This is a genomic window from uncultured Cytophaga sp. (genome assembly GCF_937863595.1).
Taxonomy (GTDB): domain Bacteria; phylum Bacteroidota; class Bacteroidia; order Cytophagales; family Cytophagaceae; genus Cytophaga.
This window is the reverse complement of record NZ_CALMGQ010000187.1, coordinates 1-57,671: the sequence shown is the minus strand read 5'-3', so window position 1 is coordinate 57,671 and position 57,671 is coordinate 1. Positions and strand designations below refer to the sequence as shown.

46 protein-coding genes and 2 tRNA genes are annotated in these 57,671 nt (G+C 35.2%); 12 read left to right on the top strand and 36 right to left on the bottom strand.

The genetic code is table 11. From position 1 onward, the window contains the following. Positions 1-48: 48 nt before the first annotated feature. The 5 genes from Q0543_RS16965 to Q0543_RS16945 form a co-directional block, all read right to left on the bottom strand. Positions 49-606, bottom strand: a complete 558-nt coding sequence (locus tag Q0543_RS16965; RefSeq protein ID WP_299255837.1) for a hypothetical protein — start codon at positions 604-606, stop codon at positions 49-51. A 7-nt stretch (positions 607-613) separates the two neighbouring features. Continuing rightward, complete coding sequence (locus Q0543_RS16960; protein WP_299255835.1) at positions 614-1,153, bottom strand: hypothetical protein; 540 nt, start codon at positions 1,151-1,153, stop codon at positions 614-616. Positions 1,154-1,671: 518 nt separating this feature from the next. Further along, positions 1,672-2,595, bottom strand: coding sequence for an aspartate carbamoyltransferase catalytic subunit (locus tag Q0543_RS16955; RefSeq protein WP_299255833.1), 924 nt, complete (start codon positions 2,593-2,595; stop codon positions 1,672-1,674). 8 nt (positions 2,596-2,603) lie between these two features. Next, positions 2,604-3,143: a bifunctional pyr operon transcriptional regulator/uracil phosphoribosyltransferase PyrR gene (gene pyrR / locus Q0543_RS16950; protein WP_299255831.1), complete on the bottom strand. Its 540-nt coding sequence runs from the start codon at positions 3,141-3,143 to the stop codon at positions 2,604-2,606. Between the two features lie 69 nt (positions 3,144-3,212). After that, positions 3,213-3,620: an EVE domain-containing protein gene (locus Q0543_RS16945; RefSeq protein WP_299255829.1), complete on the bottom strand. Its 408-nt coding sequence runs from the start codon at positions 3,618-3,620 to the stop codon at positions 3,213-3,215. Between the two features lie 228 nt (positions 3,621-3,848). On the opposite strand from Q0543_RS16945, the gene Q0543_RS16940 reads away from it, so the two are divergent. Then, a complete protein-coding gene (locus Q0543_RS16940; protein ID WP_299255827.1) occupies positions 3,849-5,540 on the top strand; it encodes a helix-hairpin-helix domain-containing protein in 1,692 nt (563 codons plus the stop codon). A gap of 19 nt (positions 5,541-5,559) precedes the next feature. Continuing rightward, positions 5,560-6,540, top strand: coding sequence for a glycosyltransferase family 9 protein (locus tag Q0543_RS16935; RefSeq protein WP_299255825.1), 981 nt, complete (start codon positions 5,560-5,562; stop codon positions 6,538-6,540). Positions 6,541-6,593: 53 nt separating this feature from the next. Here Q0543_RS16935 and Q0543_RS16930 read toward each other — a convergent pair whose 3' ends face one another. Further along, positions 6,594-6,785 carry a cold-shock protein gene (locus Q0543_RS16930; RefSeq protein ID WP_299255823.1) on the bottom strand — a complete coding sequence of 64 codons (192 nt, stop codon included), beginning with the start codon at positions 6,783-6,785 and terminating at the stop codon, positions 6,594-6,596. A gap of 200 nt (positions 6,786-6,985) precedes the next feature. Between Q0543_RS16930 and Q0543_RS16925 the strand changes: the two genes are divergently transcribed. The 3 genes from Q0543_RS16925 (at position 6,986) to Q0543_RS16915 (ending at position 10,950) form a co-directional block, all read left to right on the top strand. After that, entirely contained in the window at positions 6,986-7,909 is a 924-nt protein-coding gene (locus Q0543_RS16925) for a glycosyltransferase family 2 protein (protein ID WP_299255821.1), read from the top strand. 9 nt (positions 7,910-7,918) lie between these two features. After that, positions 7,919-9,385 (top strand): glycosyltransferase family 39 protein, encoded by a 1,467-nt coding sequence (locus tag Q0543_RS16920; protein WP_299255819.1) that lies wholly within the window; start codon positions 7,919-7,921, stop codon positions 9,383-9,385. Between the two features lie 125 nt (positions 9,386-9,510). Continuing rightward, complete coding sequence (locus tag Q0543_RS16915; protein WP_299255817.1) at positions 9,511-10,950, top strand: hypothetical protein; 1,440 nt, start codon at positions 9,511-9,513, stop codon at positions 10,948-10,950. A 31-nt stretch (positions 10,951-10,981) separates the two neighbouring features. Here Q0543_RS16915 and Q0543_RS16910 read toward each other — a convergent pair whose 3' ends face one another. The 8 genes from Q0543_RS16910 to Q0543_RS16875 form a co-directional block, all read right to left on the bottom strand. Beyond that, positions 10,982-11,695, bottom strand: a complete 714-nt coding sequence (locus Q0543_RS16910) for a glycosyltransferase family 2 protein (RefSeq protein WP_299255815.1) — start codon at positions 11,693-11,695, stop codon at positions 10,982-10,984. 41 nt (positions 11,696-11,736) lie between these two features. Then, complete coding sequence (gene thrC, locus Q0543_RS16905; RefSeq protein ID WP_299255812.1) at positions 11,737-13,035, bottom strand: threonine synthase; 1,299 nt, start codon at positions 13,033-13,035, stop codon at positions 11,737-11,739. 152 nt (positions 13,036-13,187) lie between these two features. Beyond that, a complete protein-coding gene (locus Q0543_RS16900; protein ID WP_299255810.1) occupies positions 13,188-14,117 on the bottom strand; it encodes a homoserine kinase in 930 nt (309 codons plus the stop codon). 94 nt (positions 14,118-14,211) lie between these two features. Then, on the bottom strand, positions 14,212-16,668 hold the full coding sequence (gene thrA, locus Q0543_RS16895; RefSeq protein ID WP_299255808.1) for a bifunctional aspartate kinase/homoserine dehydrogenase I: 2,457 nt from the start codon (positions 16,666-16,668) through the stop codon (positions 14,212-14,214). Between the two features lie 187 nt (positions 16,669-16,855). Continuing rightward, a complete protein-coding gene (dnaJ, locus tag Q0543_RS16890) occupies positions 16,856-18,001 on the bottom strand; it encodes a molecular chaperone DnaJ (RefSeq protein ID WP_299255806.1) in 1,146 nt (381 codons plus the stop codon). A gap of 5 nt (positions 18,002-18,006) precedes the next feature. Then, on the bottom strand, positions 18,007-18,546 hold the full coding sequence (locus Q0543_RS16885; RefSeq protein ID WP_299255804.1) for a nucleotide exchange factor GrpE: 540 nt from the start codon (positions 18,544-18,546) through the stop codon (positions 18,007-18,009). 83 nt (positions 18,547-18,629) lie between these two features. Beyond that, positions 18,630-19,643, bottom strand: a complete 1,014-nt coding sequence (gene obgE, locus Q0543_RS16880) for a GTPase ObgE (RefSeq protein WP_299255802.1) — start codon at positions 19,641-19,643, stop codon at positions 18,630-18,632. 285 nt (positions 19,644-19,928) lie between these two features. Next, a complete protein-coding gene (locus Q0543_RS16875) occupies positions 19,929-20,501 on the bottom strand; it encodes an adenylate kinase (protein ID WP_299255800.1) in 573 nt (190 codons plus the stop codon). Between the two features lie 189 nt (positions 20,502-20,690). Between Q0543_RS16875 and Q0543_RS16870 the strand changes: the two genes are divergently transcribed. Beyond that, on the top strand, positions 20,691-21,977 hold the full coding sequence (locus Q0543_RS16870) for a glycosyltransferase family 39 protein (protein WP_299255798.1): 1,287 nt from the start codon (positions 20,691-20,693) through the stop codon (positions 21,975-21,977). 243 nt (positions 21,978-22,220) lie between these two features. On the opposite strand, the gene Q0543_RS16865 is transcribed toward Q0543_RS16870, so the two are convergent. Then, positions 22,221-23,129 (bottom strand): M20/M25/M40 family metallo-hydrolase, encoded by a 909-nt coding sequence (locus Q0543_RS16865; RefSeq protein ID WP_299255796.1) that lies wholly within the window; start codon positions 23,127-23,129, stop codon positions 22,221-22,223. Between the two features lie 83 nt (positions 23,130-23,212). Here Q0543_RS16865 and Q0543_RS16860 point away from each other — a divergent pair, with 83 nt between their 5' ends. Beyond that, a complete protein-coding gene (locus tag Q0543_RS16860) occupies positions 23,213-24,550 on the top strand; it encodes a tetratricopeptide repeat protein (protein ID WP_299255794.1) in 1,338 nt (445 codons plus the stop codon). Here the strand turns inward: Q0543_RS16860 and Q0543_RS16855 are convergent. Continuing rightward, positions 24,540-25,007, bottom strand: a complete 468-nt coding sequence (locus Q0543_RS16855; RefSeq protein ID WP_299255792.1) for an Lrp/AsnC family transcriptional regulator — start codon at positions 25,005-25,007, stop codon at positions 24,540-24,542. The two genes, Q0543_RS16860 and Q0543_RS16855, sit on opposite strands and share 11 nt — an antisense overlap. A 902-nt stretch (positions 25,008-25,909) precedes the next feature. Between Q0543_RS16855 and Q0543_RS16850 the strand changes: the two genes are divergently transcribed. Then, positions 25,910-26,494, top strand: a complete 585-nt coding sequence (locus tag Q0543_RS16850) for a hypothetical protein (protein ID WP_299255790.1) — start codon at positions 25,910-25,912, stop codon at positions 26,492-26,494. Here Q0543_RS16850 and Q0543_RS16845 read toward each other — a convergent pair. From Q0543_RS16845 to asnB, 6 genes are all read right to left on the bottom strand, one after another. Then, positions 26,491-27,573, bottom strand: coding sequence for a glycosyltransferase family 4 protein (locus Q0543_RS16845; RefSeq protein ID WP_299255788.1), 1,083 nt, complete (start codon positions 27,571-27,573; stop codon positions 26,491-26,493). The genes Q0543_RS16850 and Q0543_RS16845 overlap by 4 nt on opposite strands. Continuing rightward, complete coding sequence (locus Q0543_RS16840; RefSeq protein ID WP_299255786.1) at positions 27,570-28,469, bottom strand: bifunctional 2-polyprenyl-6-hydroxyphenol methylase/3-demethylubiquinol 3-O-methyltransferase UbiG; 900 nt, start codon at positions 28,467-28,469, stop codon at positions 27,570-27,572. The genes Q0543_RS16845 and Q0543_RS16840 overlap by 4 nt, the downstream gene beginning before the upstream one ends. Then, positions 28,466-29,701, bottom strand: a complete 1,236-nt coding sequence (locus tag Q0543_RS16835; RefSeq protein WP_299255784.1) for a glycosyltransferase — start codon at positions 29,699-29,701, stop codon at positions 28,466-28,468. Before Q0543_RS16835 ends, Q0543_RS16840 begins: the two co-directional genes overlap by 4 nt. Before the next feature lie 37 nt (positions 29,702-29,738). Continuing rightward, on the bottom strand, positions 29,739-30,665 hold the full coding sequence (locus tag Q0543_RS16830; protein ID WP_299255783.1) for a GDP-L-fucose synthase: 927 nt from the start codon (positions 30,663-30,665) through the stop codon (positions 29,739-29,741). Between the two features lie 4 nt (positions 30,666-30,669). Continuing rightward, positions 30,670-31,782 carry a GDP-mannose 4,6-dehydratase gene (gene gmd / locus Q0543_RS16825; RefSeq protein WP_299255781.1) on the bottom strand — a complete coding sequence of 371 codons (1,113 nt, stop codon included), beginning with the start codon at positions 31,780-31,782 and terminating at the stop codon, positions 30,670-30,672. Between the two features lie 83 nt (positions 31,783-31,865). Next, positions 31,866-33,758, bottom strand: coding sequence for an asparagine synthase (glutamine-hydrolyzing) (gene asnB / locus Q0543_RS16820; protein ID WP_299255779.1), 1,893 nt, complete (start codon positions 33,756-33,758; stop codon positions 31,866-31,868). A gap of 30 nt (positions 33,759-33,788) precedes the next feature. Here asnB and Q0543_RS16815 point away from each other — a divergent pair, with 30 nt between their 5' ends. From Q0543_RS16815 to Q0543_RS16805, 3 genes are all read left to right on the top strand, one after another. Beyond that, positions 33,789-34,316, top strand: coding sequence for a C40 family peptidase (locus tag Q0543_RS16815; protein WP_299255777.1), 528 nt, complete (start codon positions 33,789-33,791; stop codon positions 34,314-34,316). A gap of 28 nt (positions 34,317-34,344) precedes the next feature. Next, positions 34,345-34,418: transfer RNA gene (locus Q0543_RS16810), tRNA-Ala, on the top strand. Between the two features lie 279 nt (positions 34,419-34,697). After that, entirely contained in the window at positions 34,698-36,131 is a 1,434-nt protein-coding gene (locus Q0543_RS16805) for a hypothetical protein (RefSeq protein WP_299255775.1), read from the top strand. A gap of 7 nt (positions 36,132-36,138) precedes the next feature. Here the strand turns inward: Q0543_RS16805 and Q0543_RS16800 are convergent, their stop codons facing one another. From Q0543_RS16800 to Q0543_RS16790, 3 genes are all read right to left on the bottom strand, one after another. Then, entirely contained in the window at positions 36,139-36,564 is a 426-nt protein-coding gene (locus tag Q0543_RS16800; RefSeq protein ID WP_299255773.1) for a response regulator, read from the bottom strand. Positions 36,565-36,630: 66 nt separating this feature from the next. Then, positions 36,631-38,175 carry an aldehyde dehydrogenase family protein gene (locus tag Q0543_RS16795; protein WP_299255771.1) on the bottom strand — a complete coding sequence of 515 codons (1,545 nt, stop codon included), beginning with the start codon at positions 38,173-38,175 and terminating at the stop codon, positions 36,631-36,633. Between the two features lie 74 nt (positions 38,176-38,249). After that, positions 38,250-39,731 (bottom strand): Do family serine endopeptidase, encoded by a 1,482-nt coding sequence (locus Q0543_RS16790; protein ID WP_299255769.1) that lies wholly within the window; start codon positions 39,729-39,731, stop codon positions 38,250-38,252. Positions 39,732-40,049: 318 nt separating this feature from the next. Between Q0543_RS16790 and Q0543_RS16785 the strand changes: the two genes are divergently transcribed. Then, positions 40,050-40,123, top strand: a tRNA-Asn gene (locus Q0543_RS16785). A 234-nt stretch (positions 40,124-40,357) separates the two neighbouring features. Here the strand turns inward: Q0543_RS16785 and Q0543_RS16780 are convergent. From Q0543_RS16780 to Q0543_RS16730, 11 genes are all read right to left on the bottom strand, one after another. After that, on the bottom strand, positions 40,358-41,617 hold the full coding sequence (locus Q0543_RS16780; RefSeq protein WP_299255767.1) for a M28 family peptidase: 1,260 nt from the start codon (positions 41,615-41,617) through the stop codon (positions 40,358-40,360). 2 nt (positions 41,618-41,619) lie between these two features. Further along, positions 41,620-42,015: a VanZ family protein gene (locus Q0543_RS16775; RefSeq protein ID WP_299255765.1), complete on the bottom strand. Its 396-nt coding sequence runs from the start codon at positions 42,013-42,015 to the stop codon at positions 41,620-41,622. Continuing rightward, entirely contained in the window at positions 42,008-42,388 is a 381-nt protein-coding gene (gene gcvH / locus Q0543_RS16770; protein ID WP_299255763.1) for a glycine cleavage system protein GcvH, read from the bottom strand. The genes Q0543_RS16775 and gcvH overlap by 8 nt, the downstream gene beginning before the upstream one ends. A gap of 63 nt (positions 42,389-42,451) precedes the next feature. Further along, the gene (sprA, locus tag Q0543_RS16765) at positions 42,452-49,576 is read right to left on the bottom strand and encodes a cell surface protein SprA (protein WP_299255761.1); all 7,125 of its coding nucleotides are present in this window, start codon (positions 49,574-49,576) and stop codon (positions 42,452-42,454) included. 10 nt (positions 49,577-49,586) lie between these two features. Continuing rightward, complete coding sequence (gene ruvA / locus Q0543_RS16760) at positions 49,587-50,186, bottom strand: Holliday junction branch migration protein RuvA (RefSeq protein WP_299255760.1); 600 nt, start codon at positions 50,184-50,186, stop codon at positions 49,587-49,589. Further along, a complete protein-coding gene (locus Q0543_RS16755) occupies positions 50,183-52,456 on the bottom strand; it encodes an NADP-dependent malic enzyme (protein WP_299255758.1) in 2,274 nt (757 codons plus the stop codon). Before Q0543_RS16755 ends, ruvA begins: the two co-directional genes overlap by 4 nt. A 55-nt stretch (positions 52,457-52,511) precedes the next feature. Then, positions 52,512-53,987: a lytic transglycosylase domain-containing protein gene (locus Q0543_RS16750; RefSeq protein WP_299255756.1), complete on the bottom strand. Its 1,476-nt coding sequence runs from the start codon at positions 53,985-53,987 to the stop codon at positions 52,512-52,514. Then, positions 53,968-55,407 carry an Asp-tRNA(Asn)/Glu-tRNA(Gln) amidotransferase subunit GatA gene (gene gatA / locus Q0543_RS16745; RefSeq protein ID WP_299255754.1) on the bottom strand — a complete coding sequence of 480 codons (1,440 nt, stop codon included), beginning with the start codon at positions 55,405-55,407 and terminating at the stop codon, positions 53,968-53,970. Before gatA ends, Q0543_RS16750 begins: the two co-directional genes overlap by 20 nt. Positions 55,408-55,409: 2 nt before the next feature. Continuing rightward, positions 55,410-55,625, bottom strand: coding sequence for a twin-arginine translocase TatA/TatE family subunit (tatA, locus tag Q0543_RS16740; protein ID WP_299255752.1), 216 nt, complete (start codon positions 55,623-55,625; stop codon positions 55,410-55,412). Between the two features lie 85 nt (positions 55,626-55,710). After that, positions 55,711-56,931, bottom strand: a complete 1,221-nt coding sequence (locus Q0543_RS16735; RefSeq protein ID WP_299255750.1) for a peptidoglycan DD-metalloendopeptidase family protein — start codon at positions 56,929-56,931, stop codon at positions 55,711-55,713. After that, a partial coding sequence (locus Q0543_RS16730; RefSeq protein WP_366800251.1) for a DUF4292 domain-containing protein occupies positions 56,921-57,671 on the bottom strand: 751 nt, incomplete at its 5' end. The genes Q0543_RS16730 and Q0543_RS16735, both read right to left, overlap by 11 nt.

Sequence of the window (57,671 nt, the reverse complement as noted above, 5' to 3'; positions counted from 1 at the left end):
ATACCGTAGCCCAAACCTCGGGATTATCGTGTGTTGTGAGTTTGCAATTTAATACTCCATATCCATCCAATATGCCATAACTCCTAATTTCTTATGATTTGAATATTCGTCCAACTTAGCTATTTTTTGATTTAAACTATCTGTCAAATGTTTCATCTTTTTAAATAATTCCACCGAAGGTTTAAATCGTAGATTTCGAAGTCTTAAACTATCATCTATATCTCGAAAGCACTTATTAACAACTTTATTCTCATAATGCTGTTTTAATTCACGTGCATTTAATTCGCAAATTAATCCTCTGAAATTTAAATATTCTAAAAATTGTTTTTTGTTGTATATTTTGGGACGATACTTTTGGGACTTATCTAGAAATGCACAATTACAAATTAAAAATGACGGTTCTTTACCAACAGCCAATTCTTCTTTTCCAAACTGAAGCATCCATGAACTAGTACATAAACTATCAGTTAAGTGATATTCATCGATTAACTGAGGTATTTTATATACTAATTCATGCTCCCAAATAAAAGTTTTAATGCAGGAGTATATAAAACTCGATGAAACAAGTATTATTCCAAGTCCAATAAATAATAATCGAAGTTTCACAGTTATATTATTTTAATTCAATTAATACAATTGGTCGAAAAACATATTGATAACACTGAGTATATTGTCCCATCTTTAATATTATATCGCTTTCTGTGGGATGATTCCCTTCAAATATTTTAAACTCATTTATATATTTCGAAAGTGAATCATTTAACATATAATCTAGCTCAAAAACACATTCTTTATTTAACTTATCTGAACTAATATTTAATCTGTACATTCTGGCTACATAGTCCATCACCATATAATAAGAATCAACTGTTTTAAGATACTCTTCTTTACTATATGAATCATTATAATGAATTTTATTTTCATGATCATGCACAATCTCAATTCTGTATTCAAGTGCTGTTGAATCAAATAAAAAATTCTTATGCGTTTGATACTTTATGGGCATCAACCCTTTATATATTTTTTTGTCTTTTTTAAATTGATATCCGCTTAAGCCAATTTTAGGATTATATCTTTGGAATAAATCATCATTAAATGTTAAACTACTTAACAATAGTACCATTATCAGCATTAAATAAATACTTATGTTCATATGAATTTTATGTTATTTAATAGCAAACACCCTATTTCTTTTACTCACAGAATTATTATGTAGTTCAATTTCTTCTGGATAATCTTTTACAAAATTACCAATCGCATCATAACTGTAATTGTCTATGGATTGATCTTAAATATCTGCTGTTGTTCCTGTAGAATTCGTTGCAACAATCGTTACATTATTTATTCCCCAACGCAGTTTATTGGCATTGTACCTGTAGCCACTTGCCTTGTTCTAATAATTGTAATTTAAAATTTCGAACAGGCTGAATGGGAATGCATAAACATAACATCTATCGAATGAATCATTTTCTTATCGCAATACCTGATTAAAAATCGTTGAATTCTTTTATATTAATACTTTCCGCTTCTTACTATCCAAACGAATCAATCATTTTCAATCAACTCATTTTAATACCTTCTGTATATCGTATACTAAACTACAAAATTATTGTGTGTTGTGAATTCTCGATTAATAATTTGGCGCATAAAAAATATTGATTCGACAAATTATTATTTATTCCCCGCCAACAAATACATTACAGCCATACGCACTGCAACGCCATTCTCTACTTGATCTAAGATGATGGAGTGCCCACTATCTGCTACATCACTGCTTAATTCTACGCCTCTATTGATTGGACCTGGGTGCATGATAACAATTTCTTTATTCAATGAATCAAGCAATTGTTTGTTGATGCCATAATATTGTGCGTACTCTCTAAGTGTAGGAAAGTATTTGATTGTTTGTCGCTCAAGCTGTATGCGCAAGACGTTTGCCACATCACACCATAATAAGGCTTTGCGTAAATCAAATTCAACTTTCACGCCTAAGTCTGCAATAAACTTAGGTATTAAGGTAGCGGGGCCACACACCATTACTTCTGCGCCTTGTTTTTTCAAGGCAAAAATATTGGATAAGGCTACACGTGAATGTAAAATATCTCCAAAAATACACACCTTTTTACCTGCAACACTGCCTAGTTTTTCTTTAATAGAGAAGCTGTCTAGCAATGCCTGCGTAGGATGTTCGTGTGTGCCGTCGCCAGCATTTATAATATTTGCCTTAATGTGCTTTGAAAGAAAATGTGGTGCGCCAACACTTGCATGTCGCATCACAATCATATCCACTTTCATTGCTAATATATTATTTACAGTATCGAGTAAGGTCTCTCCTTTTTTAACGGAACTTGCAGCTGCTGAAAAATTGATGGTATCTGCCGACAAACGTTTTTGAGCCAATTCAAAAGATAAACGTGTACGCGTTGAATTTTCGAAAAAAACATTCGCAATGGTCACATCGCGCAAGGAAGGAACTTTCTTAATAGGTCTATTGATAACCTCTTTAAACTGAGTGGCGGTTTCTAAAATGAGTTCAATATCCTTAAGTGTAAGATCTTTTATTCCTAATAAATGCTTTACTGATAATTGGCTCATTTTATTTTTTATTTCTTGACTAACCAGATTAATTCTTTCTTATCTTCAATTTCTTTAATGTCTACAACCACTTTTTCTGATTCTTGACACATTACCTCTCTGCCCACATAATTGGGTTGGATTGGAATATCGCGACTGTATTTTCGATCGATCACTACAAGCAATTCAACATCTTTAGGTCTGCCGAATGCCATCATAGCATCCATTGCAGCCCTTACAGTACGACCTGTATACAAAACATCGTCTACCAAGATAACTCTTTTCCCTTCAATCAGAAATGGCACCTTCGTTGCATTTGCACGTAAAGGACCCGCCTGTCTTCTGAAGTCATCTCTAAAAAACGTTGCATCTAAATACCCTAAATCAATTTTCTTTTTAGTAGCCTTTTCAAGCTTTTTATGAATACGCAAACCAGTTGCAACTCCTCTTGGTTGAAGCGCTAAAATTACTGTATTGGAGAAATCATCGTGGGACTCAATCAATTGTTGACAAAGCCGATCCAACATGATCTGCAACAAATCGTTGTCGATTATTATGCGTTTGGACATATCTCTTTGTCTTTAAATTTTACAAATATAGAATTTTATAGAATATAGCGGGCTAAAGAATTGATTTTTTTATTCACCAGCTAATTCCAATATAATATCAAACTCTTCTTTACGAACAGGTTGTACCGATAAACGCATGGATTTAACAAGCGACATATTTTCCAATCGTTTGTCTGCCTTAACCATTGCCAAGGTAACCGGATTCTTAAGTTTCTGAACCGGAGCAACATCTACCACCACCCAATTTGGGTCTTCCGTAGTCGGATCTTGATATGCCTCTTTTACTATTTTGGCAATTCCGACAACTTCTTTGCCTTCATTCGAATGGTAAAACAATAACAAATCACCTTTTTTCATCGCTCTTAGATTGTTGCGCGCTTGATAATTGCGCACACCATCCCAGAATGTTTTTTTATCTTTCAAGAATTGATCAAAAGAATATTTAAAGGGTTCGGATTTTATGAGCCAGTAATTCATGATTTAAGTTATATGTTTTAAGTAATACGTTTTTTTGAGGCATTACTTTACTTGATTAAAATCGTCTTTTAAAATTAAGCATTTTGAATGAGTAATAACCTTGTTTTTCTGCATAAACCCTGAAATTTTACTCTTCCATAGTATTAAAGAACAGTTTTTACATAATACTTCAACCTTAAAACCTAAAACTTTTTATCTTTACACCTTTCAATTAAACCGATTACCTCCTTGACAAATCAGGAAATTGCAGATGTGCTTGCACAAACAGCTTCATTAATGGAGTTGCACGATGAAAATTCATTTAAAGTTCGTTCCATACAGAATGCGGGATTTCAAATTGAGAAAATTGAAATCCCGCTCGCTTCATTATCGCTTGCTGAATTAGAAAAACAAGAAGGTATTGGCAAAAGCATTGCTGCTAAAATTACGGAGTTAAGCCTAACAGGTAAATTAGCTGAACTTGAAGCCTTGCTACAAAAAACACCAGAAGGTGTTATTGAGTTGTTGCAAATCAAAGGGATTGGACCCAAAAAAGTAAAATCCCTTTGGAAGGAATTAGAAATAACGACGAAAGAAGAATTATTAGAAGCCTGCCATAACAATACCGTTGCCAATCTGAAAGGCTTTGGAGAAAAGACACAAGACAATATCATTCAAGTGCTTCAATTTGTTATAAAGCAATCCGACAAGTTTTTGTATGGGGATGTTGAAGCGACGGCATTTGAACTTGAGAAAAAATTACAGTCGGATTTAAATTCTAGTGTTAGACTTTGCGGAGAAATGCGACGCATGATGGAGACAGTAGATCGTATTTCCTTTATCGTTGCAGCCACAGATGCATCTAAATTATTTGCCAACATAAAAACGCTGGATTATTTAGAAGAAATCCCCACGCAATCGGGCTTGTATAGATGGTATGGTTTATATAAAACGTTTAAAATTCCTGTTGAAATCTACATGACAGATGCAGCTCATTTGGGATCTGAGCTCATCAAACATTCTTCTGGCGCGAATCACCTTCGTTTAACAGATGCGAACGGAAAAACGTTTTTACAAATTGCGCATGCGACTCCTTTTGCAAGTGAAGAAGAATTTTATCAGCGTGTTCAACTCCCTTTTATTCCTTCTGAATTGCGAGAAGGGTATAGAGAATTGAAACTTGTTGAAGAAAACAGATTGGCAGATTTAATTACCGATGCCGCCATTCAAGGAAGCTTTCACAACCACTCCACCTATAGCGACGGCCAACATAGCTTAGAAGAAATGACTAAAGCATGTGTTGCATTGGGATATACATATTTTGGTATCTCCGACCATTCTAAATCGGCCTTTTATGCAAGCGGTTTGAATGAAGAAACCGTAGCAAAACAACAACTTGAAATAGATACATTAAACGCTACATACAATACCATAAAAATATTTAAGGGCATTGAGTCGGATATCTTAAATGATGGCTCTCTGGATTATTCGGACGATGTATTAAAATCGTTTGATTTTATTGTTGCTTCCATCCATTCAAATCTAAAAATGAATGAAGAGAAAGCAACCCAGCGCTTAATTACAGCCATTGAGAATCCGTTTACAACCATGCTTGGTCACCCAACAGGTAGGTTGTTGTTAAAACGTGAAGGCTATCCAATCGATCACAAAAAAATCATTGATGCATGTGCTGCAAACAATGTGATCATTGAAATCAATGCGCATCCGTGGCGCTTGGATATGGATTGGAGACATATTGGTTATGCCTTAGATAAAGGCTGCATCATTAGTATCAATCCCGATGCACATGAAAAAATTGGCTTAGCAGATGTGCACTTTGGCATTTGCGTGGCTCGTAAGGCGGGCTTGTGTGTAGATCAAACATTTAATGCATGGCCTTTAGAAAAAGTATCTGCATGGTTAAAAACGAAGGGCAAGTAATTTCTATTTATAGATTGATATGAAAATTTTAATACTGCGTTTTTCTTCGATTGGTGATATTGTATTGACGACTCCTGTGGTTCGTTGTTTGAAAGAACAAGTATCTGGAGTTGAGGTCCATTATGCTACGAAGAGTGCGTTTAAAAATATCGTATCGAACAATCCGTACATAGATAAAGTACATATCTTAGACCATTCAACAAATGCACTCATTACAGAATTGAAGAATGAGCAATTTGACATCATTATTGATTTACACAAAAACCTACGCACGAAAAAAATAATTTGGTCGCTTGGTGTAAAAAGCTATTCCTTCAACAAATTAAATATTCGTAAGTGGCTGTTTGTGAATTGGAAATTAAAAACGATGCCAGACAAACACATCGTAGATCGTTACATGGAAACACTCATTCCACTTGGCGTGCATAACGATGAGAAAGGCTTGGATTACTTTATACCAGAAAAAGACGTAGTAGCATTGGCAGATTTGCCTGCCGCTTTTCAAACTGAAAATTATGTAGCCATAGCGATTGGCGCGCAACATGCAACGAAACGATTGCCCATAGAAAAATTAAAAGAACTCGTTCAAAAAATAACACTTCCTATCGTTCTATTAGGTGGCAAAGATGATTCGCCTATGGCAGAAGAATTGGTTGCCAGCTACCCAAGTAAGTCCTTGATTTTAAATACCTGCGGGAAATACAATTTAAATCAATCCGCATCTATTGTTCAGCAAGCAGCCTATTTATATACCCACGACACAGGATTGATGCATATTGCTGCTGCTTTTAAAAAGCGCATTGTTTCTATATGGGGCAATACAGTGCCTGAGTTTGGCATGTACCCGTATAAAACAGAATATGTTGCGTGGCAAGTAGAAAACCTTCCGTGCAGACCTTGCTCTAAAATTGGATACAACTCCTGCCCGAAAAAACATTTCAAATGCATGAAGGACCAAACACTACCTGTACATGAAATTGAAGCAGCATGGAAAAAATAAAGGGTTGACACTGAAGTGAAAACCCTTTAAGATTGTGTGTTGTATGGAATAAATTAGATTTTTTTCACATCTACTGCATTCACACCTTTTTTACCTTCAACGATTTCGAATTCAACTTTGTCGTCTTTTGTAATTTGTTCTTTCAAGCCTGAAACATGTACAAAAATTTCCTTGTTGCTTGCGTTGTCTAATATAAAACCAAAACCTTTGGTTTCATTGAAGAATTTAACTGTTCCCGTATTCATAATGGTATTGTAATTAATTGAATACTAAAGTTATGAATAAAAACTAATATACAAAGAAAATGACCTTTTTTATTACATGGACTACTTCAGATTAGATAAAGACCTTATTATTAATTATAATTCCCCTACTAGCTTCAAACCAGATGAAATTGTTAACCAAAATACCTAAATTGGTAGATTATCGCTTTTAAAACAATAAAATGGATTTATCTGTTATCATTCCCATATTTAATGAGGAAGCTAATATTGCAATTCTATATACTAGAATCAATAAGGTATTAGAACCAATGAACATTACGTATGAATTAATTTTTGTAAACGACGGCAGTAAAGATACGTCTATTCAACTTATTGAAGCGTTATCTTTAAATAACCCTCAGGTAAAATACATTGATTTCAGTCGAAATTTTGGACACCAAATTGCTGTTACGGCAGGCTTGGAACATTCCATTGGCAAACGAATTGTAATCATTGATGCAGATCTTCAAGATCCTCCAGAATTGATTTTGGATTTGTATAAAAAAATGGATGAAGATTATCAAGTAGTATACGCAAGAAGAAAAAGTAGAAATGGAGAAAGTCTTTTAAAGAAATTGACTGCTAAATTATTTTACAGAATCTTGTCAAGTATTACGTCCATAGATATTCCGGTAGATACAGGTGATTTTAGAATTATCGACCGAAAAGTGGTTGAAGTACTCAAACAAATGCCTGAACAAGAGAAATATTTGCGCGGCCAGATTGCCTGGGTTGGATTTAAACAAACGTATATTGAATACGAACGTGAAGAACGATTTGGAGGTAAGACCGGATATACATACAAAAAAATGTTTAAATTTGCCATGGATGGCATTACCTCGTTTTCTGATTTTCCATTAAAGTTTGCTTCTATGGCAGGTTTTATTGTTTCATTTTTTGCCTTTATTGTAATGCTCTATTCCTTGTATAGTAAATTTGTTTTAAAGGATACCGTTCAAGGTTGGACTTCAATCATGTTGTCTGTAATGTTTATTGGTGGCATTCAATTGATTTGTATAGGCATCATTGGTGAATATATCAGCAGAATTGGAAACAATATCAAAAAGCGACCTCTTTACGTGATAAATAAAACAAACGTATCGTAGTTGATTACCATGAATAAATCAACTCATTCTATTGTTACCTATTGCATCTACTTTTTATTTGCAATTTTGGTTTTATACCCATTATTAGAATTTTTAAATGCCTTACCCCTATACTTATGGGATGAATCTAGACAGGCTGCCAATGCAATTGAAATGTTTACCAACCACAATTGGCTCGTTACATATTATAACGGTTCGCCAGATATGTGGAACACAAAACCACCTTTGCTAATATGGCTTCAAGTTTTATCGATGCATATTTTCGGATTAACAACAAGCGCACTACGAGCACCTTCTGTGATTGCTGCCTTTGCGACAATTTTATCACTTTTTTTCTTCTTAAAAAAAGAAACTAACAATATTTGGATTGCATTTTTTAGCGGCATTGTACTTGTTGCATTGCCAGGTTTTAATGGATACCATGTAGCAAGAACCGGCGACTATGATTCGCTATTGATTCTTTTCATGATTCAATGTGCGATACAATTTTATTATTATATTGAAACAAAAAACAGAATTCATATTATTTTATTTGGGTTATTCTTAACATTAGGATCCTTAACAAAAGGTATTGCTCCGCTACTTTTCTTGCCTGGTTTTTTAGTCTATGCATTCTTTCAAAAAAAAATATATGCTATTCTTAAAGACCCCTATTTTTATATAAGTTGTTTAGGGTATCTTGTCATTATTGGATCCTATTATATTTTGCGAGAACATGAAAATAATGGATATCTGAGAGCTGTTTATGAGAATGAACTTGGTGGGAGATTTTTAGAGGTAAAAGAAAATCATAATGGAGATTTGTTTTTTTATTTAAACCAATTACTTTTCAAACAAACATATTTTTGGTTTGGATTATTCCTGGTATGTTTAATTACATATCCATTTATAATGAACACATTCAATAATAAAAAACTATTCAACTATTTTTTATTATTAATCATTTGTTTCTTTGTTATCATAAATAGTTCTAAAACATTTCTTACATGGTATGTGGCGCCATTACTGCCATTAATAGCCTGCATTTGTATATTGCTACTTTATAACATTTTTACGCAACTATTTAGTAAAACAAATTGGCCTTCCACGTTTCAATATGGCTTAGTTCTATTTCTAATAGGAGTATTAACCTCTATAAGTTATATAGATATTGTTTTAACAAATAGGCATCCCACCTATGAAAATAGTAGCGACTATAGTTTATATAGATTAAGTCGCTACTTTGATGGTACAGAAAATAGTGTACCTACAAACCTAAAAATAATTAACCATACAGATATTCAACAACATCTTTACTTCTATATTCAAAGATTACAGCTTTCGGACGTGCATATCGATTATGGTGATTATATGAAGCTTATTACTGGCGACACTGTCATCGTTGCTGATGATATGCAGACCCATTATATACGCTCCAACTATTCTACAAATGAACTTTACAATAAAGACAATGTTTGGATCTTCGCAATTAAATAATAATCTTACTGCATAGGAATTTGATTCTCTTATGGGTTGCATTATCCCTAATAATCAATATTGTTAACTATTTCCTTTAATACTATTGATCATTCACAACACATTAAATTAAAATACCAACATTCATGATTCAAACATCCTTTAATAACACGTATAAAACATTTATCCAAATAGGATATTTAATATTAACAGTTATATTAATAGGTTCTGTTTACTTTTATCAAGAAAGAGTATTTTATACAGATTCCGCTAATCAATTATTCCATATGGTTAATGAAAAGTCATTCACCATATTTGTAGAGCGGTATTCGATGTATTTGAATCAATCATTACCAATGATTTTCGTAGCACTAGGCTCGTCTATTAAAACCATTGGCCTAAGTTATTCCATATCTTTTATTCTCGTTCATATCCTTTGTTTTACTATTTGTTGGTATATATTTAAAAATATTGAAGCGTGTATTTTAATCCTTACATGTTTAATCATGTACCGACATGCTTTTTACCATGCAATTTCTGAGACGTATATGTTTATGGCTTACGGTGCACTTTTTTATGCATTCCTATCGTATCAGGTTCATGCCAAAATGTCGAATGTGCTTTTTTTTGTAATAAGTATATTCTTAATCCTCTTGAACTATTTCATGCACCCCGTTACTCTTTTTACGACACTTTTTGCGTTGGTATTCATTCCTCTATTTTACAATGAGTATAGAAAACCTAAATATTATATCCTGTTGGTATTTCTCCTTTGTATCTATCTGCAAAAATTCTTCTTCCCTGGAGAAACACACAACACATCATTTTTTGATGAGTTAAAACATGCAGATATTATACTGCCAAATATATTTACTAGCTACCCCATTCACTTTATTATGCATCGCACGAATATTTATTCATTGCCACTACTATTGCTTGGGATTAGTACTGCTATATATGTTTATCACAAGAAATGGTTGCTACTAACTTTTCAATTATTATTTATAATTGGCTTTTTTTTAATAACAGCAATCACCTTTCATAATGGAGATTCAGACATGTCTATGGAGGCGAGGTTTGCGCCACTTTATTTTTTCATAGCATTGCCGTTGTTTGCAATTGCAAAAGAAAACATGAAAGTTTTCACGTTGACATTTACCATTACAATTCTTATGCTCGGCTACTCACTGGCAGTTATTTATAATACGGGTATAGATGTTTACAGAAGCCGAATGGATTATTTAACTTCAATTGTGAATAAGGCGGCAATAACCTACCCGAATAAAAAATTTATTGTGAAGTTTAACGACTTAAATAAAGACAAACTATTAGTGGTATGGGGAAGTTCTTATGAAACAATGTTGTTGAGTACATTAAACGATCCCAAAAATTGCGTTTCGCTTTTTATTGAAGAAGACAATGTGAATTTAAGAGAACAGGTTTATACTGAAAAAGACTTATTTCTATACACCACATGGTGGGCTTATCATTCACAAAATGAATTAAATAAGGAGCGGTTCGACTTAAAAGAACTTCCATATAAACGTATTACAAGTGAACTGATTGAAAAAATACCAACTGAATAAGAGCGTTCAACCTTGATAAACAATTCGATATTCAATTCAATTTCAATACTCCGTATTTGAAAATTGTTTTGAATATTCTTAAGCCATCTATATTTTTCAATTTCTTCCCTTCGCCTTCGTTTCTAGGAAAGTAGCGAACAGGAACTTCTGCGATATTATTCTTTCGAATTCGCATTGCCTTAATGATTAGCTCTGCTTCAAAACCAAACCGATTTTCTTTTAAATGTAGCTTGTTATATAATTCGCGTGTAAAGAGTTTATACCCACACGCCATATCTGTGAGCCGAACATTAATCAAAACGGAAGTCATTAATGTAAACAGCTTGTTAAATAAATATCGTCTATAAGAAGATAAAGGTCGGTAGACTCCTGGCAAATATCTAGAACCATTTATAAATCCTACATTCAATTCATACATCGTTTCTACCATTAAAGGAATATCTACTGGAGACAATTCTAAGTCGGCGTCTTGAATTAAAAAAACATCGCCTGAGGAGTCTGTAATACCTGTTCGAACAGCTGCACCTTTACCTTTATTGACAGCGTGTTTTAAAAATTTTATATTTGGTTTATTCGCGATAAAAGCAGTAACAACACTATTGGATCTATCAGTAGAGCAATCATCCACAATAATTATTTCTACCGTCTCTACAAAAGTCGGCATCTGTACGTCAAGTACTTTTTGTATTGTTTTACAAATAAGGTTTTCTTCGTTGTAAAGTGGAATGATAATGCTTAAGTTCATAGCAATAGATATTCAGGGCTTTCAACAAATAAACTTTTGTCTTATTTCAACAAAAACGCTTTTAATTTTTCGAAATCGTTATCGATTACAATAGATTCTTTCTTTTTATTCGCAACTTCTTGAAGTCTCGCTGGGATTTCAACATCCTTTTCGATTATATCGTTAACAACTTCAATAAATTTAGCAGGATGTGCAGTTGCAAGGAAAATACCTGTAGCATCTATTCCAGTTTCTTTGAAATATTCTTTCAAGCCTAAATAACCAACGGCACCATGTGGGTCCATCACATAACCTGTTGATTGATATACGGCCTTCATTGCCGCTGCGGTTTCTTTATCCGTGTACACTTTACCAATAACGTTTTTACGCAAGGCTTCAATGTCTTTGTTATACAATTCGATTACACGCGGGTAATTGCTGGGGTTTCCAACATCCATTGCATTGCTTATTGTCGCAACAGATGGCTTTGCAGTAAAAATACCTGTTTTAATGTAGGTTGGCATGATGTCATTTAAATTTGTAGATGCAATAAACATCTCAATAGGCAAGCCCATTTTTTTTGCAATCAAACCGCCACAAATATTTCCGAAGTTTCCGCTCGGAACAGAGAACACAACTTTCCTTCCTAATTTTTTAGCTTGTGCATAGGCATAGAAATAATAGAACGACTGTGGAATCAATCGGCTAATATTAATAGAATTTGCAGAAGACAAATTAATTTTTGACGTAATGTCTTTATCTAAAAATGCTTGCTTCACCATACGCTGACAATCATCGAACGTCCCTAAAACTTCAAGCGCAGTGATGTTTTGCCCAAGAGTAGTCAATTGCTTTTCTTGCAAATCACTAACCTTTTTACTTGGATATAATATGGTAACTTTAATCCCTTCTCTACCCAAGAACCCTTGCGCAACAGCACTACCCGTATCTCCAGAGGTAGCGACTAAAATCATAATTTCGGTTTTCTCCTTTTGCAAAAAATACGACATCAAGCGTGCCATAAAGCGTGCACCAAAGTCTTTGAATGCTAAGGTTGGCCCGTGAAACAATTCAAGCACATATACATTGTCTTCTACCTTGATAACCGGAGCTTCAAATGTCAACACATCGTCTACAATACTTCTTATTTCTTTTTCGGGAACCTCATCTCCAATCAATGCTTTACATACTTCAAACGCAATGTCCTGAAAAGACAAGGTTTCAATCGTATCAAAAAAAGATTGTGGCAAAGTAGGTATGTGGTCGGGCATATATAGGCCATTATCATCTGGCAAGCCTTTGAATACGGCTTCTTTCAAATTTACTTCTGGTACTTGGTGATTGGTACTATATAGTTTCATTTCGTTATGCTTAAAGCGTAAGGCCTAAAGCTTACAGCTTTAGGTAAATTCGTTTCGATTTAATAAAGCTCGTGTTTATTTTGCTTTACAATTTCTTTATACTGTAAATCCCATCTGTAGAAGTTTGGGATTTGTTTTTTGTTTTTTGGAATTTATATAATTCTCGGTCCTTCATTATTAACTGTTGACACATACACATCGCTACCGATACGTATTGCGTCAAACTGCGCTTTCATTGCTTGACCAATTTTCTGTGCTGTTTCTTTATTCGTACTTAATGCGAAAATCGATGGGCCAGACCCTGAAATAGAACAACCCAATGCACCTGCATCCATTGCTGCTTTTTTAACTTCATCAAAACCTGGTATCAATACGGAGCGTGCAGGTTCCACAATAAGGTCTTGCATGGAACGACCGATTAAATTGGTGTCGTTCATCAATAATCCTGCAACCAAGCCACCAACATTTCCCCACTGCGCAACTGCAAGTGATAAGGGTATTTGTTTGGGTAAAATATTGCGCGCATCTTTTGTTTGCACTTCTACATGCGGATGGATAATGGTTGCATATAAATTAGCAGGCACAGAAAGTTTTACAACATCCAATGGGTCGTAACTTCTTACCAATACAAAACCACCGTATAAACACGGCGCAACATTGTCTGCATGTGCAGAACCGCAAGCTAAGAATTCGCCTTCCATTGCAAATGGAAGTAAATCTTTAACCTCCATTTTATTGCCTAGTAATTGATTGATTGCATACACTCCTGCAACAGTAGAAGCAGCACTAGAGCCTAAGCCGCTCCCCAAAGGCATCTTCTTTGTTAATTCAATTTCAATACCTTGTTCAATCCCTAGTTTTTCTAAATATCGAAGTATAGAAATACTAACTGTGTTTTTTTCTGCATCTTTTGGTAAGCGCCCATCGTCTCCGGTAATTGAAGTAATGCGCACGCCTTTTTTGTCAGATAATCGAAGAAGAACTTCATCCCCCGGATTATCTACCGCAAAGCCCAACACATCAAAGCCGCAAGAAACATTGGCTACAGTAGCTGGGGCAAATACTTTTATACTATCTTTCATTTTCAAGTTCTATGTTTTAAGTTCTATGTTTTAAGACTGAAAATACAGATAGTCTCACTAGCTTATTTTCTTATTACTTAAAACTTAAAACGTATTACCCTTTCAGGTAATTACTGATACGAATAATGTCGCCAAACACACCTGCAGCTGTTACTTCTGCACCCGCACCAGGCCCTTTGATTACCAATGGTCGCTCTTTATATCTTTCCGTTGTATAGGCAATCATGTTGTCACTTCCAGACAACGAATAGAATGGATGCGTACTATCTACTGCTTGCAAGCTTACTTCTGCTTTCCCATTTTCAAGTTTAGCAATGAAGCGCAATACTTTGTGTGCTTTATCTGCGGCATCTCTTTTCTTAGAGAACACATCGTTATTTTTTTCCAATTGAATAAAGAACTCTTCAACAGACTTTGCTTTTAAACAAGGGGCTGGCAGAATATTTTCTACCACTACATCGTCGAATTCTAAATTGAATCCAGACTCGCGCGCTAGTATTAAAATCTTGCGCGCAACATCTTTTCCATTTAAATCATCTCTTGGGTCTGGTTCTGTAAAACCTTTTTCTTTTGCTTCTTTAACAATATCGCTGAATTTTTTATCTCCTTTGAAATTGTTAAAGATATATGATAACGTTCCAGACAAGACGCCTTCGATACGAATAATTTTATCGCCACTATCTTTCAAGTCGTTCAATGTATTGATTACTGGAAGACCTGCACCAACGTTTGTTTCGTACATCAACTTCACGCCACGTTTAAAGGCCGTTTCTTGAAGCTTCTTATAATCTTTATACAAGCCTGAATTTGCAAGCTTATTCGGCGTTACAATTGAAATGCTTTCATCCAATATTGTATGATAAAATGAAACAACATCTTTATTCGATGTATTGTCAACAAAAATAGAGTTGCGAAGATTCAACTCAACCATACGTTTTACAAATTCTTTCAAATTTGCTTTCTCTCCTTGCTCGTCTAGTTTTTCTTTCCAAGAAGTTAATGCAATACCATTTTCATTGATGAGCATTTTCTTACTATTCGCCAAAGCAACTACATTGATTTTGAAATTCTTTTCTTTCAAAAGATATGCGCCTTGTTTTTGCAATTGTTTTAATAATGCACTACCAATCAAACCAACACCTACAACAAATACATTAATTGTTTTCACATCACTCAAAAAGAATGATTCGTGAATTACATTTAATGCTTTGGTTAAATTTGACTTATCAATTACTACGGACAAATTAATTTCAGAAGATCCTTGTGCAATTGCAACAACGTTTACGCCATTCTTACCTAAAGCAGAAAATAATTTACCAGCTATACCTGGGGTATGGCGCATGTTGTCACCAACTACTGCAACAATCGCTAAATTATCTTTTTCGTGCAGTTTATCAATTTTCCCTGATTTAATTTCATGCTCAAATTCTTCTTCAACAGCAGCTCTCGCATGTGCAGATTCTTTTGAGTCAATCACAAAGCAAATAGAATGTTCAGAAGATGCTTGTGTAATTAAAATTACGTTGATAAAATTGCGTGCCAATGCACCAAATAAACGTCCAGAAACACCTGGTACGCCAACCATACCGCTACCCGTCAAATTGAGCATCGAGATATTTTCAATCGATGAAATACCTTTTACAGAATGATCGGTTACGCTTGTTTTTTCATTGATTAAAGTTCCCTCAAACGCTGTGTTAAAGGTGTTTTTAATCCAGATAGGAATTCTTTTTTTGAATGCAGGTTGTAAGGTTGGCGGATAAATAACTTTTGCGCCAAAGTGCGACATTTCCATTGCTTCGATATAGGAAACTTGAGGAAGCGTAAATGCACGCTTCACCTTGCGTGGATCTGCAGTCATGATGCCGTCCACATCTGTCCAGATTTCAATACCTTCGCTATCCAATGCAGCAGCAATAACAGCAGCCGTATAATCAGATCCACCTCTGCCCAATGTTGTTGTTTCACCTTTATCGGTTGAGCCAATAAAGCCCGTTACAACTACACTCGTTTTAATATCTTTGAAATATTCTTTAACAGCTTTATCTGTTTTTTTGAAATCTACTTTTGCAGAACCAAAACCATTATCTGTTATAATAACCTTACGTGCATCCAAGAACGATACATCAACGCCTTCTTGCTTTAAAAATTCAGAAACAAGATAACCTGAAAGCCTCTCACCAAAACTCAATACTAAATCGTTGGAACGGGGAGATAATTCTTTTAACAAATAAACACCGTGAAGTAAATCTTGTAATTCATTTAATACCAACTTCAATTGTGCAATTACTTTGCCTTGATTTTTTACATCAATCAATATTTTTGCCGTGCTTACATGTTTTTGTTCAATCGCCTTTAATACTTGTTGATATGAAATATCACTTGTAGATGCCTTTTGACCTACTTCAACAAGTAAATTTGTAATTCCTGACATAGCAGAAAATACAACTACAAATTTTTCTTTCTTTTTAAAAGAAGAAAGAATTTCTGCGACTTTACGGATACTTTCTACAGAACCTACAGAGGTACCTCCAAACTTTAACACTTTCATAGTATTGGTATTATCTTAATAAAAATACGTGCAAAAATAGTGTTTTTTTGGCACTTTTACGGAAAAACAAGGTGCTAAATTCATTCTAATTTTAAGAATAAACCAAAAAATAACACATAATTGAATATTCAATATTTACAAAAAAAGCCCTCTTAGAAAGAGGGCTTCGGGTTAATCATTTATTTTTTTAAAAAAACTCTTTCATGCGTTCAAAAAACGACTTGTCGTTTTTGCCTGGGTTTGGCTTGAAGTTTTGAGATTCTTTAATTGAATTTAACGCATCTTTTTCTTCTTTATTCAATTCTTGTGGCGTCCAAATATTCACATAAATCAATTGGTCACCTTTTTGATATCCGTTAACGTCTTTAAGCCCTTTAGAACGCAAACGTAATATTTTACCACTTTGTGTACCTGGATCGATTTTAATTTTAACCTTACCGTCTACAGTTGGCACTTCTATGCTTGTGCCAAAAACTGCATCAAAGAAGGTAACATATAATTCGTAAATAATATTTAATCCATCGCGTTTTAAAAACTCATCTTCAATTTCTTCAATCAGAATTAATAAATCGCCCGCTACACCTCCGCGTGGTGGCATATTACCTTTACCACTCATAGAAAGCTGCATGCCATCTACAACTCCAGCAGGGATTTTAATGGTTATAGTTTCTTCTTTTTCTACTGTTCCTTGTCCGTGGCAGGTATTGCATTTGTCTTTTACAACAGTACCTTCTCCACTACAAGTAGAGCACGTTGCAGCAGACATCATCTGTCCAAGCATGGTATTGACTACCTTCTTAACTTGACCTGTTCCGTTACACGTACCACATTTTTGTACCGAACTATTTTTAGCGCCCGTTCCGCTGCAATCATCGCAAGCAACTTGACGTTTTACTTTAATTTTCTTTTCGCAACCATTGGCAATTTCTTCTAAGTTCAATTTTAACTTAATTCGAAGATTGGTGCCTTTACGTACACCTCTACCACGACTAGAACCGCCGCCGCCAAAGAAACTTTCAAATGGAGAACCGCCGCCACCAAAAACATCGCCAAACTGAGAGAATATGTCATCCATATTCATCCCTCCACCACCGTAACCGCCGCCACCTGAGGCTGCGTGTCCGTATTGGTCGTAACGTTGCTTTTTTTCTGAAGAACTTAATACTTCATAGGCTTCCGCTGCTTCTTTAAATTTATCTTCTGCAGCGGGATTATCTGGATTTTTATCTGGGTGATATTTAATCGCAAGCTTACGATAAGCTTTTTTAATTTCATCGCCAGAGGCAGATTTAGTAACCTCTAAGATTTCGTAATAATCTCTTTTTGTTGCCATCTTAATTATGCTCCAATAACTACTTTCGCGTATCTGATAACTTTCTCTCCTAAGAAATATCCTTTTTCAACTTCGTCAACTACTTTACCTTTCATATCCGCACTTGGTGCAGGTATTTGGGTAATAGCTTCATGTAAATCAGGATTGAATACTTCACCTTGTGCATTCATAGCTTTTAAACCTTTCTGCTCAAGAGTTTTATCAAACTTATTGTGGATCAATTCTACACCTTCACGCAACGCTTTTGTTTCTTCTGTAGAAGGAATATTTTTAAGCGCACGATCAAAATCATCAATTACAGGAATTAAACTAGACATCAAATCTTCATTTGCTGTTTTTATTAATTCGATGCGTTCTTTACTTGTACGTCTTTTGTAATTATCAAACTCAGCGTACAGTCTGACATATTTATCTTTCCAATCTGCAGATTCAGCTTGCGCTTTTTCCAATTCAGTTAATTCTGGAGCTTGCGCAACAGTTTCTTCAACTACCTCTTTATCAGCAGAATTATTGATTTGTTCTTCGTTTACTTTTTCGTTAGCCATGATATTGTATGATTTGACAAAAAGGATGTGTCAATAAGTTTGCCAAGGTATTATTCTGACAATATGACACCACTTTCTGTAAATTAGTCCATGAAATCGTTTTTAGGTTTATTCATTGTATGCCACAACAAATCTTTCAATTCTATTAATCCTTGATTTAAATAAGAAGAGAAAAATACGGTTTCGATTCCTTTTGGAAGTTCTTTCCTAATTTCACTTTTCAACTCTTCATCCAGCAGATCCGATTTGGATATGGCTAGAATTCTGTCTTTATGTAATAATTCAGGATTGTATTTTCGAAGTTCATTAAGTAACACTTCATACTCTTCACGGATATCTGCGGAGTCAGCTGCTATTAAAAATAACAAGATTGAATTACGTTCAATATGTCTTAAGAAACGAATACCAAGACCTTTGCCTTCTGATGCGCCCTCAATAATACCCGGAATGTCTGCCATAACAAACGAACGATAATCACGGTATTTTACTACACCCAAATTAGGCACTAAGGTTGTAAATGCGTAGTCTGCAATTTCAGGTTTTGCCGCAGAAACTTTTGACAATAACGTAGACTTACCCGCATTGGGAAAGCCAACCAAACCAACATCCGCTAGTACTTTCAATTCTAAAACCACCCAAGCTTCAATACCTGGTTCCCCTGGTTGAGCATAGTGTGGCGCTTGATTGGTAGAAGTTTTGAAATTTTCATTCCCCAAACCACCTCTACCAGCTGGTATCAATATAATTTCTTGTCCGTCTTCTGTAATTTCTGCAAGCTTTTCGCCTGTTTCTGGATCACGTGCAATGGTACCTAATGGCACTTCCACTATTTGATCCATTCCTTGCGCACCAGATGATTTGTTTGTACCCCCTTTTTCACCATCTTCAGCCATGATGTGCTTCGTGTATTTCAAATGTAATAATGTCCAAAGCTGAACATTACCTTTCAAAATAATATGGCCACCACGACCACCGTTTCCACCATCGGGACCGCCAAGTGGTGCATGTTTCTCTTTGCGGAAATGTGCTGAGCCTGCTCCCCCTTTACCGGAGCGACAGCATACTTTTACGTAATCTATAAAGTTGGATGAAGCCACTTTTTCTTAAAGCTAAAAGCGGAAAGCGGAATGCTAAACGCTTGATGAAATTTTGATTTGAATGCTCATTTGGTCTGTCATATACAGAACAAGATGGCGTATTTTGATTTTACCGCTCTTTTTTTCTATTCGTCAGAGGCCAAGGTCACGGGTTTAATCGTATTTAGCTCATGAGTTACAGAACTAAATAATAGTTTCCATATATGATATAACTTGAAACTATTAAAATGAAAAAACACAGATTGATTTTAATAGTCAATCTGTGTTTTTTCATTTTATTTATTTTTATTTAGCTGCATCAACAGCTTTGCAAATTTCAGTAAAGATATTTTCAATCTCACCAATGCCATGTACTTTAACTACTTTACCTTGTGCTTCGTAGTAGGGTAATACATGAATTGTTTTTTGGAAATACTCGTCTATGCGCTTCAATACTTTTTCTGCATCATCATCTGCACGACCAGAAGTTTGTTTGCGAATTTCAATGCGTTTTTTCAACTCAACTTCATTGACATCCAACGCTACAACCGCATGTATTTTTGTACCTAATGTTTCAAGCATCTTATCCAGCACTTCTGCTTGATGCACTGTTCTTGGAAATCCATCGAAAATAAATCCGGTTGCTCCAGCATTTGCTTCAATAGCAGCCTTTAAGATACCCACCGTCACTTCATCAGGCACAAGCAAGCCATTATCAATAAACTCTTTAACTTTTATTCCAAGGTCTGTTTGGCGAGAAATATGATCTCTAAAAATATCTCCTGTTGATAAATGTGCTACTTTATATGTAGCGATTAATTTTTCACTTTGAGTACCTTTTCCAGCTCCCGGAGGACCAAATAAGACAATGTTTAACATGATAGGGTATGTTTTATTTCTTTGAAGGTACAAAAATACGTTTTTTCGGTGAAAGGTTACGCATTTGGGGAAGAAAGCCTTGAAGAAATTAGACAGCTAACGCATTTAAAGCCTTTGAGTCAATCAATATTTCCTTGACAAGTCCATTATTTCATTAAATTCGCATTATTATATTTAAGTCAAACTTTTATGAAAAAATATTCAATAATATTTATTTCCTTTTTTATTGTCAGAATAATATTCTCCTTCCTTATCGGATTTTACAATAATTATTCGTTGCAACCCGATTCAATTTATTTAATTCAATTTGCAGACAATGCCGTTAAAGGTGATTTTAATTTTGATTTCGGCCGCTTTATTACCTCTCCAGTATTTCCATGCTTCGCTGCTTTATTAAAAATTAGCTTTGGACAATACTGGAATACATCATTGATTTTATTTCAAATCATTTTATCAAGCATTAGTGGTATTTTTATTTATAAAATCTCTAATATTCTTTTTAACAATTCTCTTACTGCAGCTATCTCTACCATTATTTATTGTTTTTTCCCAATGACGTTTTGGTATGTAAATACCTTTTCCCAAGAAACCCTTTTTCAAAGCTTATTTATTATAACTATTTATTATTTGATTGATGCTTATAAGAATGAAAATATAAAATCGCTCATTTTTTCGGCAGTCTTCTTCTCCCTTACCTATTTAACTAAATCGCATATTTTATTATTTTCTCTTTTTGTCCCTCTTTTGTTTTTTATAACTCTTAAATCTTTTAAAAAATCCCTTCTATATACAAGTATATTTGCTTCAATTGCATTGATATGCTCTCTTCCCTATGGATTATATCATTTGAAGAAAAACAACACCTATGTTTTATCTTCAAACGGATCAGGTTTCCAATTTTATTTAGGAAATACGAATGCAGGGTATAAATCAATTGTAGATATTCCAAAAAAAACGTCTTCCGATTATACGAAGATCAAAGACATCACAAATACTGCTGGTTATTTCAATGGAGATGAAACGCGCTTTGATTCAATTATTTCTTTGACACAAGACAAAAAACAAAAAATATTTTTCGCAGATGCCTTTTTATGGATAAGATCACATCCAAAAGATATTCTTAAATTAAAGTTATACGATTTTATTATTTATTTAATGCCGGGAGTTTCTTATCGACATTATCCCATTTTAGAATGGGCATTTTCTTTCTTAATAAGTTTCCCTATTTATCTGTTTGCATACCTAGGGCTATATAAAAGCTGCACACAGAACCATAGAGAACATTTCTTTATGATAGCTATTTTCTTAACAATGATATTGTTTTCAACCGTCTTTTATGTACAGAATAGATTCAGGACAATTACTATAGAGCCATTTTATATTCTATATGCTGGCTATTTTATACAGGCTGTTTTAATGAAATACTTTCCATCGTTTACAAAAAAGTGTACTAATCCTACTTTGTCAAGTTTATAGTTTGTCGCAATTCAGGCAGCAAGTGGTTGGTCGAAAAGACACAACCACGGCAAAATCAGCAACAATTCAGTTTACATAGTACTCAATCATTTTATAATATGACAAAGTAGGACTAATATTATTTCGTAAAGCCATTTAAAAAGAATCGTATAAGTCTTTTTTAAATGCATGAGAATTTCAAATATCTAACGTATTTACACATTGTCAATACGTTAGATATTTGAAATTCTCATGCATTCGGCTTTAGAGCTTCTCCATCAGATATCGATACAATGCAACCATAGAATCGATGTCTTTTTTATGTACAGATTCGTTGGGCGTATGAGCGTCTTTTTCAGGTGCTCCAATAAAACACCAATCCCACGGATAAGGGGACAACTGCAATTCTCGCCCATCGCTAGCACCTGCACCTTCTACCTCTAATTGATAGTTTATGCCAGACTGCTTTGCCAATTCGATAATTTGATTTACATATTTTTTACGGGGTATCATTCGATCACGCATAGATATTGCTACGCCTTCGCCAGCTTTAACACCTTCTGTAACCCAAGTAATATCGCAAATTAAAGATTGCTTTACTTGAAACGTTTCATAAATCCATCGTGCTAAATACGCTACAGAACCACCACCATGTTCTTCCCAGCAGGTAAATGCAATGATGCCATTCTCAAGTGTTTCAGCAACTTTTAATGCAGTCCATACACCTAGTCTATCGTCTAAATATGGACTTAAAATCAAATCGCCTTCTTCTCTAAAGTTTGGTGCAAAGGTTAATTCCGCACCCCGATCAATAATACGATTTGTATCTACAAACCATTCGCCTTCTACAATCCTTAAGGTTCCATCTATATCACCATTGGAATCTTTACCAAAAAGTTTATATCCTTCTTTTGCTGAAGGAGAACCAATTGGATGTAAATGATTGTTATACGACACAGTAAAGCCAATAGAATCCATGTGGGCAAAAATAGCCGCTTTGGGTTTCCCAAATACGAGTACAATACAGTCTTGCAATTCGCCGTCTTGATAAACAGTTGGCGTATGTGACCATGTATACATGTTCTTACGTATGTACGATAATATATAATCTTTCAGTGGTTCTTCATTTCCCGAAGGAGCGTGTATAGAACACAATTCTTTTAAAAGTTGCATAGGATATAAGTATTGCTCGAAAGAATAAATGTACATTTGTTTTCGTTAAAATTCTACTTTAGGCTTGAATAGAAAGATCTATTATGACTCGATATCTGTTTTTGTATGTGTTGTTATTGGTATCAACTGCTTGTTTTTCACAGGAAGAATCAGGTATGTTGTTAGCGGATAATACAATCCAAATAGAATCTACGGATGCGATTAATGATATGTACAATTTCAAATTTGATCGTGCCGAAAATTATTTTCTACAATTAAGAAATCAATACCCAGAACACCCCATGCCCTATTTCCTGATGGGACTGAGCAACTTTTGGAAAATGGTGCCATATATAAATACAGATGATTTTAGAAATACATACGAAAAAGAATTTTTAACCTACATCGATCTGGCGATTGATAAAGGAGAAGCCATGTTTTCTAAAAATGACCGTAATGTAGAGGCCGCATTTTTCTTATGTGCAGCCTATGGTTTTAAGGGACGATATTTTGCTGACAATAAAGATTATATTAAAGCAGCATTTCAAGGTAAAAGTGCGCTAAAATATTTAAGTTATACAAAAGGCAAAAGTGATTTAAGTCCTGAATTTTTATTCGGCGAATCCATTTTCAACTATTATGCAGAATATATTAAAGAAGAATATCCTTTATTAAAACCCATTATCAGTATGTTTCCGAAGGGAAGTAAAAGCCTAGGTATCGCACAATTAACCGAATGTGCAAATAGTGCTTTTTATACACGTATAGAAGCGCAATATTACTTAATGACCATTTATAATAATGAAGAAAACAATTCTCGTGCGGCTTATCCCATCGCTAAGAAACTAAACAGTACCTATCCTGACAACCCTTATTTCCAACGGGTTTATGCTCGATTGGCATGGGAACTTGGTTATTATGCAGATTGCGAAAAAATATGCTATGAAATTAACTACAAAGTAAATATTGGTATGCCTGGTTATGAAGAAAATACAGGTAGGTATGCAAGTTATTTTTTAGGAAGAATATTATATGAAAAGGGAGATTCAGAAAAATCGAAGTTTTATTTATTAAAAACGATTGCATTTGCTGATTCAGCAAACATGAATAAATTGGGTTACTCCCTATCTGCATATTATTATTTAGGTTTAATTGAAAATAAACTTCAGAACTACTCTGAAGCTGAAAGGTTTTTTTTAGAGGTTGTGAAATTTGGAGAAGATAAGTCAGACAACTCAGCATCCTATCACTACTCCTTAGCAGCTTGCCGATTGGGTATTCTATATGAAATGCTGCATTTTAATGACCGCGCTGAAAGATATTACAAGCGTGCATTGCAACGCGTAAAAAAATTAGATGAAAACAATTATTCCGTCACAATACGTGAAGTCACTCAAAATTCAAACCAGGGACTTGAGCGATTGAACAAAATCAAGAAATAGGCATTACTTTAGAATCCTTATAGGTAGATAATATCACCATGGATTGCATGTTTCCAATCTCTTCAATATCTACTAATTTATCCAAAATCAATTTTTGATACGAATTAATATCTTTCGCAAGAATTTTTAAAAGGAAATCACCAGATCCCGTAATATGATGGCATTCTACCACTTCAGGGATTTCATTCATTTTCTGAACGAAAGACATTATCTGATGCTTTTTATGGCCTGACAAAGAAACAGAGACAAATACAGCCGTTCCAATTCCTAATAATTCGCGCTCAACCTCAGCATGGTAACTTTTGATTATTCCCATGTTTTCAAGCTTACGAACACGTTCAAGTGTTGGCGCAGGAGACAAACCAATCTCAGTAGCCAATTGCGAATTTGTTATTTTAGCATTTGCCTGAAGAATCTCAAGGATTTTCTTGTCAATTGAATCTAATTTAATGCTCATTATTATGGTTTTATTGCTCAAGATACAATTTATTCGTTAATTTCAACAAATAATCAATTACTAGTAAACAATAAATGAGGGGCTTTCAAAAATTATCCATTTATGAATTAGCAATTTATAAGGATTTAATAAGTAGCTATGAATATTTATTACTTCCTATTTATATATTCCTTTTTTTTGTTGCAACACGTATAGTTATTGAACTTTTTTATAAAGAACAACTCATACAAAAATACATCTATTTAGGCTTAAGCCTGAAAGTCTTGGGTGGTTTTTTTGTAACCTTAATATTCAACTATTACTATCATGGAGGAGATATCGGAACATATTACAATGAAAGCAGGATATTGGCAAATTTGATTTTTGAGCATCCCGAAAGCATCTTTCGAATATTTTTTTATTCTCCTCAAGGAGAAGATATCGAATTGAAAAATCTACTATTGCAATTGAATTACATAAATGCGCCGGACACATTGATAGTAGTCAAAATTTCAACATTCTTCAATCTATTCACTTTTAATTCATACCTTATTACAACATTCTTTTTCAGCTTTATATCCTTTTGGTGTATATGGAAATTAGTAACATTATTATTTGAATTATATCCAAACAACAAACAATCAATCTTTATTGCCTTTTTTGCTGCACCCAGTTTGATTGTATGGGGTAGTGCAATCCTTAAAGACACCATTTGCTTTTCCTGCTTATGTATTATTCATTATTATTTATATCGAATTTTCATCCAAAATAAATTCAAACCCATTTATATATTGTACATAATTTTTACTGGGTATATTATTCTAAATATTAAAATATATATTCTCTTAGCTTACATACCGTGTTTTTCTTTCATGGTGACCCAGCACTACAAAAAGAAGATCCAAAATACGTTCTTAAGATTTATGATTGCACCATTTATTGTGATTTTTAGTCTCGCTCTAAGCTATATTGTTGTTACGCAGTTAGGCGCACAAAAGGAACGTTATTCCAGTGATAAAATTTTACAAACAGCCAAAATACAGCGAGATTATATTCACGAAATCTCTATTAAATCTGAAGGTTCTAGTTATAGTTTAGGCGAAATGGACAATGGAGTATTTGATTATATTTTAAAAATGCCTGCAGCAATAAATGTCACTCTTTTCAGACCTTATCTTTGGGAAACCAGGAACCCCATAATGCTCTTGTCGGCCCTAGAATCTTCCGTTGTACTTTATTATACTTTTATTTTATTTAGAAAAAGAAAATTCAAAAATACGTTAGACCTTCTTTCTAAAGATGTAAATCTCCAATTTTTTTTATTATTTGGCCTATTGTTTTCGTTTATGGTAGGGATCACATCATTCAACTTTGGAAGTTTGGTACGCTACAAGATACAAGGATACCCCTTTTATATAGCAGCGATATTATTGCTATATACGTTACAACCTGATGAAAATGGAAAGTCTTTTAAATTCAAACATTTTTTTACAAAACGCAGTCGTTAGTATACTCCGTTCAAAATATTTAAATATTTATTTTTATTAGATCGAATTGAATACTCTTCAACAACCTTATTGTGTGCTTGTTCGCCTAATTTTCTACGCATAGATGAATCTAAAAGAAGTTGCGTCAACCCATTCATCCATTCTGCATCTGTTACTACCAATTTGCCAGAAACATTGTCTTCAATGATTCTCAAGTTTGCGCCAATTGATGTTGCTATAGTTGGAATGCCTAAAGCCATATATTGCAATGCTTTCAATCCACTTTTGCCAAATACCCATTGTTCATTTAAAGGTAAAGGATACAAGCCGATATCAATTTTTTGTAAGGTGCTTACCTCAAGCTTTTGATCAAATGGAATAACTTCGATATCTAGCCCATCAACCTTGCAATCTGTCACCCCAAAAATTAACACATTAAACTCATGTTTTTTTCGTAATTCTTTTAAAATATTTTCCAATAAATAAAAATACTTTAAGGTACTGTGACTCCCAGACCAACCAAGCACCAATGGCTTAGTATTCGAATATGTATTTACAGGCAAATATGTGTCGGTATTTATAGTTGACGAAATGTCTGTTACATGCTTATTTTTTTTTAATGCAATTTCTTCTAAATAAGGCGTACAAACAATTACGTGTTTTGCATTGCGCATCAAATAAAAATATTTTTCCGGATGTTTTAAGAGTGTTACTAATCGATTAACCTTTGACGTCTTGCCTAAAAAAACCAAATCGTCTATATCGTATATCACATTTGGATTCATGAAAAGATATATTCGTTCAAAGAAAGAAAACCCAAAAGGCGTAACATTTAAAAATAAATAAACTCCATCGTAAAATGGTAAAAAGGGGATTAATAAAATACGTTTTATATAACCATACAGGGTCCAAAATACTTTCTCCAAAACATAGCCTTTTTTATAAACAATTTTCCAAAATCGATTTGACATAAATGACTGTACATTCATTTCATACCCATTTTCAGAAAAACATTCAAAATATTGTTCATATTTTAGTCTCTGCCCTGGAGCCACACCTTCAGGGTGCGGACAAATAACCAAGATGTGTTTTACACTCATACTTTCTGTGCTATTGCTCTCCAATAGGGAGCATTCTCTGCAAAAACAATATTATAACAACCACCATGCTCAAGCATTTCTGTAATTTCTTTTTTTGAAAATCGTTGTTCTAGGGGCGTTCCAAATCGATCCAATGCATCGTTGCGAATGATTCGTAAGGATTTGTCTGCATACCACGATAAAGGTATCTTATGTACCCATTTTTGAGACATGCCCAATGCCATGCACAACTTTGCTAATGCAACAAATGGTATGTATACAAAAAAGGCTAAAAGGTCGCACACGATCTTTTTAATAACGTTTGGCATTTTACTTATACCCCATCTCAATGAATTTGAAAGATGAAAAAGCGTTTTAAATATAAATCCTCTATTTTCTAAATTATAATATAGGTACAATAGAATATATCCATTGGGCCGTAATTTCTGAACGCATTTTTTTATAGCGTCTTTCGTATCTGGCACATGATGCAATACACCCAAACTAAATACCAAATCAAATGAATGATCTAAAAAGGGAATATTATCCACCGAAGCTTGGCTGATTCTAATATTGTTTTTATCCTTCAATAAATTATCAGCAGCTAAAACAGCTTTACTCGGATCTACACATTCGACAAAGCCTACTTTCTCTGATAAATAATAAGACCAGCGCCCCGTTCCACAACCCACATCCAATGCTTTCGTATTCTTATTAAGTATCTTTTCAGGAACAATGTCAAAATAATTATCTCCAGCTGTAAAAATTTCAGCTTCATTAAACGTATGGAAAGTGGACCACTCCTCACCAAAAGAATCCACTGTTTGCATGTCTACATTGCCAAGCAAGGGGAATACTTGAATGGGCCTGCTAGTAGATTTAATTACAGATTGACTTGATTGATTATAGGGTATCATATAAGTATTTGCGAATATATTTCTGAATATGACTTTACGCCATTTTCCAATGAGAAGTTTTGCTGCACATATTTTTCAACTATTTCCTTTTGAAAATGCATATCGAAATTGTTTTCTAATTCGCAGATTATATTTATGTAACTCTCTGTATTAAACTCTTCAATAATGAATCCAGCCTTCGCCGCTAATACTTGTTGTTCAACATCACCAACATTATTATTGCAAATTACAGGCACTCCCATTGCCATAATCTCAGCTAGTTTTGTGGGAGATGAACTCTTTTTGGAATATGAAGGCTTGATAAAGAATAACGAATATGTACTTAAGGATATATACGTTGGGACTTCTCGCCGTTGCGCTTTTGTAATTCTTATTCGGTCAAATTGAATACCATGTGTCTCGACAATTGATTCAATTACATTTTTTTCTTCTGGCGTAATAAATAGAAAAATTGCAGAAGGGTGTGATGTGAGAAATTGTTTAAAAAAATTCAGCATTTCATCAATCATATACCACGTGCCGATTGAGCCCAAGTAACTAATTACAATTTGATTTTCAATTGCAAGTTCTTGCTTACGTTTTACTACATCGGCAACAACAATATTATTTGGATTAAAAACATTCAAATCTGCACAACACGGAATAATTTTAAATGGAACCGTTGATGTAACGTACTTCCATTGCTGCATCTCGACATAGCTATTCTGTGTAAGTGTTACAACATAATCTGCATTCAAAATACATTTTTTTTCTATCCATTTAAATAATTGATATACTCTTTTAAATATGAAGCTATTGAGATTCCACAATCCGCCATCAACACGCTCATCTGCCCAAAAGCCACGCATATCAAATATGAACTTTGTATGGAATATCTTTTTTGAAAGCAACCCTAAGATCGATGGTATATAGCTTCTGCAATGCACTGCATGGAAAGCATCTTTAAAATGAAGCTTGGTTACAAAAATAAAGCCTATTAGCAAATCCCAAATCGTAGCGAGTATTGAAAACTTTTTATGATAGGTCTTTGGATACCATTGAATATTTTTACCCAAAATCAATGCTTCAATTACATTCTTATTGGTTTCGTATTTTTCTTTTTTTTCAAAGCTCAAAATTGAAAAGCGACATCCTTCTTTTTCTAAGCCAATGATATATGGGAGCACTTGCGATTGCCCCAAAAAATCCGTAAGTCCATCATATGTAATATATAGTATATGTTTGTTTTGCATTCTCTATTTTACATATGATGGATTTAGGAAAAATTATTTATTGTGTTTTAAACGCATCTTTATAGACAGAGGTTATTCCATCTTTTAGATTAATAGAATATTCCCAACCTAAGTTTTTTAATTTTGAAACATCCATTAATTTTCGGGGTGTTCCATCAGGTTTCGTTGCATCAAACTTTAACTCACCTTTAAACCCTACGACTTCTTTAATCAACGTCGCTAATTCTTTAATGGTCAAGTCAACGCCACTTCCAATATTTACGATCTCTTTACCTGTATACTGCTCTAATAGAAAATAACACGCAGCAGCTAAGTCGTCCACGTGCAAGAATTCACGTAATGGCGATCCAGAGCCCCACACTTCTACTTCCGTTGCACCCGATAGTTTCGCTTCATGGAATTTACGAAGTAGTGCAGGCAATACGTGCGAATTATTTAAATCATAATTATCATTTGGACCATACAAGTTGGTAGGCATAGCGGAAATGAAATTACAACCATATTGATCTTTGTATGCTTCACACATTTTTATGCCCGCAATCTTAGCGATCGCATAAGGTTCATTTGTAGCCTCTAATACTCCCGTTAGTAAGTATTCTTCTTTCAATGGCTGTGGTGCCAATTTAGGATATATACACGAAGATCCTAGAAACAACAGTTTCTCAACTTTTGACACATATGCTTGATGAATGACATTTGCCTCCATCATAAGGTTGTCGTAGATAAACTCTGCGCGATACACATTATTCGCGTGAATCCCCCCAACTTTAGCCGCGGCCAATATTACTATCTCAGGCTTTTCAGCTTGAAAAAATTGCTGCACTTCTAACTGATTTCTTAAGTCGAGTTCTTTAGAAGTACGTGTAATGATGTGCTTGTAGCCTTTTTTTTCTAACAATCGAACAATTGCTGAACCAACCATACCGCGGTGTCCAGCAACGTATATCTTACTATTTAAATCCATGATACTACTCGTTTTGGCTTAATGTTTTAAATCCACCTTTACGTAAGTATTCATCTTTTTTAAATAATTGAACATCCGCATCTACCATCTCATTTACAAGCATCTTAAGGTTGTATTTTGGCTTCCATTTAAGAAGTTTCTTGCATTTAGTTGCATCACCAATTAACAAATCTACTTCTGTTGGTCTGAAATATGCTTTATCTACTGCAACAACTACCTTCCCTTTTTTTAATTGAAACTCTTTGTTTTTGCAAGAAACAACAACAGCAACTTCTTTTACACCCTTGCCTTTGAATTCAAGTTCAATACCTACACGTGCAAAAGCCATTTTAACAAAATCTCTAACCGTGGTTGTAACACCAGTCGCAATTACAAAATCTTCAGCTTTTTTCTGTTGTAAAATCAGCCACATCGCCTCAACGTAATCTTTCGCATGTCCCCAATCTCTTTTAGAATCGAGATTCCCTAAATATACTTTATCCTGAGAACCTAATGCGATACGAGCTACAGCACGTGTAATTTTTCTGGTCACAAACGTTTCGCCGCGTAAAGGAGACTCGTGATTGAATAGAATACCATTACAAGCAAAAATATTATATGCTTCTCTATAATTAACAGTAATCCAATATGCGTACATTTTAGCAACCGCATACGGAGAACGTGGATAAAATGGAGTCGTTTCTTTTTGAGGAACTTCTTGTACTAAGCCATATAGCTCTGAAGTAGAAGCTTGATAAATTTTTGTTTTCTTTTCTAATTTAAGAATCCGAATTGCTTCAAGAATTCTCAAGGTGCCAATACCATCTGCATTTGCTGTATATTCTGGCGTATCAAAACTCACTTTTACATGCGACATTGCACCAAGATTATAAATTTCATCTGGTTGCACTTCCTGAATAATGCGAATTAGATTTGTTGAATCTGTTAAATCACCGTAATGCAATTTGAACTTTACATCTTTTTCATGTTGATCCACATATAAGTGATCGATACGATCGGTGTTAAATAAAGAAGATCTTCTTTTTACACCATGTACTTCGTATCCTTTTTTCAATAAAAATTCGCTTAAATAAGCGCCATCTTGACCTGTAACTCCTGTAATTAATGCAACTTTCATTTTCTGTTCTTATGTATTTTTCTTGATATATTCTTGACTAAATCCGATTCAGTTTAAATTACAGTGAACCATATTCTTGCAATTTACGAAATCATATACTTTTTCCACCAAAATTGAAAGACAATAATGGACCAAATATGCAATTCGTCTAAATTACCATTTTTATTAATTGCTTCTCTAATTATTTTAATATAATTCCAATTGAAAATCTGTTGATCCGCAATCAATTTCTCATTCAATAACTCATTAATGATCCATTCTTTAAGTTCTTTCGAAAAAAGAATAGATAAAGGAACATCAAATCCATGCTTTGATTTAGACAGTATCTCTTTAGGCAATTCGGTTTTATACGCTTCCTTTAAAACAGCTTTTGTATCGCCATCTCTTACTTTATAAGTAGCTGGCAATGACATAACAAACTCAACTAGTCGATTATCTAAAAAAGGTTCTCGCATTTCTAATCCATTTGCCATCGACATAGAGTCCATTTTATGCAGCATATCGCTCCCCAATACCAAATCCATATCTGTATGCAAAACTTGGTTCATGTCGTATTTTTTATCTTTAAATCGATGTAAAATACCTGTTTTACGTTTCTCGTATTCCTGTTTGCCCTCAAACTTAGTGTCAAATAACTTCAGAAGTTGATTGGCCGGGAAGATAGAACACCACAGGTAATAACGCTCGGAATCGTTCAATTTCGCTCCATTAATCAGTTTTTGAATTTGCCTAATTTTATCCCCCCACGCCGTATTTCTATTGGCGGTCAAGAGTTTAATAATTGGTTCAAATGCCTTAGCAAGCTTCACTTTATTGGAAGGGTTTTTAACCATCCATTCCGCTTTATGTTTGTTATACCCACCAAATAATTCATCGGCACCATCGCCTGAAAGTACTACTTTAATTGAGGGAGCTACTTTTTTACACAACACAAATAAGGGCAATGTTGCGCTATCAGCGAATGGCTCGCTCATACTTTCTAAGCAGTCCATTATATTGTCTGCTAAATCTTTCGTGCCTAATACTATGGATGTATGATTTGTTTGAAACGTTTTGGCAACAAGCTCTGCAGATTTAGATTCATCGAATAATGCTGCATCTTTAAAGCCTATTGAAAAGGTATTCAAGGACTCTATTTGCTTGGAAGCCTCGGCTACAACAATGCTTGAATCTATTCCTCCACTTAAAAATGCACCCACTGGAACATCTGCGACAAGCCTATCTTTTATAGATTGCGCAAATAGCTCTTTTACTTGAACAGCTGCTTGTTCAAAAGAAACTGTAGCTGTTGGGTTTGTAGTTTTAGGTAATTCGTAATATTTTTTTTGAACGATACCTGATTTGCTTATTTTTAAATAACTCCCTGCTTCTACTTTTTTAATATCTGTAAAAATTGAATTTGGCTCGGGAATATATCCCAACGTAAAATACTGTCTAACAGAAGCTAAGTCTACATTCTTAGGGATATTATAGCTTAATACCGACTTCATTTCAGAAGCAAAAATAAATTTATCTTCGTCGATGTAATACAATAATGGTTTAACGCCTAAGCGATCACGCGCAACAAATATTTCATGAGCTTGTTTATCGTAAATTGCGAATGCGAAAAAACCATTCAACTTTGTTAAACAATCCGCTCCCCAGTTGATATAGGCTGCAAGTAATACTTCTGTATCTGAATGTGTTTGAAAAGAATAATTAAATTTTTCAATAAGCTGCTTTTTTAATTCTTGATAATTAAAAATTTCCCCATTAAAAACAATTACGTATCGCTCTGTTATATCACGCATTGGCTGTCGTCCATTTTCAGTATCAATAATAGATAATCGCCTGTGACCAAGCGCTATCAAATCATCAACAAAGGTGCCTCTTCCATCAGGACCTCTATGAGAAAGCGAGTCCATGCTTTTCCCTAAATTGATCATATAGAAAGAACCTATTTGATTAAATGCAAAAATTCCCGTAATTCCACACATATACGTTTCAGTTAATTAATACACTATTCAATGCGCCATTTATCTTTAGCTATTCTTCTTGTTGCTTTATTTTCCTTTGTGAGTTGTAAAAGTTCAAAAGTTGCTTCGACAAAACCAGAAAAAACCAAAACCAAGAAAGAACAAACAAAAGGAAAGATACATGAAAGTAACGAAAAAGCAGACAAAGTCATCAAAACAGCCAAGTCTTATGTAGGAACGCCTTATAAGTTTGGGGGGACCAGTAGGGCGGGAATGGATTGTTCTGGACTCATGTTGTTGTGTTTTAAAGAAGTTTCGATTACCTTACCTAGAACTTCTGCGGAGCAGAGTAAAGTAGGCACTGCTATTAAGTACGCTGATTTGAAACCAGGTGACCTTGTGTTTTTTACGGACAAAAAGGGTGGATCGAAGGTTGTTCATGCAGGCTTGGTAAGTAAAGTGAATGGTCCACGAGATGTCAAGTTCATTCATTCATCTACCAAGTTAGGTGTAGTAGAGAGCGATTTATATGTGAGTTACTACGAAAACATTTTAATCAAGGCGCGTAGGGTACTTTAGGTTCATTTGTTATAGATTTGTTTCATAAGGGGGATTAGCTCAGTTGGCTAGAGCGCTTGGCTGGCAGTCAAGAGGTCATCGGTTCGAGCCCGATATTCTCCACAATTTAGGGCAGGCATTTTAAAAAAGTATTTTTGTCAACTTCAATTTTATATTAAAGTTGCTGATTTATCCTTTTCATGGTTTTTCAACACCCATGAAAGCAGTACTGCGGATACATATTAGGTTCTATTCCAATAATTGTATCTAATATGGCATATCGAATTTGATGTTTATAATAAATTTGCATTAAATAGATTTTATCGTCTACTTTTTAGTACTTTAGCTTGAGTAAACACATACCTTGTGCCAGAATCTGTATTGTTTTAATTAACACTTTTCATGTCTAAGCTCAAAAATATCATCAAACAGCTGTCCACCAAGGATTATACAGCAATCTACGATTCTTTAATAAACAGTAACGCCGAGAAATCTGCCTATTTATTAAAATTCATGCGTGAGAAACAACTTTCGGATACGCGCATCATGGAAGAGTTAGAGGTGAACAACAATGCATATTATACCTTACGGTCTCGATTAAACCAGAAAATTGAAGAGTATCTTCTTCAAGAAATGGAAAGTCCGAGAACATCTCTGATTAAAAAAGTTGCAACGGTTCATGATATTATTTTTACAAAGAAACGTGCTATTGCAATCGCTTCTCTAAAAAAGTTGGAAAAAGAATTGTTGGATTATGATTTATCAAATGAATTAACAATCATATATAAAACATTAAAAAAACTGTTACTTAATTCCCCAGAAGATCATTTTAATTACTCTCAGTTATATAACCGCCACGTTGCATATATGCTTGCCTTAGATAAGGCAGAAGACATGCTTGGTAATTACTTTAAAAAATATGGAGAGTACTTTTTAACAGGCAGTGAAACAGACAAATTAGGTCTTGAATTATTGCAAAGTGAAATGAATAATATTGCGAATTTATACCAATCACACAGATTGTATGTATTCCAATCCTTCATTAATTTATTCCATGAACTAAAAATTAAGAAAGTTGCAAATCCAGAAATGGAGCAAACGTTTGAATCCATTCAAAATATTTTTGATCAATATTATTTAGATGCTATTTATTACCATTTAATTTTAGTGTTGGATTACCTGAAAGTTGAATATTATTCCATGGTAAACAACTCAACTGTTTTAAATAAATCAATTGACGACATAACTGAATCCATACCTATTTTCGTTTCTAATTATTCTTTGTACACTTTTTCGCCAGGCATTTTATTAGCTAAACAGAAACATTACATAGGTGACCGTACGGAGAAAATGATGTATGGTGATTCAAAAGAATTGTTTGAAGACTATGAAACCAACAAATTAAACCTTCCAGAATTTATTATTTATGTAAATTATAGAGCTTCTGGATGTTTCTTTGCTGAAAAGTATGACGAAGCTGCGAAGTATCTTAACAGCTTATTAAATGAGACATCTATTAAAAGATATCCGAATACGCTTTTAGAAATAAAATTATTTTTAGCACTACAATACACTCTTATCAAGGAGCATGATTTATTTAATCAGCTTGTAAATAGCATTCAGAGACAAATTAGACTATTGGGCAAGGATGAATGTCCGCATGCAGTAACGATTATTAAAATCTGCAAAACAGCACTTAATGAAGGTAAAAAAGGCAAAAAAGCCAAACTAACTCTATTAACTGAGAGACTAAGCTTGACTTTGCCAGCGTATTATTCGCCGTTTAATTATTTAGCATTAAATGAGAATTTTTATACTAAACTTTCAGAAGTTTAGTATAAAATCAAATCTTACGAAGATTATCTAAGGTTAAGGGCTTGTTAATGTATTTAACAATGTGCTTATTTTTCTTTGCTTTCATTAAATCCTGAGGATTTAATGAAGATGTAAGCATAATTACATTGCATTGATTCTTTATCAAATCAGACATTTTTTCAAATTCTTCTAAGAACTGAAAGCCATCCATTAGAGGCATATCAATATCTAGAAAAATCAAATCAGGCAAATACAATTCTATTGAACCTTTGGCTAATTTCTCAATATTCTTTAGAAATTCAATTGCACTTCTTGCGCCAGAGTGAACAAAGATATGCGTACATATCCCTGCCGCTTCAATCATCTTTTGATTAATTAAATTATCGATTTCATTATCATCCACCAACATGATTGAATGATATTTTGTCGCCACAGCCGTATCCGTATTTTTCATAGTAAAAATTTAAGTAATCAAATGTAATAAATATTATTAAATTCTATTCAATTTAAACGCAATAATTTAGAGATCAAACCGTATACCTTGCGCCAATGGGAGTGTATTTCCATAGTTAATTGTATTGGTTTGTCTACGCATGTAGGCTTTCCAACTATCTGAACCCGATTCTCTACCTCCACCAGTCTCTTTTTCTCCGCCAAAAGCGCCGCCAATTTCTGCGCCAGATGTTCCAATATTTACATTTGCAATACCACAATCGGAACCTTTATTGGAAAGAAATACCTCCATTTGATGCATGTTATTTGTAAATATTGCAGAAGATAAGCCTTGCCTTACATTATTATTTATTTTAATCGCTTCATGCACATCACCTTTATATTTGGTTACATACAATATAGGTGCAAATGTCTCTTCTTGCAAGGATGCGATATTAGATGTCGCTTCTAATATCGCAGGCATAACATACATTCCATTTTCAAAACCTGCAGGTTTGTATTTGGTACCTCCAGCAAGCAATATAGCTCCTTCCTTTTGTGCAAGAGCAATTCGTTGCTCAAACATATCCACTGCTGCAGGATCTATCAAAGGACCAACTAATGATTTTGAATCTAATGGGTTGCCAACGGTTAATTGTCCGTATATGTGCTTTAATTTTGCAAGGATGATATCGTACACTGAATCATGAACAATAAGCCTACGTGTAGTTGTGCAACGTTGACCAGCTGTACCTACTGCACCAAAAACAATAGCTCGAACAGCCATTTCTATATTTGAATTTTCAGTAACGATAATTGCATTATTGCCCCCCAGTTCCAATAATGTTTTACCCAGCCTGCCTGCGACTAACTTGTTCACTTTTTTGCCCATTGCTACAGAACCTGTTGCAGAAACCAGTGCCACGCGCTCATCCTCTGCCATCCAACTTCCTTGATCTGCTGCACCATGATATAGGGAGAAGATCCCTTCTGGCAATTTATTTTTAATCAATACGTTCGATACAATATGCTGGCACGCAATAGCAGATAATGGGGCTTTCTCAGAAGGTTTCCAAATACTCACATTACCACAAACTGCAGCAATAATCGCATTCCAAGACCACACAGCAGCGGGGAAATTAAAAGCAGAGATAATGCCTACAATTCCAAGTGGATGGTATTGTTCATACATTCTATGTTCTGGTCTTTCTGAATGCATAGTAAGACCATACAATTGTCTTGATAGGCCAACAGCAAAATCACAGACATCTATTATTTCTTGCGCTTCTCCCAAACCTTCTTGTAAGAGCTTTCCTGTTTCAATTGAAATCAATGTGCCAAGTTCTTCCTTTTGTAATCGGAACGCTTCACCAATTTGTCTAATAACTTCTCCTCTTTGAGGAGAAGGGACCGCTGACCAAATAATAAATGCTTTTTGAGCATCATCAATCAACTCGTCATATGTCTTTTTATCTGCGTATTCAACCTCTGCTAGCCTGCTATTATCTATGGGAGAATGTTTTACAAATGTATTATTGGATTTCCATTTTTTTGAAGTTGACAAAGCCGCACTATTGCGTTCTTCGATTTGAAAAACTTTTTTAATTGCTACAATTTTCTCCTGCTGATTCATTCTTTACTATACGGTTTTCATAAAAAAAGTGTTCCGAAGAACACTTTTTAATTATATATTTTTAAAGGAATAGGTTACTGCCAGCCCACTCCATAAAATTCTTTTTTTCCATTTGGATAAATACCTTCTATTAATATACCACCATTAGAAATAGATTCCAAAATACGGACCACATCATCTGGTGAAGCGACTGGCTTTTTGTCTATTGAAGTAATGATAAAACCTTCTCTTACACCGGCTTCTTTCAATCTACCACTGAAAATTTTAGCAACTTTAGCGCCTCCAGAAATCTCCAATACGCTCATCTCTCCCCCTGAAACAGGTTGTAAATCTGCGCCTAATTTCGATTTTACAGAATTGTCGTTTTTAGCCACAATTGCCATGTCACCCAATTTATTTTTTAAAACAACACTTGTTTCTTTAACATCCCCTTTGCGAATGTATTTAACTTTCAATTTGTCGCCAGGTCGATATCGGGCAACCACTTCTTGCAATTGAGATGTAGATCCAATAATAATATCATTGATTGATGTAACAATATCACCTTCTTTCAAACCACCTAAATCCGCAGCACTTCCTTGATTCACAGCACTAATATATACACCTGTAACAAAATCCAATGACTTTTCTTTTGACAGTGCGGGTGTCATGTCTTGAATCACTACGCCCAATAAACCTCTTTGCACTTGGCCGTAATTCATAATATCGTCAATCACTTTTTTAACAAGAGATACCGGCACGGCAAACGAGTAGCCCGCGTATGCGCCTGTCGGACTTGCAATAGCAGTATTAATACCAATCAATTCACCACGAAGATTCACAAGCGCACCTCCACTATTTCCTGGATTCACAACCGCGTCGGTTTGTAAAAAAGATTCGATTGCCATATTGTCTTTATCTCTCAATAAATTAATGCTTCGTGTTTTAGCACTGATTATACCAGCTGTAACAGTGGATGTTAGATTAAATGGATTGCCTACTGCAAGTACCCACTCCCCTACACGCACATTATCAGAATTGCCATATACCACAAAAGGCAAGTTTGCTTCGCCTTCAATCTTTATCAACGCTAAATCCGTTGTGGGGTCTGTGCCAATGAGCTTCGCATCGTAAGTGCGTTTGTCATTTAACACCACTTGAATTTTGGAAGCCTTTTCTACAACGTGATTATTGGTTACGATATACCCACCTGCTGTAACGATAACTCCTGAACCAGATGCTTCACGAGGTTGATTGCTCCCGCCATAGGGGTCGCCATAAAAATACTTGAACATTTCCTCGTCACGCGTGCTAGGTCTTGTCGTTTCAGCAATATAAGAGGTTTTAATATGCACTACGGCTGGTGTTGCTATTTCTGCCGCATGAATAAAGTTTAATCCATCTGGAACTGCCAATCCTGCAGTATCCGAATAACTCGCAAATGCAGCTTTCTGTTGCATTGCTTCTATAGATGTAAGCGTTTGATTGTTGGTAAAATACTGATAGCCTGTTAAAGCTACAATTCCTCCAAATATTGAGGACATTACGGCCAAAATGCCTATTTTCTTTAAGTTCATAGAGTAAGTTGTTAAACGTATCTGTATGCGAATGTATATATTGTTGAAGAAATTTCCTTCATATCGTATTCATTATAACGATTTGAAGAGGTTAATATTTTTACATAGTCATATTCATTTGTCTTTATTTTACTGAACCATCGCATGAATATTTCAACAAATCGGTTAATTTCTATGCCTGTACTAATACAAGAAGTGTTCCAAAAAAGTTTTATGAAAATAAAAGTACTCATACTGAATAAGATGAAAAAAAAATCCATTATAGTATTGCAAAATACAAAACAAACACTTAATATTGCATTCCCAATTCGGAGACACTCCTTCTTAGCTCAGCTGGTTAGAGCACATGACTGTTAATCATGGGGTCCTTGGTTCGAGCCCAAGAGAGGGAGCAAAAAGCCTTACTAAAATTTAGTAAGGCTTTTTATTTTTATGGCAAAAGTATACGTACTCTATTCTTATAAGATAGATAAATTCTACATAGGGCAATCAACCGATAATACTCAAAAGTTGTGGAGAGTCTCATGTTAATGAAACAAGAGCAAAAGTTATGGGGAATTTATAGGATATATCCAGTCTGGCATTCTTTTCTTTCCCGACATTTTCCCGACAATAAATAAACGGTCTTATTGCTCACCTACAAACAGCACAATCAATTTAAATACTTCTGTATACTTTGTTAATGGCAAGGTCTTGGCGATATCTTTCACGTCGTGATACGCAGTAATGCCGCCGAGTGTGTATATGAAAAAACAGGGAACATTGCGCTTGTAAAAAGGATAATGATCGGAGTTTGCTGCCTCCCCACGCATTTTTATAGCAGGCAAAAACTTTTCACGTTCATTAATAGCAACAAGCGTATTGTAAGCATTTTTAAAAACACTTCCATTCACAACCATAATGCCATCGTCGCCGGTGCCTAATAAATCTAAATTTATTAAAAAATGAATGGAGCCAAGTTCTATAGTAGGCTTGCGTACATAATAAGAAGAACCTATTAAGCCTGACTCCTCACCTGCAAAGGCAATGAATAACATGCTATACTTAGGTTTATACACGACATAATGATGTGCCAGCTCTAAGAGCATACTGACACCGCTCGCATTGTCATTTGCACCAGGGAAATAGGTTTTCTTTCCCAATGTACCCAAATGGTCGTAATGCGCAGAAATAACAATAAACGAATCCGGTTTTTCAGTTCCTTCAATCATGCCAATAACATTTCTGGCGATATGCTTGGGTTCAATTTTAGTATCTACGTCAAACGTTATTGTTTTTGTTTCTGTTGAAAATATACGTGTTAATACCTCAAATACGGGCGTACCAAATGATTGATCGGTAATGCTCATAGTTAACTTCCCATCTTGCAATTCAATGATTGCGGCTGCAGAATACAACTGTTTTAACAAATCGGTAGTAGATGCATTAAAATCTACCAGCAACTTTTTATTATAGACAACTACTAAATGTGTAACATCTTTTTTTAGAAAATCCGCCAACACCTTTTCATTTGTAAATACAAGCGTATCTAAATAATACACGGGGTATGTCCCCTTGCCAGAGCCACAACTTGGTCGTACAATAAAATCAATTCCAGGTTTGAAATGTGTTAGATTTGATTTCAACTTCATACTGCCCGCAAACATATTTACCCCATAGGAGAAGGATTGAAAATAGTCTTTGGTTTGAGGAACAAGTCCAATTTTTTGAAACTGTTGCGCAATGTATTCGGATGCTAGTTTGTCGCCTTCAAATGCGGTTCCTCTTCCATGAAACTTCTTTGACGTTAATTGCTTGATTGTTTGCTGCACGCGTTTTAAATCTTGTGCGACAGACAATAATTGTATGCATAGAAGAACGACAATACAGCCTATTTTCACCTTCATGTTTATTTGTTTTTATGAAACAGATAAAAAAGAATTTGAGCTAATATAATACCTAATGAATTTGCAAGTACATCATAGATGTCGGCCCCCCTATCGGGTATAAATTGCTGCATCCCTTCAATGGAGATTCCGAATAGAATTGTTGCGGTACATACAATCGCATAAACAATAAATTTATTTTTGTTGTTTCCGTTTGTATGCGATAAAAAATACGCTCTTAATGTGAGCCATGCAAATACACCAAAAATAAACATGTGTATGAGCTTATCGAACCTAAACAAGGAACTACTCGGCAATGATTTGCCAGGTGTTAAGGTTGCTATTAAAATAAATATTCCCCAAAGAATGGCAGGACCATAAACTTTGAGGAATGTTTTATTTAATGTGCGATTAAGCACCTATCAATGCAGTATAAGCAGCAACGTCCAATAACTGGTCTAAATCTGCTTTGTCTTTTAAAGAAACTTTAACAATCCATGCTTTACCGTATGGGTCGCTGTTTATCAATTCTGGTGCGGATTCTAAGGCAGCATTAAATTCCAATACTTCGCCACTTACAGGCATAAATAAATCAGAAACTGTTTTAACTGCTTCGATTGTACCAAAAATTTCTTCTTTAGAGATTGTTTGCCCAACGCTCGTAACATCTAAATACACAATATCGCCTAATTCCTTTTGAGCAAAATCTGTGATACCAACATATGCTACATCGCCTTCAACACGAACCCATTCGTGATCTTTGCTGTACTTTAATTCAGATGGAAAGTTCATACTCTTTTTTATGTTTAACACCCAAAAATACATTCTTTTTTGAAGAGAAGCAAAAACATGGATTTAAGACAAGGTAAATCGTATCTGTAAACCAATTGCAGTTGTTGCTCTTCTATAGGAAGAAGAAATTTTAGGGCTATTTATGGTGCGTTCAAAATACAGCATCATAGTTACACGTTGTGACACATTATAACTAACGGTTGGCTTAAATTGCACATTGGTATTACCAGCAGTAACAGTTGCATCTTCATCGAACTTGCGTTGATAGGTAATCATATCATTGATGGTAAAGTTTACCTGTATGTTTACTTCGTTTTTCAAATTCACTTTATTGCCACCGGTCAAGAATTTAGGAATGGCAATATTTGAACGCGCAAAACCAATCCCTACTTGCCATGCATTGTTATAACTTTCTGTAAGCTGCGCATTGGTTACGGACATATTTAATGTTCTGGATCGGCTATAGGTAAGTCTATACGACACTTTATTTTTAGTACGCACATTAAAGCCGACAAATGGCGCAAAGGACTCTGTTATTTGCACACCCGTAATAACGTATATTGGGACGAGTTGCCCACTAGCATTTGTAGAATCAGGCACCCTTCCTGTATCATAAAAATTACTGGTTGGTGTAATGTAGTTCGAATTGTAAATATTTTGGGAATTGTAAGTTCCGATTAAATATTGACTGGAATATTTATGTGATAAGGTAATGGATTGGAACCTCTTTGCCAAGGCTTTGATTTTTGCCAAACCCGTATAGTCGATTTGCCAACCAGGCAATGGGATTTTAGGAATACCACTTATGTTTACTTTGTTGGGATCTCCACCCGTGTAAGCCGCTAAGAAAGCCGGCAACAAAACCGATTGTGAATTTGGAGCATTCTCTTTGGCTGTCCCACCCAAACGATTGTCCATTATATTCCTATATTCTGTAAATCGTTGGTAATTTCTGGAAGAATTCGGATCTGAGGATCCAGAGACATGCTTATCAAAAGCTGTTAATATGGTAATCGTAGAAATGGAGAAATTGCCGCTAACGTTAGGGTTTTGAGAAGAAAAATTGCCAGTAGAATCAACTCTATACCATTCTGTATATCTCTTGCCTATTGTGTATTTTGCATCTAGTACAATTTTCAAATCTCGCGTGGGTTCTATATTTACTCTAAAAGTAAGATTCTTATTTGCGTTTTGAGTAAATTGATCATTCAGGTATTTCGACTTTGAAATTAATCCTGCATCAGATGCTGATGCATCCTTTCTTATGTCTGCATTTTGTGAGCCAAAAATGAAAGGTGTCATTACACCATCATCATGCCCAGAGAAACCCAGCATTTTAGGCGCATACATATATCCACCTATGCTGGTACTTCTTTCATATCCATAAGTTGCATTCGCATTTCGTATCATCATTAGGGTTTTAAACGCCAATTTTAATAGTGTACGATTGGGTGGTGGTGGTATGGTGTCTTTAGGATCTGGTTTTTTTAATGGAGGCTTTGGTTTTTTCATTTCCGTCAAAAACTTCGACTTGCTATACAGTTTATCAAGATCAATACGAGCATTCACTTGATTGTTTTGTTTGTTTTGAATTACGTTACCTAGGGAATCTTGCTGCCCCAAAGATCGGGCTGTCCAATTATACCCCGCTGTATAGGTATAGTCCACTGTTGTCCAATTCAACACTTTTACTTTATCAAGTGGTAATTTATAATTCACATTGTAATCTTGGCTAAACGTTTTAAGTCTACCCATTTTAAGTAAATTATCCTTAACCGTCTCTTTGTATGCTTTATCTCCAGGTGCCCTGTCTGGCTCATCAATAACCGCATAGGCATCTGCCCTATAGGTGGCAGTTAATGCTTTTGTCAAATTCCATAAGGCGGTATAATTACGATTAAAAGTAAAAGATTTTTGATAGATCGGATCTTGTGCTCTATTCTCAGGAACAGAGGTGAAGTATTGCGTTGTTGTCAATTTACGAACAAGGTCTCCTCTAAAAGAAAGTTGACTCGGCATCAGCGAAAAATTAAATTCTTTTAACAAAGGCGTAAATACCCCTTTATTTGCAGCCATTGATTTAAAAGGCGTATAACTTTTGGCAGCCTTAGAGAAATTATAGCCTAAACCACCCGTATAGTTTTTGTCTTCATATTTTTTAAAAACATAACTCGTTCGTTTGGTTTCATTGTATCCCAAAGAAACAGTTACATTTTCAATATCATAGAGATGCATTTTAGCACCAGGCTTAACCTTCGTCTTCTGCATATTTTGTAAGCTGATAGACTTGGTCATGGATTGGTCTATAATCAATTTCTTATACCCAGCAGGGTCGGCTTGACTATTGACCGACTGCTTCACCGACAAATCAGGGCTTAGTGGATCAAATTCTGGTGTGATCACTTTTCGATTAAAACCTAAATAAAGTGGAATTTTCATTCCCGTTTTACCTGGAATAAATTTATCCATAGCAAGGCTCGTATTCAAGCCATATTCAAGGGTATTCGCTCTTTCACGCTGCGATACTTTTTGATCTAAGGATCCAAAACCAGCAGACGTATAACGCAGTGATCCTCGTAATAATCCCAAATCTGCCAATTGCACATTTAATGTTGCTGCATACGCAATAGACGAATGACTCACAAAACCTGTGGCTCGCAACTCATCTGCCCATATACACAAACTCATTGGGGCAGTAGTTGTTCCTCCAAGAGGGTTTTTAATTCCAATCATAACTGCTACAACAGCCGACAGATCTGGATTTCCTACTACAGAAACATATTGCATATTTGCTAATTGTCGGGTAAACCCAACTTGCGTATTTGCGCCACTACTGTTGCGCATCACCTTTGTATCTACTAAATCATTGATACTAACATTAATGGTATTGGCTCCATTCCAAACAACATTTTCATCTACCGAATTAATGGGTCTAGTGAAATATAAAGGCACCTGAATTTCGTAGTAATTATTTGTGTAATCTGTACCCAAACGCAAGATGGCAAATGCTTGTCCATCGGGTATGTTTGCTTGAGATTCTGCGTGGATGAACATCTCTACATTTTTATAGTTCATCAGATTCAAATTTACATTTTTATATGCTGCACGCGTTGACCCTTTTTGCAAGTCTTGAATACACAAGCGTATCGATTGTTCATTTGTTCTTCTTGTAACAACTGATGTTGCATCATAATCTCTGTTAAAGCCTGGAGGCAATACATAAGGAGTAGTATTGCCATTTGACGTACTGTTGTCTTCCACATTTACAACAGAAATATCAATCACAGATTCGTCTATACGTGGATTAACAATACCTCCATTAAGATCATTTAATAAATAAGGTCTCCATTGGTTTGCTACTAATTGAAATTGAGCCATACGCAAAACAACTGGCGTTTCAAATCCCGTAACATAGGTACGCATCCATTTTATAGATTTATATCCATCAATATTGCCATACGTTGAAGTCGGTGTTCGAATTGGGATACGGAACTGATACCAGGTAACCGTATCCGTTTTGGATTTATCCGCTGGTGTAACTACATACTCGCGTGAACCTACGATGTTATTTTGACCTATTACAAATTTGGATTTATCAATATCTATAATGTACTCATAATATTCTTCCAGGGTATTTAAATTGTTGTCTTGATTTAAATCTTCGTTGTCTGGATAACTCGTACTTGACGGCGTGATGCTTGCGCCTGCATTTATGGGGGAATTATTCTGTGTTAAATTATACGATTTGTAACGTTGTAGAATGGTCAGATTTGCTGCGTTTTGCCCTTCTCCCAAATAATATTTAAAGTTATCTGCGCTTATATCGCTACTAATTTCTGCATACGCGTTGGGGCTTACCTTAGCTTTTATTAGAGCAGCCCGAGTTGAAAAAGTGTCTAATTCAGCAAGATCATTTAAACCATCCAAACCTACATCTTGGTTTGGCCTTGAACTTGGATTGTTGTCGAAAGCATTGGTAATATATTGCCTAGTCGTAACACGCCCCCATGTTGTACCTATTGTACCCGTGTTTGACCCATCTGGAGATAATCCATTTTCAAACGATTGCAAATTGTCTGGCAATACGTCTTCAGAGATGTTTCCTAAATTAAACCTTAACGTGCCTTTCTGTGTTACATCAAATGGTTTTCCATCGATATCTGTATGGCCGTCGGCAGTATTCATAAACGGACTTAACAACCAAAACTCAATGTATTGAATGTTTGCATTGTCAAAGTCAATGTTATTTTTGATTGCTTTGGTCATTCCACCCCAGTTCGTTTTGGGGTCTTTTAATGTTCCATCTACATTTAAGTTGTCACTATAATTATACGAACCTCTTTCTGAAGGATAGTACGCTAAGTCGATTGTCGGAATGTTTGTTACCGCAACATTCACATCTTGCTGAGGGAATAATTCCTTTTGAGTAATGTTTCTTTCAAAATGGTTGGTGATTTTATCATAGCTCAAATAATCGGGCAAGCCGTTATTGGATCGATAAAAAATATTATCAATATTATACCAAGCCAAACGTGCACGTTTAAAGCCATTTATCAATTTTGTTGAGTCGCCGTTAGCACCAATTAAACCTTTAGGTGTTGCTGCAATTACCCACGTTAGTGGAGAGCGTGTTAAGTCATAGGGGGTTTTAGCTCCTTCAAAATCATCAATAAATGCAATACCACCTTCGCCACCGCCATTTTTATCCAACACTTTATTGTAGCCAGGTAAAAACTGTGCAAATTCTCCTTGAAAACTAATGTTTGAAGGTGCTTTTGTAGATACTACGGGTAATAAATCAACCGCACGTGTCAACAAACGCGAGTTGGCTTTAACATTTGCATCTAAGCCCCAAATGGTATTGGCTGCGGGTTCGTCTCCAATATTTACACGCGTTATATTCGGCGCTTCATTTGAATGCAACATGGTACCCCCAAGTAAAATATTTTCATTTACTTGATAATCCAAACGTGTCCCTAAAAATGATTTTCGTCTAAAGTTAAATAAATCTTGTTTTTCAAATCGAATGCGTATTTCTTGTCCAGATGCAAGAATATTTTCATTCAGAATTTTAATTCTACCTAAGTTATAATCTACCGTATAATCAGAACCTTCCGTTAGGGTTGTACTCCCAGCAATAACAACAACAGAACCTTGCGCCACATTTATTCCCGGCAAAACAATTTCACTTGCTGTACCGGCAGTATATCGACCATTAAAATAAAACTTATCCTTACTTGCGACTTGTTGTGCATCCGATTGGGTTGAATCATACAATTCGGAGTATACATATTTCTTTTTAAATGCTTCTTCACTTGGTAAAAATTTACTGTTTAGATTTGAACCAAAAGGCTCAAGTACAGGAAATATAATTCGACCATTTCGAGAATCAACTGTAAGCCCTTCTACATAATCGAAATTACCATCGGGTGAGGGGTCATTGTTTGGATTCAAATAATCTAAGCCACACAAGCGCAGCAAGGGTACATTTGCCGTGTTTTGACCCTCTTGCAAATTAGGCACGTCATTACCTGTAGCATCATCCTTGTAAATAATTCTAAATTGAAAATTGTCGCGTTGTATTTGTGTAACACCCAATTGATAAATATTTTTCATCATCAAGTTCCAGGTAGGTAACCGCGTTTTTACAAATGGTGGCTTTATCATTTTTGCAATGATTAAGCTGTCATTTGGCACATCAGATAAGGCGTCGGTCAATTCTCCTACACTATAGTTTTGATCATTATAGATATACTGGTAGGCAACCAAAATTGCTTCATCGTCATTGATCGTGGATTGTAAAGTGATGTATCCCAATTGTGGATTGAATGTAAATTCCGATGGCTGTAATTTACGTGCACTTTTTAAATACGTATAATCGGTTCCGTCTTGCAAATTAAGAGGTGCAGAACTTACATCAGCACTTAGCGTAACTGGATTTCTAAATTGCGTAACTGGGTTTGGTCCATTGTACAGATTATTTATAGTATTGTACGGAGCAATATCTTTCTTGCCAGGAGTCTTTAAGTTTGTACGATAAATAGAATCATTTTCACCCAAATCCATATAGCCAACTACCCCACGTAGATTGGAAGTTGTATTGTTTCTATTGGTAACATAAACATCTACACGCGTAACCTGTACATTTGAAATAATAGTTGGACTTGTCTTAAGCGATTGCTCGTAGTGTTCTCTAAAAAATTGCCCTAAGAAAAAGTGACGATTCTTTTCATACGCATCTGCTTTAATTTCAAATGTTCTACCTTGCCCGCCACTGCCAATTTTAATTTCATCCATTTTACCATCTTGCCTAGCAGCAACAGCGGTAACAGTTAATCGACCAAATTTTAATTTGGTTTTAAATCCAAATAAATTTTGTGGCCCAGTCATTAAAGAAGAATTCAAAGGCATATTGATACGCCCTACTTCAATGGCTTGAATGATGTCTTCTTCAAACGCTGTATATTGAATTTTTACACTATTCTGAAATTCGAATGCAGCTTTGGTATCCCAGTTAACCGTTAGTTTCAACTTCTCACCAACTTTACCAATTACATTCATACTGATTTGTTGGTCGAAATCAAACAAGCCATTACGTTGCTGTTTAATCGGCAAAGACGGGTTGTTGACACGTTGCCAACGACCTGCAAAGTCTAGCGTAACCAAACCACTCGGACGAATATCTACATAGTTACTACCAAACGGACCTTCTAATCCTTTTATGTGTTTTGTAAAGCCGAATGGCTTGCCAGCTTTATTTTCTCTTGGATTTTCAATGGCTTCGTTGCCTTTATTTTGCCAATAATCGCGCAACATTTGTTTGTTCTTGTAATTATAGAACTCTTCAAATGTTAAGAAGGTTTGCGTGCGGTATTCCTTGTCCCCAATTTTCTCTCTTACAATATAATTTCCAGTAGCGGTATCGAGCTCAACCTCTTCTTTTATATTATCTGGATTTTCCAAATCCATTGGAGAACGATTCGTTTTATTGGTATACGGGTCTCCCAAACGGTCATCTAATTCGTTAGTTGGTCTACGCGATCTTTTCCGTTGAGTACTATCTTCAGGAGTTAAAAATTTCTTGAACGAACGGATAGAACGATATTGTGGACTAGACAATGCAGCCCAAAACACAAAAAATAGGGAGAGCCCTAATGTCGACAGTATGGTAAATTTCCTTAAGTTCACTGAGGGATGATCAAGACATTTTTAAAGCCTGTTTTATCAGGTCTTCTAGTGTTAATTGATTTGAATTGTTTTTTAAAATCGCATCTAGGTTCTTTTCTGCAATTGCTTTTGTAAAACCTAGCGTTACCAAGGCAGTTAACGCCTCAGAACGTATACTATTGTGCGATATTGAAAAATTCTGTTTAGAATCTGTAGAAGAAAGCATATATTCTTTCTTCATCTTATCCTTTAACTCTAAAATTACTCGCTGTGCTGTTTTAGCTCCTATTCCTTTGACTCCTTGAATGGTACGCACATCCTCGTTAACGATTGCGTCCCGAACTTCAGATGGGTTTAAAGAAGATAACATTACTAAGGCTGTCCCTGGACCAATACCACTTATTGAAATCAAGTGCATAAATACTTCCTTTTCAAGTAAATCCGCAAATCCAAAAAGTGTATGCGCATCTTCTTTGATGTGTAAAAATGTATGCACTTTAACTTTCTCAAGATCTTTTACTTGGGTGTAGGTATATAGCGAAATTCGTATTTGATAACCAAGACCTTGCACATCAACCACGATATAGGTTGGATCCTTATGTGCTAATTTGCCCTCTATATAAGCAATCATAAATTTATTTTATTGTTGTGAGATTGTGAATCAACAACAGCAATCGCCACCATGTTTACGATTTCACGTACGGAGGAGCCCAGTTGTAAAATATGTACGGGTTTTGCCATTCCCATCAATAATGGTCCAATTGCTTCCATACCACCTACTTCTTGCAATAATTTGTATGCTATATTACCAGATGTTAAGGCAGGAAATACAAATGTATTTGCCCCATCTTTAGCTAATGCGCTAAAAGGATACATTTCTTGTTGCAAGTGCGTATCTACCGCCACGTTTGCCTGAATATCGCCATCTATAATTAAATCTGGATACTTCTCTTTTGCGAATTTTGTTGCTTTAGCAACCTTTTCAGGTACTTCACCCGCATTTGAACCGAAATTAGAATACGACAACATGGCTATGCGCGGTTCGAAACCAAAAAACTTCACACCTCTAGCTGTTACCCCAACAATATCTACCAACTCTTCTGCCGTAGGATTCATGTTGACGGTTGTGTCCGAAAAGAAATATACGCCTTTATCGTTGCTTAGAATATACATCCCTGCAACACGTTTAATTCCTTCTTCCACACCAATTACTTGTAATGCAGGCTTAATCGTTTCTGCATATTCTTGGGTTAATCCTGATATAAAAGCATCCGCTTCACCTGTCTCTACCATCATTGCACCGTAATAATTACGATTGCGCATTAAGGTGCGACCCATTTCTGCAGTTATTCCTTTACGACTTCTTTTTCTATGCAAAATATTGCCAAACACAATACGCTTTTCTTTTTCTTCAAACGGATCAACAATTTTATAATTTTTAATTGTTAGCGCATGTTCAACAATTAAGTGCTCAATCTTCTCTGCATTGCCTAATAATATAGGGAACGCAATCCCCTCATTTGCTAAAATTTGAGCTGCTTTTAAAATTTTAAGATTATCCGCTTCAGCAAATACCACTCTTTTAGGAGCTTGTTTTGCTTGTGTTATGATGCGAGACATTAAACGTTGATCAATGCCAATACGCTGAAGCAATTCTACTTCATACGCAGCCCAATCTTCAATGTGTTTTTTTGCTACGCCACTGTCCATCGCTGCCTTGGCTACAGCGGGGGATATGGTTGTAATCAAACGTGGGTCTAAGGGTTTCGGAATTAAGTAATATTTACCGAAAGAAATTTTATTGTCATCGTAGGATTTATTTACACTATCAGGCACCATTTCTTTAGCAAGATTTGCAATTGCATACACAGCTGCTAATTTCATTGCTTCATTAATCTCTGTTGCACGCACATCCAATGCACCTCTGAAAATATATGGAAAGCCTAATACATTATTTACTTGATTGGGATAATCAGATCTGCCCGTAGCCATAATTACATCAGGGCGAGTTTGTATCGCTAGTTCATAATCAATTTCAGGTGTAGGGTTTGCAAGTGCAAAAACAATCGGATCTTTTGCCATTGTCATCAGAGCTTCAGGCTTTAAAATATTGCCTGCCGATAAACCCACAAATACATCTGCGCCAGGCAATGCGTCGGCTAGGGTATTCAAATCTCTATCCGTGGCAAATTCTAATTGAGATACATCAAGGTCTGGACGGTCTTTACGCAACACTCCTTTAATATCGCACATAACGATATTTTCAGAACGCACACCAATGTGCTTGTATAATCGGGTGCATGAAATTGCAGCAGCACCTGCACCACTTATTACAATTTTTATCTCATTAATATTTTTACCTACAACTTCAAGTGCATTTATTAAAGCAGCCGAAGAAATAATGGCCGTGCCGTGTTGGTCGTCATGCATTACCGGAATGCTCATTCGCTTACGCAACTCTTGCTCAATCACAAAACACTCTGGGGCTTTAATATCTTCCAGATTAATTCCACCAAAAGTTGGCTCAAGAGACTCCACAATTTTAATAAACTGTTCCGGATCTTCACAGTTAATTTCTAAATCAAAAACATCAATACCTGCGAATTTTTTAAACAAAACGCCCTTGCCTTCCATTACAGGCTTTGATGCATCCGGACCAATATTGCCTAATCCTAAAACAGCGGTACCATTTGTTATTACCGCAACAAGATTTCCTTTGGCAGTGTATTTATATACATTTTCTTTATCCGCAACAATCTCTTTGCATGGCTCTGCAACTCCAGGAGAATAAGCCAATGCCAGATCTAATTGCGAACTCAACGTTTTCGTTGGAACAACTTCAATCTTACCAGGCTTACCTTGCATGTGGTAATTCAATGCATCTTCTCTGTTTATTGACATTCGTGCTATGAGTTGTTTTGTATTAAAAAATGCATCCTATTCGACAAAATACCTATTAGTTTAAAATGAGTTTTTGTCCAACTTTAATGCTATTGGATGTTAACCCGTTTAATTTTTTTATTTTATCGACTGTTACTCCTGGGAATTTTTGTGATATCGTCCACAAACTATCTCCCGACCGCACGTAGTATACACTAGGTGTAGAATTTGTTGTTGAAGATGTGGACTTTGTTGTTGACGATGAAGTTTTTGCAGTCGAAACAGAACTGTTTGTAGTTGTATGTCCACTTCCCTTTTTATATATCACCAGTCGTTGACCTACGTGAATTGTATTTGAGGATAGTTTATTCCATCGTTTTATATCGGCAAGATATACCTGATTTTTAGAGGCAATTGTCCCTAATACATCTCCACTTTTAACGGTATAATATACTTTTTGCAAATTTGTTGTTGAACTGCTACTGCTGCTACTCGAACTAGATGTTGTTCGTACAGCACTTGTAGCCACGCCAGCCCGAGGAACTTCTTTGCTGCAGGCATCTAAAATATCAATTCTATTTAAATAAAATTGCGCCATTTTATCAACGGGCACTTTTATTTTATATGCATATGCACCATTCAATATCCCTCTTCTCAAAGCTGGATTCAAATCGCGCATATCGTCCGAACAAATGTTTAATAATTCACTAAACGTATAAATATCAAAATATTGGTTAACCGTAATTGTATCAAAAGCGATTGGATATTCTAATGAATCCGCAACAATATTATGATCCGCCATGTGATTCATAATGTATGTCAAAGCCACAAACTGCGGTACATAACTACGTGTTTCTTTAGGCAAGAAATCATATATCTGCCAAAAGGTTTCTTTGTATCCAGACCTTCTAATTGCTCTACGCACATTGCCCGGACCGCAGTTATAGGATGCAAGCGCTAATTCCCAATCATTAAACGTACGATGCAATGCGGATAAATACTTGCATGCAGCAACGGTTGCCTTTTCTGGATCTAAGCGTTCATCGATAAATTCATCTTGTTTCAAACCAAATTCTTTACCTGTAAAGGTCATAAATTGCCACAAGCCTGCCGCACCAGCAGGTGATACAGCTTTCGCATTTAATCCAGATTCAACGATGGCCAAATATTTAATCTCCTCCGGCACATTTTGGGATTTCAATATCTCTTCAAACATGGGGAAATAGATACGCTTTCTACGTTCCATTACCAGGGCATAGCGCGCATTTCGAACAGAAAAATAATTAATAAAGCCTTTTATTTTAGAATTAAAAACCAAAGGAACTTCATTTTGTAAAGCTTTCAAACGCTTTGCAATAATTTCATCCTCGGTTGGTTGCGCAGGCAAAGCACGAGCAGCTTCTTCAAATTTCTCGGCGTCAATAATTGTTGAATCGCTTGAAGTAACGACACTTGTTGAATCCATTTGAGCATGCACCGACGATACATTCATTAAATAAATGAATGTGAAAAATAAACAAACCGATACTGCTTTACAGATTCTTCTTATCATTCTGATTTATTAAATAGTTTGAAAATGCCAATAATTTTGCTTCTTCAAATTCTTTTCCCATTAGCTGCAACCCAATAGCTAAGCCTTGCGCATCTTTTCCGTTGGGAATTGAAATGGCGGGTATACCTGCTAAATTAGCATGCACTGTAAATATATCTGCTAAATACATTGCTAGTGGATCTGCTGTGTGATCACCAATCTTAAATGCAGTTGTTGTTGTTGTTGGTAACAACATGAAATCGTACTCCGATAATAGTTTTTCTGTATACTCTCTTATTAAACGACGAACCTTCTGTGCTTTCGTATAATACGCATCATAAAATCCTGCACTTAATACAAAAGTACCTAACATGATACGTTTTTTAACCTCTTTACCAAACCCTTCGGAACGGGTTTTTTTATACATGGATTCTAGATCCGTTGCGTTTGAACTTCTATAGCCATATTTAACGCCATCAAAACGAGACAAATTTGAACTCGCTTCAGCAGTTGTTAATATATAATAGGTAGGAAGAATATAATCCAATAAGGGAAATTCTACAGCCTCAACAGTATGTCCATCTTGAATCAATTGGTCAATTCTATGTTGAGTTGCTTCTCGAATTTCTTTTGCTACCGCATCGGATGAAACAGCTTCTTTTAAATAACAAATTTTAGCTTTCCCAGTAAACGACAGTTCTGAAGAATATTTAGGTACTGGCTTAGAAGAAACCGTACTATCGAAATCATCGTAGCCTGCAATCACTTCCAACATCAATGCTGTATCTTCAATGCTTCTAGCCATGATACCTATTGAGTCAAAAGACGAAGCATAAGCGATAAGCCCATATCTAGAAATTCTAGAATAGGTAGGTTTAAACCCAATTATATCGCAGAATGCGGCAGGTTGACGGACAGAACCACCTGTATCTGAACCTAAAGAAACCAAGCATGTATCCGCCTGTACACCAACAGCAGAGCCCCCTGAGGAACCACCAGGCACACGCGAATTGTCTATATCATTTCTTACGGGACCAAATGCAGAATTCTCATTTGATGAACCCATTGCAAATTCATCACAACTCTGACGACCAATAATGATAGCGTCTTCGTTAATAATTCGTTCAACAGCAGTGCCATTAAATTGAGAAATGAAACCCTTTAAAATATTACTTGAGGCTTGTAATCCGTGGTCTTTATGACATAACACATCTTTTAAGCCTACAACCATTCCGGCTAATTTACCTGCAGTTCCAGCCTTAATTTTAGCGTCAACAATATCAGCCGTAGCCAATGCTTCTTGCGCATATACTTCTACATAAGCATTTAAATGTGCTTTAGCTTCAATATTTCTAAGATAGTATTCAGTTAGAGAACGGCACGTAATAGCACCCCCGGAAAGGTCTTTCCGAATTTCTTGTAGAGAATTATAACGTTTCAATGTTAATCTTTTTTTGTGTCGTCGTTGATACCGTCTTCAATTTCTTTCTTTACTTCTTTGCTGGCATCTTTGAATTCACGTATTCCGCGACCAAGACCACGAGCAAGTTCAGGTATCTTTTTACCACCAAACATAAAAACCACTAAAACGGCAATTATAATCCATTCTGTAGGTCCAATATTGCCAAGAAATAGCAATGTGCAAATAGTTAACGTCATGATTGTTAGAGGATTTTCGTATACCTAACAAAGATAGGAAAATATAACAAGAAAGGGAAAGATAAACTTGGATTGAATAGATAGTTTAGCGTTTTCGAAGCCAAAGTTCAGGATTTAACTTCGCTTCATTTTTCCAAATTTGGAATTGCAATTCGCTTTCGCCCTCTTTATTTGTGTAAACGGAGCCAATACTTTGCTTCACAGAAACCTCTTCCCCCGTAGTTACATTGACTTGTCGCAGTTTCGCATACACTGTAAAATACTCCCCGTGTTGTATCATTACAATTTTATGCATGCCTGGCACTTCAGCAACGGTAATTACTTTCCCCCCAAATACTGCCTTAACATCTTCATTTTGAACAGTTAATATGTCAACCCCCAAATTATCTACAAATACGCCTTTTAAAACAGGATGTGATTGTCTGCCAAAATGATTGGTGACTCTTCCATTTTGTACTGGCCAAGGCAATTTCCCCATATTGCCAGCAAAGCTGCTAGACAGTAGTACACTTTTTTCAGCAGTGGCTTTATTGGTAGAACTTGTAGAGACTTTTGCTTTTTCAACTGCCTTTTTACGTTCGGCAGCAATTAAATCTTTAATTAATTTTTGAAGCTTTTCTTCTGCTTTTTTGGATTCAACTAAATCTTTTTTAAGTTTTTCTTCTTTAGAGGCCAATTGCTTTAAAACTGTATTTTGTTCGTTTTTGGTAACCGTTAAGTTTTCTGTCTCCTTCGTTTTCGCCAAAATTAAACCCGATTTTTCTGCTTGTTTCTCTGCCAACATACGCTCATAAGACTTCATTGCCAAGGCTACATTTTGAATTTCTTCCAATTGATACGTACGCGCATGGGCGTACTGTTTGAAATAACTATTGCGACGAAGCATTTGTCCAATATTATCTGCGGATAAAATATGAATGAGTTTATCATATCCATTCATATGCTTATATCCCAAATAAATTAATTGTGCATATTCTTCTTTCAATCCTTTCAAATCTTCCTCAAGTGCTTGTACAATCATTTTTTGAACAACAATTTCTTGTTCTAACAAGCTTACTTCAGCAGACATCGAATGGATTACGGTTTCGCGTCGTTCAATTTGATCGTTCAATAAATTTAGCTGACTCAAAGTAGCTGTTTTTTGCTCCTTTGTTTCTTCTAAAACTTTAGACGTCTCTTTTATTTTTTTCAGGTTATTGTCGCGTTCACGCTCAAGATCTTTACGACTTTTTTTCTGTGCAACGGTTGTCGTAATCACAATAAAAAGCAATCCCAATACCGCTAGATATTTGATGTTATTTTTCACTGTATTTTTTAGGAATATTAAATGGAAAATTAAGAGGCTTTGTTGTGAACTCTAGTTTATTATGCGTCAGTACCAATAGAGACGATTGCTTTTTCTCATCTTTTATATAATCAATTTTCATCGTGCATATAGAAGGAACTAATATAGAATCTGCAATCATAAAATTGCTGTATAGCACATTTGTTCTTGCATGTGTAATTACATCCTCAATCAATACCTTTTCAACTTTAAGATTATCAAATCGAATAAAACTTTCTATTGTAAGATTGTCCTTATGTTGATTTAAAATAAAACAACTCTCATTTCTTGTAATATGATCAATCTTTTTATTGTAATCAATGAGCAAATCACCAACCATCAAATTTTGAATGTTTTCGTAAGTCAAATTAGATTGAATAATACTTTGCAAATAATTCAAATCATAACTATATGATTCATTTTTCATTTTATCAAGAACAAATACTGAATCTGGCCTCAAGAGTCCGCGTACTCCCTCAACACCTGCCTTACCAATACTTGCCCAAATAACGCTGTCCTTTTTAATTCTAAGCGTCATTGCATATTGATCCGCATTTACACCATCTGAAAACTCAATTTTTGTCTTAGTAGTAAGATATTCAAATACAGTTTTACTTGGTTTGAATTCACTTGTTAGTGTATCTTCTATAATTGCATCATGACTTAATGCAGGCATTTTCTTACAAGAAAGATGTAAGAAAGAAATTGCTACCATAAGCAAT

What these genes read in the sequence shown, in the direction of transcription:
- Q0543_RS16885 (WP_299255804.1), bottom strand. Translation starts at nt 18,546, where the DNA reads ATGGCTAACGAAAAAGTAAACGAAGAACAAATCAATAATTCTGCTGAT.
- Q0543_RS16850 (WP_299255790.1), top strand. Translation starts at nt 25,910, where the DNA reads ATGATTGCACCATTTATTGTGATTTTTAGTCTCGCTCTAAGCTATATT.
- Q0543_RS16780 (WP_299255767.1), bottom strand. Translation starts at nt 41,617, where the DNA reads ATGAAGGTGAAAATAGGCTGTATTGTCGTTCTTCTATGCATACAATTA.
- Q0543_RS16830 (WP_299255783.1), bottom strand. Translation starts at nt 30,665, where the DNA reads ATGGATTTAAATAGTAAGATATACGTTGCTGGACACCGCGGTATGGTT.
- thrA (WP_299255808.1), bottom strand. Translation starts at nt 16,668, where the DNA reads ATGAAAGTGTTAAAGTTTGGAGGTACCTCTGTAGGTTCTGTAGAAAGT.
- Q0543_RS16845 (WP_299255788.1), bottom strand. Translation starts at nt 27,573, where the DNA reads ATGAGTGTAAAACACATCTTGGTTATTTGTCCGCACCCTGAAGGTGTG.
- Q0543_RS16865 (WP_299255796.1), bottom strand. Translation starts at nt 23,129, where the DNA reads ATGCAACTTTTAAAAGAATTGTGTTCTATACACGCTCCTTCGGGAAAT.
- Q0543_RS16945 (WP_299255829.1), bottom strand. Translation starts at nt 3,620, where the DNA reads ATGAATTACTGGCTCATAAAATCCGAACCCTTTAAATATTCTTTTGAT.
- Q0543_RS16960 (WP_299255835.1), bottom strand. Translation starts at nt 1,153, where the DNA reads ATGAACATAAGTATTTATTTAATGCTGATAATGGTACTATTGTTAAGT.
- Q0543_RS16930 (WP_299255823.1), bottom strand. Translation starts at nt 6,785, where the DNA reads ATGAATACGGGAACAGTTAAATTCTTCAATGAAACCAAAGGTTTTGGT.
- asnB (WP_299255779.1), bottom strand. Translation starts at nt 33,758, where the DNA reads ATGTGTGGAATTACGGGAATTTTTGCATTTAATCAAATAGGTTCTTTC.
- Q0543_RS16900 (WP_299255810.1), bottom strand. Translation starts at nt 14,117, where the DNA reads ATGAAAGATAGTATAAAAGTATTTGCCCCAGCTACTGTAGCCAATGTT.
- Q0543_RS16805 (WP_299255775.1), top strand. Translation starts at nt 34,698, where the DNA reads ATGTCTAAGCTCAAAAATATCATCAAACAGCTGTCCACCAAGGATTAT.
- Q0543_RS16955 (WP_299255833.1), bottom strand. Translation starts at nt 2,595, where the DNA reads ATGAGCCAATTATCAGTAAAGCATTTATTAGGAATAAAAGATCTTACA.
- Q0543_RS16915 (WP_299255817.1), top strand. Translation starts at nt 9,511, where the DNA reads ATGATTCAAACATCCTTTAATAACACGTATAAAACATTTATCCAAATA.
- Q0543_RS16835 (WP_299255784.1), bottom strand. Translation starts at nt 29,701, where the DNA reads ATGCAAAACAAACATATACTATATATTACATATGATGGACTTACGGAT.
- gcvH (WP_299255763.1), bottom strand. Translation starts at nt 42,388, where the DNA reads ATGAACTTTCCATCTGAATTAAAGTACAGCAAAGATCACGAATGGGTT.
- Q0543_RS16795 (WP_299255771.1), bottom strand. Translation starts at nt 38,175, where the DNA reads ATGAATCAGCAGGAGAAAATTGTAGCAATTAAAAAAGTTTTTCAAATC.
- Q0543_RS16815 (WP_299255777.1), top strand. Translation starts at nt 33,789, where the DNA reads ATGCGCCATTTATCTTTAGCTATTCTTCTTGTTGCTTTATTTTCCTTT.
- Q0543_RS16860 (WP_299255794.1), top strand. Translation starts at nt 23,213, where the DNA reads ATGACTCGATATCTGTTTTTGTATGTGTTGTTATTGGTATCAACTGCT.
- dnaJ (WP_299255806.1), bottom strand. Translation starts at nt 18,001, where the DNA reads ATGGCAACAAAAAGAGATTATTACGAAATCTTAGAGGTTACTAAATCT.
- Q0543_RS16920 (WP_299255819.1), top strand. Translation starts at nt 7,919, where the DNA reads ATGAATAAATCAACTCATTCTATTGTTACCTATTGCATCTACTTTTTA.
- Q0543_RS16855 (WP_299255792.1), bottom strand. Translation starts at nt 25,007, where the DNA reads ATGAGCATTAAATTAGATTCAATTGACAAGAAAATCCTTGAGATTCTT.
- Q0543_RS16800 (WP_299255773.1), bottom strand. Translation starts at nt 36,564, where the DNA reads ATGAAAAATACGGATACGGCTGTGGCGACAAAATATCATTCAATCATG.
- ruvA (WP_299255760.1), bottom strand. Translation starts at nt 50,186, where the DNA reads ATGATTGCTTATATAGAGGGCAAATTAGCACATAAGGATCCAACCTAT.
- Q0543_RS16910 (WP_299255815.1), bottom strand. Translation starts at nt 11,695, where the DNA reads ATGAACTTAAGCATTATCATTCCACTTTACAACGAAGAAAACCTTATT.
- Q0543_RS16870 (WP_299255798.1), top strand. Translation starts at nt 20,691, where the DNA reads ATGAAAAAATATTCAATAATATTTATTTCCTTTTTTATTGTCAGAATA.
- Q0543_RS16925 (WP_299255821.1), top strand. Translation starts at nt 6,986, where the DNA reads ATGGATTTATCTGTTATCATTCCCATATTTAATGAGGAAGCTAATATT.
- thrC (WP_299255812.1), bottom strand. Translation starts at nt 13,035, where the DNA reads ATGAAACTATATAGTACCAATCACCAAGTACCAGAAGTAAATTTGAAA.
- pyrR (WP_299255831.1), bottom strand. Translation starts at nt 3,143, where the DNA reads ATGTCCAAACGCATAATAATCGACAACGATTTGTTGCAGATCATGTTG.
- Q0543_RS16755 (WP_299255758.1), bottom strand. Translation starts at nt 52,456, where the DNA reads ATGTCAATAAACAGAGAAGATGCATTGAATTACCACATGCAAGGTAAG.
- Q0543_RS16840 (WP_299255786.1), bottom strand. Translation starts at nt 28,469, where the DNA reads ATGATACCCTATAATCAATCAAGTCAATCTGTAATTAAATCTACTAGC.
- tatA (WP_299255752.1), bottom strand. Translation starts at nt 55,625, where the DNA reads ATGACGTTAACTATTTGCACATTGCTATTTCTTGGCAATATTGGACCT.
- Q0543_RS16750 (WP_299255756.1), bottom strand. Translation starts at nt 53,987, where the DNA reads ATGATAAGAAGAATCTGTAAAGCAGTATCGGTTTGTTTATTTTTCACA.
- Q0543_RS16935 (WP_299255825.1), top strand. Translation starts at nt 5,560, where the DNA reads ATGAAAATTTTAATACTGCGTTTTTCTTCGATTGGTGATATTGTATTG.
- Q0543_RS16875 (WP_299255800.1), bottom strand. Translation starts at nt 20,501, where the DNA reads ATGTTAAACATTGTCTTATTTGGTCCTCCGGGAGCTGGAAAAGGTACT.
- Q0543_RS16790 (WP_299255769.1), bottom strand. Translation starts at nt 39,731, where the DNA reads ATGAACTTAAAGAAAATAGGCATTTTGGCCGTAATGTCCTCAATATTT.
- gmd (WP_299255781.1), bottom strand. Translation starts at nt 31,782, where the DNA reads ATGAAAGTTGCATTAATTACAGGAGTTACAGGTCAAGATGGCGCTTAT.